Genomic DNA, 56,215 nt, shown 5'->3' on the forward strand with positions numbered 1-56,215 from the left:
TGCACCCAGCACGGCATCCAACCCCAACGAACAGTTACCGCCATTTGTCGCCAAGCAACATGAGGTCGGCGTGAAATATAATGCCGGTACCTTTGGGGTCACTGCCGCCGTTTTTCAGATTACGCAACCCAATACATTTACCACTACGGCCGGCCGTCTGGTCGATGACGGCGAACAGCGCAACCGCGGCCTGGAACTGTCGACATTTGGTCAACCCTTGAGTGGACTACGCTTACTTGGCGGCGTCACTTTTATTGATGCAGAGCAAACAAAAACACAAGACGGCATCAACAATGGAAAAGATGCGATTGGCGTACCAAAAGTTAATGTGGTCATCAATGGCGAATATGATATTTATGCGCTCCCCGGTTTAACGCTGACAGGCCGAATTTCCAGCTTTAGCGAGGCACAAGCGAATAATGCCAATACACAAAGCATTCCAGGCTGGACGACCTTTGATGCCGGGGCACGTTATGTCACACATATCTCTGGCAACAAAGTCACCCTACGTGCCAATGTGATGAACCTGGCTGATAAAAACTACTGGAACTCGGTATCACGCAGTTTTATCACCATGGGCGCCCCACGCACCGCGCTACTTTCAGCAACGATAGACTTTTAATGCCACACAAAGGCCTGCCAGGCAGGCCTTTACATCATCTCGCCTGGCACTGGATGGGCAGCATGCGGCCGATTTCCACCGTCAATGCACTACCCTTACCACGGATGGTATTCGGCCCGTTGCTGTAGATAAATCCAGAGCCACTAGGCTGCTGCGGCAAGCTGATTTCACTTTGTGCACGCATCAGCACCGCGCTGGCAGGTTCGGCCACAAAGCGTACACGCAATACTTCGCCATTCTGGCAATCAAACACCACTGCCTCGGAGCTAACTATCGGCGCCTTGGCAGCACATCCCGCAAGTGCCGAGGCAACACATACACTGCGCAGAAAAACCATCGCCAAACTCATACTGGCCTCGGCGCAAACATGATAATGGCCATGCCCAACATGGCGACGGTCACCCCCAGCATATCCCAGCCGGAAGGTTTAATGCCATCCACCAGCCACAACCAGATAATCGCAACGCCGATATAGACACCGCCATAAGCCGCATAGACACGGCCAGCCGCCGTTGGATGCAAGGTTAGTAACCAGGCGAACAATGCCAGGCTGAGTGCCGCAGGCACTAATAGCCAGGCACTTTTACCTGCTCTCAACCATAGATAAGGTAGATAACAGCCAACGATCTCGGCCACAGCGGTCAATGCAAATAGAAATAGTGTTTTCAGCAAAAGAATTCATTTCCAGAAGATAGGCGAACATTTATTCGCCTGAATGGGGTATTTAACCTGCAATGCAGTGTTATGTACACTCTGCTGCATCGGGTATGGCTTTTGCGGCACGCCTGTATTGCAGCCAGTAAAGTAAGACACCTATTGCAAGATTAAACACTGCCTGCAATAAGGGCAAAAACAGAAAAATAAGCCCTTCCTGCGGGTCAGGATACATCAGCACAGTCTGGCCATATATCCAGGCGACGACCAGCACTTCAAACACGGCAAACCTTAACCATTGTTTCTGGATATCACAGCGGTGAAAGAAATACCTGCCAGCAAAAAGAATGACATAAGGCATCACCGTCCACAATGTGATGAGTAAGCCCGCGCGTTGACTTAAAAAACGCAAACTGCTGGCGGCAATAATCTCGAAGCACACCGCCAATATGGCGCCAGCCAAGGCCACCAGCGATAGTTTTTGCGTGGGTTTCATCATACTTTCAAGAAATTTGTAGCCATCGGTAGCTGCTGATCTTGCCTGGCGGCAAATCAAACGAGCGCGTACCAGACAGGGTAAACGACGCGCCAAAAGAAACGGAAGCAGGCGCATCCAACACGGCGGTTGGCCGGGTTTTATCGACCACGAGCACCTCCACCTCGCTCGGCTCGGACTGGTTGCCGGCGTCGTCTTCAACCACCAGGCGGAAGCGATGCCGCCCCGGTGGCAAAGGATTCGTCGCATCTACCGTGACTTCAATGCTGACCGTGTTGGTTCTGATTTCCTGCCCTGGGATAAATTTTGCCATGCCACCCTCTCCTTTGTCGCAAAAGACGTGTGAACTTACCTGTCTCACAATGTATGACAGATTGCATGCTCGGGCAAGGGACAGTTTTACCATCAGCGGCGCAAGCCGGATTACTCCTGTTCTGAAATCAGCAGTTGATTATGGTCGGTTTTGAGGTAAAACGTACCGTTCTGGTCGATCTGGATCGCACGTATGCGATAGCCACTCAAGACCGGCTCGGCATACACCAGCGATGTTCCCTCTTTGCGCACACGGTACAAGGTGGTATTGCCCATGCCAGCGACAAACAGATCGTTATCCCAGAAGTCATTACGGCCGGTAGAGGGATATTTCACCAACGGGCCTATGCCAATCGAAGGCACGAAGGTCATCGCCGGTTTTTCGTAACCTTCGTGGCTATTGAATTTGTTGCCGTAATAGCCGCTCATGCCGTCGCGCTCGTAGATGGTGCCATAACTGACAATCGGCCAGCCATAATTCTTACCGCGTTTAATCAGGTTAATTTCATCGCCACCACGCGGACCATGATCGGTGAGCCATAGCTCATTACTCTCACGGTCAAAATACAAGCCCCCAGACGGTGAACGGAAGCCGGAGGCATAGACTTCTGCATTCAAGCGTTGCAAATCAATGCGCACAACCTTGCCCAGAGAGGTTGTTTTGTCCTGCACGCGGTCAGGCTTGGAAAAATCCCCCAGGCTGAGGTACAGCGTACGCTCATTCTCCCCTAGCGCCAATTTGCCACCCACCTGGTGGCCTAAAATCGGCTCTTTAATGGCCGGACGGCTGATATAAATCTCGCGGTCAAAACTGACTTCACTATTCTCGATATCAACCTCAAACTCACTCACAGCCAGCCGCACGCCATTACTTGCCTCATCCCAGGCGGTATAAGCCACATACAGGGTTTTGCCCACCAGCAAAGAATCTTTCACGCCAGACAACTCCCGGCAATACACCAACTGCTTGCTGCTGCTTTCGTCAGCCGAGGTTTCGCCACCGGGGATAAACTTAGCCAAGGGTTTGCCTGGCTTCACCAACTCCATGCTGTCGTTCTGGCGCACGAAAAACACTTCGCCACACTTGCTGATAAACAGAAATAGTTTCTTATCCAGCCGCTCAAAAGGGCCGGACGGATACTGATCTTCAAAAGGTAATTTATATTCCTTGAGGGTTTGCGTACCAAACACCGAGCTGATTCTGGGTGGCTCAGGTGCTTTATTAGCTTCTTTGTCAGCCTCAGCCGCTTCGCTGCCAGATAGCAATAACCTGGGGACAACATCGTCACCGGCCAGCGCGGTAACTGGCATGACACAACTAAGACACAAGACAACAACACTGAATGCCCTAAGGGCAGAGGTCGCGATTGAACATCGCTGATTAGAATAATGCAAAACAAGACTCTCCGTTAGCTAGCTTCTTTTCGAGTCCCCCATCCCAAAAAAGTTTATACAACCTTAAAAAGTTGAATTTAAAACAATTAAAATCAATAATTTATTTATTTTTATTAATGTAATTTGTCACTAAAATTTTTAATAACAAAGCAGAAATCATCACGCCCCAGGCGGCTAATGTCAACTTGATAAACGCTGCAAAGGCATCCTGCTGGCAAACTCCTTGCAAGAAAGAAAATGTACCCTCACAGCCAAAAGCCACCACTGCAAACGCAAAACCTGGCCCTAGGTGCAAAATGCTCAATCCATAAATCAAACCACGTAACAACTCAGACTCCAAACATCCAACAATAAACTACCTTTAATGCAACCGAACGATTCAATCCCTGCCCGCAAGGCTTACTGCATGCCTTTAAATATCTGGTAACTACCGCCGGTGTAATTACCTTGAAATGAAGTGGCCCTCACGCCAGCAGCAACTTCCATTTCGAACGGCACGCGCTCATAAGCATAAAAGTAGCGCCCTTTTTGCACGCAACGATCACAAGGGCTATTGTCATAACTATACACGTCAACCTGCGCATCGCCGACCCCCTGGATGCGCTGTTGATGATAGCCGGCAAGAATGACTTTCTCTATCACCACGCCAGGCGTGGTTTTAATCTGCCAGGTGACGGCTTCATAAGACATCAGGCCTAAAATAACCGGCGTTGTCTCATCACTGATATTCACGGTAACTGTGCGCTGATCTCTGCCAGGGCTCAATAATATCCGACACGTATTCACTTTACCTGCTGACTCACTTATCACCTGGCATTGTGCCCACCATGGTCGCTTATCAGCCGCTTCCGGCAATTGCCCCTGGTAAACCCCTATCACGTGCAAAGCAGCACGCGAAGCTGATTGAGGCTTCACAACAGGCACTTGGGTAATCGTGCTAGGAACAGTACTGCAACAAGCAACTACCAGCATTGGCACAACTAGCAGATAGCCTAATAATCGACGCTGATTCGTCATTCTTACTCTTTCTGGTCTGCGAACACATATCACTTTCTTACTGCAAGTAAGCTCAGTGATGTCGAAAAAAAGCCCCTGTCGGGGCCACAAGGTTTGAAATAGCCAACCCTGTTTATAAATGAATCACCCAGCTTTGCAATAGCCAGTTTGAGCTATGCCAGATATCCTTAACGCTTGATCGCCAGCACCAGCACACCCACCGCTACCAGCGTTAAGCCCAGCCACTCACGCGCATTTAAGCGCTCGCCTAAAAACAGGCAGGCAAACACCGCAACCAGCACCAGGCTCAGCTTATCGACCGGCGCCACTTTGGAGGCCTCACCGAGCTGCAAAGCACGAAAGTAGCAAATCCACGAACCACCGGTCGCCAGGGCGGATAAGCCGAGAAAAATAAGTGAACGGCTGGGCAGTGCGAAGGGATTGCTCCACTTGCCTGCCAGCCAGACGAATGGAGCCAGCACCAGCGTAATGAGCACTGTGCGAATCAAGGTGGCAAAATCAGAATCTATGCCCTGAATGCCGATCTTGGCAAAAATGGCCGTCAATGCGGCAAAACAGGCAGACAGCAGTGCCCAGAACAACCATTGGCTCACCATAAATGCAACTCCCGAATTTTGTAAGAGACCAGTATATCAAGTGCGCTCATGACCTTTAAAGAGATGACGTTTGCATAGAAATAAAAAAAGACCGGCCGCAGCCAGTCTTTTTTTATTTAAGGCAATTATTTGTCGTCGTTACCGATAAAGCGGTAAATCACCGCACCTAACACTGCCCCCACAATAGGTGCCAGCCAGAACAGCCAGAGTTGCGAAATTGCCCAGCCATCGACAAACACCGCGACACCCGTGCTGCGCGCAGGGTTTACCGAGGTATTGGTGACCGGGATAGAAATCAGGTGGATCAAGGTTAAACACAAGCCAATCGCAATCGGCGCAAAGCCTTGTGGTGCACGCTTATCGGTGGCACCCATAATCACAATCAGGAACATCATGGTCATCACCACTTCGCTGACAAACGCTGCCTGCAGGCTGTAGCCTCCTGGTGAATGCGTATCATAGCCATTTGAGGCAAAACCCGCGCTCACATCGAAGCCCGCTTTACCGCTAGCAATCACATACAATACGCCACCGGCCACAATCGCGCCCAATACCTGCGAAACAATATACGGCAGCAATTCTTTGGCATGAAAACGGCCACCAGCCCACAGCCCGATAGACACGGCCGGGTTCAGGTGGCAACCAGAAATGTGGCCGATGGCAAAGGCCATGGTCAGCACAGTTAAACCAAACGCGAGGGATACCCCCAGCAAGCCAATACCGACATCCGGAAAAGCGGCGGCCAGCACCGCACTGCCACAGCCCCCTATCACCAACCAGAATGTACCGAAAAACTCTGCGACATATTTTTTCATTGCGCCCTCTCCTTTTTTAAATAGCCGATGGTTTGCTCAACGCGTCAAAGCACATCAAGTGCCCATTAACAGCACGTTGAACGCTCAATATAGCAAACTATCGCCGCTAGCAATGCGATATGTTAAAAAATATTAAACACCCTATTTAAATACAACAAGAGATGCATCACGCATGCTAAAAATTAAAAAGGCCGGCAATTGCCGACCTTTAAAAATCCCCTTAACCATCATATGGTTAATGATCAATCCACATTCTGCCCAATGCGCCACAACACCCCTGATGGATCAGCAATGCAAAAGTCACGCATGCCCCAGCTTTGTAGCTGAATTGGCCATACTTTGACGCCATAGGTCTGAATAATGCCGCTTTCTTGTATTTTGTTCCACCAGGCATCCACATCCTGCACCAGCAAATGCATCATAAAATTCTCGGCCAGGTTATCGGCACAAAAATCCTGCAACAAAAAGCTCACATGCGCATAATGAAAATAAGCCACACCACCGCCTTCTGACGCCATGGTAAAGCCCATATCTTTATAAAACTGCTTGGAAAGCTCAAAATTTTTGGAAGGAACAAAGGCTTTGATTTCTGTGACGGTGAGATTAGACATCATGTGGTTTCCCGAATCTTTTTGATGATTAGCTCGCTAGTGTAAACGAATTCTACTTTGAACAAATTATGCCACCTCAGCACCCCAGGCCGGGTTCCAGACCACCTCCCACACATGGCCATCCGGATCCTGGAAGTAACCCGCATATCCAGCCCAGAATGTCTCGTGTGCGGGTTTAAGTATGTTGGCGCCTGCCGAGACCGCTTGCGCCATCACATGATCGACCTCTTGCGCCGACAACACATTATGCCCCAGCGTAAACTCGCTTGCACTGGCGGGTGCCAACGCCAAACCGGTATCATGGCTCATGCTCTTACGCGGCCATAGCGCCAGCTTCAAACCAGCAGCGAGCTGGATAAATACCACAGCGCCATACTCAAACTCCTGGCCGATAATGCCCTCGGTTTCAAAACCCAGCCCATCACGATAAAAGCGTAATGACCGTTCTAGGTCATCTACGCCCAGTGTAATGACACTGATGTGCGGCTTCATTGCCAGCCCCTACTGCTTGGGCGCATGCTGACGACTCACTTTTTGGCAAAATGCAGCCGTTTTCGATGTATCTTCTGGCTCTATATCATCCTCAAACGCATCCAACTTATTCAGAATCTCTTTTCTGCCCTGGTATTTGCGCTTGAGTTTGGCAAGCTTGTCATCCGTTCCTACACAAGACTGGCAGACAGCCTGATCAATATCAGCCTGCCTGTCTCCATCGTAGCCATACTCTCCGCGCCAATGGTCACAGGCCTCGCGCTGTTCCACAAACAGCGCCACGTCTTTGGGCAAGGCATTGCCTGCGCTCGCTGCGCCGCAGAAACACAGCAAAACGAGTGAATAAACACTTAAACGGTTAACCATCAACAGGATGCTCCGGTGTGTCGAGGATATATTGGTAAAAACCCAAGTCCAGCCAGCGGCCAAATTTGAACCCGGCTTGCCTGATCGTACCGGCATGTGTGAAGCCCAATCGCTCATGTAATGCAATACTGCCCGCATTTTCCACATCTATGCCACCGACCATCACGTGCACCTGTTGATCCCTTGCCGCAGCCATCAACTGCTGCATCAGGGCCAGCCCAATGCCTTTGCCGCGATGTGCCGGATGTACATAGACTGAATGCTCCACCGTATATTTATAGGCAGGCCAGGCACGAAACGACCCGTAACTGGCAAATCCCAACAACACGCCCTCATGATTCACCGCACCAATCACCGGGAATCCATGCAAGGCTTTAGCCTGAAACCACGGCAGCATGGCATTGAACACACGAGGTTTGTAATCATACAGCGCCGTCGAATGTAGAATCGCATCATTAAAAATATCGAGGATTTGCTGCGCATGCGCCTCATGATTGCAAGCAACAAACTGCAAGTGGCTCTCCCAAACGACACCAGCGCATGTGCGCTGGCTATTTTTAATTACAGGGCTGCCGCATCACGGCATCCCATTCAATACAGCTTAAGCAGGCGTTGCAAACTTCAGGCCGATAATACCAATCACAATAAACGCCAGGCTGATCAACCGTAAAGGATGTGCCGACTCACCTAGCAGCACAATGCCAAGGATCACTGTACCAACCGCGCCCACGCCTACCCAAATTGCATAAGCCGTACCCATAGGCAGCGACTTCATCGCCACCCCGAGTAAACCAAGGCTAATCACCATAGAAAGCACCGTGCCCACCGTCGGCCATACACGCGTAAACCCTTCGGTGTATTTCAGCCCAACCGCCCAGCCAATTTCAAACAACCCTGCAATCACAAGAATGACCCAGTTCATAAACACCTCACAATGATATAGGGCCGTCCCCAATTGAAGAAAGCAGTGAGGTCGTCCCCACGCCATGCGAAGCATATCACCTCAAACGGCATAGGCGAAGTGCGCTTATGCTAGCTTGCTGAGCACGCGCGTCAATCTATCCAGATTTTGTTCATTGGCTGGCACGACAATATGCCTAACAGCTTCGGCAGTCTCAACATCCGCAAACGCTTGCGCCCAACTCACCTCCGTGCCATTGGCGACGGCAGTCAGCTTCACGGTCAGCGTAAATAATGGCGCACAAACATGCTCAATCACGATCTGGCTATTCGGCTCCAGCGCAGCAAACACGCTCTCATTCGGATAACGCTGACCATCCGGGCCATGCATCACAAATCGCCACTGACCACCCGGCTTAAACTCGAACACTTCAAAGGTATTCGTAAACCCTTCCGGGCCCCACCATTTCGCAAGCAGTTCTGGCATCGCAAAAGCACGGTAAACCGCCGCTGGTGAATAGGGCAGCCGCCTGGACGTACGCATTACTCGATCTTCACTCATCATCAGTGCCCTCTACTTCCTGAAAGGATCCTCTTATAAGCCGATATGTGCTCTTAATACCTTCACGACGCCTTCCCCTGCCGTTTTGGCAGCACCTTCGGCAAACTTTTTAGCCACCCCTTTGAATGTTTCCAGTCTTTCTTTATCAGTTTTTTTCTTTTTGGCCTCATCGTAGCCTTTTTTAAAGACTTCGATCTCTGCTGGATCGAACACAGCTGAAAGCACTTCAAACAGGCCGGCCGCACTGACCTTCACAATTTCAGTGTTAAATGAATAATCAAAAATATGCTGATGTATTTTAAGTTGTCCTTGTAGCCAGTTCTTGGCCAGCGAGTCTTCAATAATCAGGCATATTTTCTCCCCTTCCGGCTCCAGGCTAGCTTTACTGAGTGCCGCAAGCAACCGGCCCTGGGCCTGGTCTTCAATACGCCCGCCAAACTTCAAGGCCGCGTCGTATCGGAGTTTTTTCACTTTAGCCACAGGTGTTTTAAGCCGTTCACTCACCGTTTGGTTGCTATAAATTACCAAGGGGGAGCCATCCAAACCATAGGTATCAAGCAAGTGCATCACCAGCGCATCTATATCCGCTTTGGGCATGGAGCCCAAGCCGAATCTTAAATAATTACTTAAAAAATCTTTTTCGAATGTGCTCATGCGCCGTGTATTCCAAAATGGTTAGAAATAAGTATCCAACAAAAAATTTCGATTTTATTTAACCTTACCTCTATAATTCAATAGAAAATATTTTTTATTATTAATCCATAGAGTAAGTCTTTTTTAGAGCACCTTAAATAAGGAGAGCTTATGGATAATTCACCTTCTCAATCGTCGCCAAAGTTATTTCCCTCTATCACCGAGCGACTGCACCGCCTGCATTACAGCCAGCGCACTGAGGCGTCTTATATAGCGTGGATTAAACGCTATATCCTGTTCCATGACAAGCGGCACCCACGTGACATGGGTGCGATTGAAGTGGCCGCATTTTTAAGCCATTTGGCGATTGATAAGCAGGTGGCAGCCAGCACGCAAAGCCAGGCGAAAAGTGCGTTGCTGTTTTTGTATGACGAGGTACTAGGGCAAACATTACCAACGCTTGAAAATGTCACCAAAGTGGTGGCAAAAAAGCAATTGCCGGTGGTACTGAGCACGCAAGAGGTGCAGGCGATACTTTCGCGGCTGGATGGCAATATGTGGTTATTGGTAAGTTTGCTCTACGGCAGTGGCTTGCGGGTGATGGAGTGCTTGCGTTTACGGGTGGCGGACATTGACTTTGCAAAGCTGGAACTTTTTGTACGCGATGCACAAGGCCACAAAAACCGCATCACGCTACTGCCTGCTAGCCTGGTGAATTCTTTAAAAGCGCATTTACAGTCAGTGGCAGCATTGCATACAGCCGATTTAGCCAAGGGCTTTGGCGAAGTGTGGATGCCTGCAGGCCTGGCAAAAAAATATCCGGATGCAGGCAAGGATTGGGCGTGGCAGTATGTGTTTCCATCAAGCAGGTTGTCGGTCGAGCAACAGTCCGGTGCAGTGCATCGCCATCACGCCGATGAAAAGCCGATACAGCGTGCGGTGAAAAAAGCGGCTACGCAGGCTGGCATTAAGAAGGAGGTGTCGCCCAACACCTTGCGCCATAGTTTTGCGACGCATTTGCTAGAGGGTGGCTATGATATTCGTACAGTGCAAGCGCTACTTGGACATGCAGATGTCTCAACTACCATGATTTACACGCATGTGCTTAACAAGGGCGGACGGGCCGTGAGTAGCCCGCTAGATGTGACTTAAAACCAGATGTGATTTAAAACCAGTATTTGGGATAGCTCCCCTCACGCGTGAGGTTGTTATATATCAGCGCAACAACGGTGATGACAATGGCGCCAAACAGGGTGGGAAACCACAAAAACTGCCAGCTAATGGCACCCTGGCTGGCGATCAACCAGACGATAACTGGATTAGAACCTGCAGGAGGATGCACGGTCCGGGTGAACATCATGGCCGCAATCGCAAGGCCTACCGCAATCCCTAGCGCCCACCAACCAACGCCCAGTTGAGACACGACCAGCAGACCGATCAACGAACTTAAAAAGTGGCCACCAATCACATTGCGTGGCTGGGCAAACGGTGCATCCGGGTAAGCAAACAAAATGACGCATGACGCGCCAAATGACCCCAGCACCAGCAACTGATCTAGGCGCGCACTCATCAGCGCGGCAATACTGATGGCAATCATGCCGCCCAACCCAGCCATGAGGATGGCTTTGCCTGTGAACTTTGGCGGCAATGACGCGTGCTCACCGGCAAGTTTATCTAACAGTTTCATGTTCTCTCCCTGAGATATTGTCGTGGACCATTCGTCCGCAATGTTGCCAGAAAGAGAGCCTGCCCGGCAAGGATAGGTTAAGCCGCCGATGAATATTGGTTAAGCCCGATCAGTTGCGCAAACTGATCGGCAGGCATGGGCTTACCGAATAACTCGCCCTGCCCTTCTTCACAGCGTTTGGCGCGCAAATACTCATATTGCGGCTGGGTCTCTATGCCTTCAGCAATCGCTTGCAGGTCGAAAGCATGCGCAATGTCCAGCGTCGCACTGACCACGGAATCGTCTTTCTTTTGCTCCAGCATGCCTTGCACAAAGCTGCGGTCAATTTTAATACGCGTCAGTGGATAGGTTTTGAGCAGGCTGAGCGATGCGTATCCGGTACCAAAATCATCAAACGCAATGCCAACGCCATAGGCTTTCAGCCTGTGCAGAATATTCAGCACCACCTCATCGCCATCAAGGGCAATATTTTCTGTCACTTCTAGCTATAGCGCAGAAGGCGGCAGACCATGCCTCGCCAGCGTGGAGACCACCTCGGCATATAAATCCCCCGCCTGGAACTGCGCACCAAACAGGTTGACGCCGATACGCAACTCAGCGCCTGTATGTCTGCGCCAATAAGCCACTTGCGCGCAGGCTTCATCCAGCACCCAAGCGCCAACGGTGGCTGCCAGCGTACCATTTTCAAGCGCAGGTAAAAACGAAATGGGGGCCAGGATGCCACGCTTTGGGTGGCGCCAGCGGATCAATGCCTCAGCGCCCGTCACCGTGCCGGTCGTCAGGTTCACTTGGGGCTGGTAATAGAGCAGGAATTCGCCTTCATTCACTGCGCGATACAGCTCCATGGCATACAAGCGCCTGGCGACAGCCTCCAGGCGCAATACTGGGCTGAACACACAGGCACGCCCTCGCCCCATGGCTTTGGCTTTAAATAAGGCCAGGTCAGCATCACTCACCAATTCCAGGGTTTCGTGTGCATGCACAGGTGCCAGCGCCACGCCGCAACTGGCAATCACACGCACTTCGTCTTCATGCATCACAATTGGCTGCGCAATGAGGTTAATGGCCTGCTCTGCAAGCGCTAGCGCGTACTCAGGGCTGGCGACATCAAGCAGCACAATCGCAAATTCGTCGCCACCTATGCGTGCCACCACGCCTGCTGCACCCACCATCTCGCTCAGGCGGTGAGCCATTTCCTTAAGAAGGTTATCGCCGCAGGCATGGCCCAAGGTGTCATTGATATCTTTGAAGCTATCCAGGTCAATCATGAGTACTGCAATCGGGATATTGGCAACAATCGCGTCTTCGACGACGCGATAATACCTGGCGCGGTTCGCCAGGCCAGTCAATGGATCCACCGTGTTCTGCTGATCCGTTTCAGGCTCGGCCAATCGCTGTGCAGTAATATCTTTCAGGATGACCTCAAAGCGCATTTCACCGTCGGCTTTCCAGCCAAACAGCGAGAAGCCCAGTTGAAACTCACCGCCGCCTTTACGTAAACCGCGTGCTTCAAAAGACATATCCAGGTCATCAAGGGACCCGGCCGTTACTGCACGCGAGACCATGTCGCGAAACGCTGCGCGGTCACGTTCGACCAGCAGCATTTCAACCGGCTGCCCAATACCTTCAGCCAGGCTATAACCATGAGATTGTGCGGCAGCCGTGTTCCAGGCAGTGATTTGGCCGTGGTCATTAAACCAGACCACCGGTGTAGAAGAATGCCCGGCATAAGAAGCAAAATCGGGACGGGAACGGTTGGTCTGGGTTTCAATACGCTTGAGCTCCAGCCGGTCTGAGACCATCTGTGCCAGTTCCTGCAAGCGACGTTGATCATCAGGAGAAAAGTCAAAACGCGGCCGACTATCCACCACACACAAGGCCCCTAGCGCCAGGCCATCGGGCGAAAGTAAACGGACGCCGGCATAAAACCGCAATTGCGCCTCGCCAGTGACTAGCGGATTATCATGAAAGCGCTCATCCTGTCTGGCATCAGGTACCACCATGACTTCTACCTGATTGATGGCATGGGCGCAAAAAGAGACATCACGCCGCATATCGACTTCACCGACACCGGTGACTGCGGCAAAAAAGACATGGTCACTGCCTATCATATTGACAGCAGCCACCGGCATATCAAACATACGGGCAGCAATCTGGACCACAGGATCCAGGCTTTTCACCAACCCTTCACTATTTAAACCATGGTCATACAAGGCTTGCAACCTTGATTGTTCATTGGCCAGGATGGCAGGGCACTTCATCACAATCTCCTTATCTGAGAGCTTTTGACTGATGTCTTGATGGTCTAATGTAGCGCCTTAATTTAGCATAAATATAATTATTTTAAATAGTGCTCTACAAAAAAAGCCGCCGCGAATATCGCGGCGTGAGCTTAGTCGTGATGTTTTTGTGCATCGCCAATATGACTCTGGCCACGTAACCTCGCCAGTTTGACCTGTTTCTGGCGCTCGCGTAGCGACTCTTTTTTATCGGCAGAGAGTTTGTCAAAGCAATAAGGGCAAGAGATACCCGCTTCGTATTGCTCGCTTTGCATTTCCTCTTGAGTGAGCGGCATGCGGCAGGCATAGCATTGGTCATGATCGCCCACTTCCAAGCCATGTTTCACGGCGACGCGTTGGTCAAACACAAAGCAATCGCCCTCCCACAGGCTTTGTTCTTTAGGAATGGTTTCCAGGTATTTGAGGATACCGCCTTGCAAGTGGTAGACCTCTTCAAAGCCCTGTTGCTTCATATAAGAAGAGGCTTTTTCACAGCGGATGCCACCGGTGCAGAACATGGCCACTTTTTTGTGTTTGGTTTTATCGAGATTATCTGCCACGTATTTGGGAAACTCACGGAAGGTGGTCGTTTTCGGGTCTACTGCATTTTTAAACGTACCAATATGCACTTCGTAATCGTTGCGCGTGTCGAGCACAATCACATCGGGATCAGAAATAATCGCATTCCAGTCCTCTGGTTTCACATAAGTGCCAACCACCAGATTCGGGTCTACCTCGGGCACGCCCATGGTGACGATTTCTTTTTTCAGCTTGACCTTCATGCGGTAAAACGGATGGCTGTCGGCCCAGGACTCTTTATGTTCCAGGTCAGCCAGGCGTGGATCCTGGCGCAAGTGTGCCAGAATGGCGCGGATATCGTCCGGCGCCCCGGCAATGGTGCCGTTAATCCCCTCTTTGGCCAGCAACAAGGTGCCTTTGATATGCAGATTCTGGCAGGCTGCCAAAATCGGTTGTTGCAGGTCTTGATAGTCATCCAGCGTGACAAATTTGTAGAGGGCGGCGGTGAGGTATTGGCTCATTTCAACACGGGCTTTATTTCAAAAGCGCGATTTTACCACTGTAACCCCCTGATGCAAAAAGAAAAACGGGCACCAGGCCCGTTCATCTCACATCGTTAAAACAGCCCATCAGGACTGAATCACCAGGATTTCGGCTTTGCCGAGGCCACCCATATCGCCCATCCAGCGCTGCACGCGTTGGCTGCTGATCTGCGCAAAACGGCTATCCAGCCGCTTGAAAGACTTATACAGAATATTGAGGAAAGGTAATTTATGGAACCCGCAGTCTACCCAGGTCGCTTGCTCGGCAGGCCTGTGAGCCAATAACAAAGTACCGCGCTTCATGCCATAGCCAAGGTGAGCGCCCGTGGTGCCAAGCACGCCCAACGTGCCCGCCATCATGTCAGAGCCACAATAATCACCGGCATTACCTTCAATCAGCAACATGCCGCGGCGCATACGGTCACCCGCACGCGCCCCCACATTGCCTGTGCAAATCAATACGCCATTTTGCAGTTGCGCGCCTAAAAAGTCCCCGGCATCGCCTGTCACGCTGATTTGGCCGGTAGTCATACCAAAGCCTATGTATTGATGGGCAGACGTGGTGTTTTTAAAAGTCACCGCCGCCGCTTCTGAAGCAGTGTCTACGCTGACTTCAAACACATCCGCCACACTTAGGTTAGCGGCCAGTTTGATGCTTGCAATCTCAGCCACTGTTTTGCCTTGCAAGGCTTCTGGCAACAAAGCGCGACAATCAACGCTACGTGAAACGGCTTTCGCCGTTAAAGTGATATGGCTCATGCGCTGACCTCCCCGCTTAAAATTGGGCGTAACTTAAAGTGATGCTGGCCTAACTTGCCGCCATAGTTACCGGCAGAAATACGCAAAATGCCATTATCTTTGCCCAGGCTACAAGCCGCTTCAATCCCGGCTTTCATGGAAACAGCAATATCTTCAAACGTCAGGCCATTGACCACGATTTCCATCACGCTTTCTACACGTGGATCGAGCTCGCTCTTGACCACACCTTTGAGTGTCGGGCAGAAGGCATCATTGGTACTGGCGAACATTTTGGGATATTTGCTACCAACCTTGGAGCCGGAGCGCACCACACCACCGGGGAACGGCATAATCACATTAGGCAACTTGCGCATGGCATCAATCGCCGCTTCACAGGCCGTGAGCACTTGCGCCTGGCTGGCGCCCAACACCAGGAAGTTGCCGCCACCAATGGCGCGCACCATGCCAGTGGTTTCTTCGGTCAAAAATTCGCCATCCATGACCGGAATACGCCAGTAGCGTTTGAGCTTGCCATTCGCATCCGGGATTTGTTTAGACACCTGGTAACCATCGCCAAAAAAGCGCAAATGTTTGCCCAGGCTGATCATGTCCTCTGACTCAATGCCAGCAAATGCCGCCGCCGTTGGGCAAGTGAGGATACATTGCCCCATACGCGTTTCCAGCTGTTGCATCAGCACTTTGCTACCCATGGCGAACATGAGTACGCTGAGGCCAGGACGGCCATCTGGCGTTTCGTCCTCAGTCAACTCACGCTCTATGCCCGCCTCTACGCCACAACCAATCACGCTGGTGGCAAAGCCAGTCATGGCATTGGCAGCGTTATAAGCCCAGCGCAGGTTTTGCGCGGTAATCAGGATACGCGTGCCACGCATATTGAATGCTTCGGCAAAGGTATCGTCTATCTCTACTCCGTTAATCACCATAATTACCCCTGCGCATGGTTAATGACATGATTGCGGCCATCTTCCGCAATATGGTCATTCGAAATTTTGAAGTTGTTCATTTGCATGGTGTGGTAGCGGTCAAAATACTGTTTGATGTCTTTTTCCACACCGACATCAAATGCTGGCTTGGCAGTATGCGTTGCACCCCATACCACTTTCACCACTTTACCCTCTTTCACCACCAGCTCGCCGTCTTTAAATACCAAGTCTGGCTTGGCAAACATGGCTTCTTTGTCGGCCTGGTCGGTATACACCGTAATATCCGCTGCCGCGCCTACGCCCAGATGGCCACGGTCTTGCAGGCCAATCAATTTGGCTGGCGCTGAGCGCGTCATGGTGGCGATTTCATACAAACTATATTCACGGTCCAGTGACTTCAGGTTACTCATGGCTTGCGCATCCAGGTTGAGCTTGTCAAACGCATCGTTACGGAAGGTTTTATCCATCAGCAAACGAATCAGGTGCGGATAGCTGGTAAACGGCGCGCCGTTCGGATGGTCAGTGGTCAGGAACACGCGCCAAGGGTCATCCACACTCAAAAACACTTCCAGCCCAATCGCCCACTGCAAGGCATTCACATAGTTCTGGTCACGGTATTTAAACGGCACCACACCACAACCGGCATCACATTCAATGTCCATAATCACCGATTTTTTCGGATTGGCGACTTTGGCGTTCAAATGTTGCATCATATTATCGCCAGAGGCGGTCACGGTTTGCCCGAACAGAATCTGACCCACATCGGCAGTAATATGCTTATTGCTATTGATCGCTTCAGCAATATTGGCTGCCGCAGAAGAAAACTTTTTATCGCCCTCTGTGCCGTAGCTGTGAAACTGGATATGCGTGAGATGCATGGGTAAGCCATCGCTAGCGCCCATGGTGTCTAAAGTGGTCTGGAAGTTACCCGCCACGCCCAGGTTATTACAGTGCACATGCAAAGGCTTGGCAATGCCAATCTCGTTCACCGCACGACTCAAAGCCTGCAGAATACGGCGCGGTGTGATGTGGTAATGGCTGTGCTGCTGATCTAAATCCTGGCGACGCACATTGAATTTAAAGGCAGAAATACCGCCCGGGTTAACCACTTTAATGCCTATGGTTTGTGTCGCATGCAGCGTCCAGGCCACGTAGTCGTTAATGGTTTTCTGGTCGGCATTCTGGCTCAGCAAACGTAAAAAGTAATCGTCGTTACCCAACATGGCGTAGCCGCCTTTATCGATCATGGGCGTATCACCCATTTCCATATGTGCCTGACGCGCATTGACGGCCAAAATGGCAGGTTCAAACGCGGCGGTATAGCCCATTTCGATATAGCGCATGCCAGTATCTGTGGTGTTTGGCGTGGCGTGATGGCTACAGTTGGCGCCGCAAATATGTGCCTCAGGCTCTTCCAGGCGGCGCATGGCCTGATATTCTGGCAGCAGCATACGCGCAATATTCACTTTACCGCCGCCGATATGGCTGTGCATATCAATGGCACCAGCCATGACAATCTTGCCATTCAGGTCGTGCACCTGACCGATTTTTTCACTGTCAGCCGGTTTGGCAATAATACGGCCATCGCGAATATAGATATCCTGCACCACCCCATCTTTATGGTTGGCCGGGTCTATCACTTTGGCATTCTTGAGTAGCGTAATCATGCCAAATCTCCTTGTAATTGGGCTTCTATCAGGGCCACCACTTGCGATAAAGTCGGTAAATCAGAAGGTTTGGCGGCAGTCAGCGGCAGGGTCACGGAACCGTCAACACGGAACTGCTGGCCATTGCAATCGAGGCCAGGCGTCGCCACTGGAATAAACACAGCAGGCGTGACATCAAACTGGCTGTCAGGAGCACCCAGCACGATGACCGGCCCCGTGCCAGCCGGCGGCATGGCGTCCGGGCTATAACTATTTACCCAGACGACTGCATCATGACTTTCCCACTCTGGTGCGTCAATAATGACGCCGTTGAGCCAGGTGTGCGCATAATTGACGCTGGTGTCGCCATCGCTACCGCCCATAGATAAACCCATGGCGCGGCTCTTCTGGTTGAGCGCGACCACGGTTTCGGTAATATTTTCAATGGTGAGTTCAGCATGATCGTAATGCAAATCTTTAGATACCCAGACCAGCGTGGCATATTTAGCTGCCTTCAAGGTGTCAGCCAGTGTTTTTAACGTGCTGACGGCAATACCGGAAACTGAGGCCGCCGTGACTGGCTTATCCATTACCAATGCACGCAAAGTCGCTACTACTTCAGGCAAATGCTCAGCAGCACACGCGATTACTTCCGGCGCACGGCCATCCGGTGAGATCCCCGGCTTGGTGCTCAACTTATCGCCACCCAGGTAAATAATCTTGCGCGCAGCAGGATCGGTAAACATGGCGTCATCAACCCAAACGACGCGATCAAAGAAACGCGTATTGTGGGTCACCACATCGGTGCCTATCATCAGAATCACATCTGCACGGTTACGCACTTCAGTCAGCGTCGTCGTCTGCCAGCCGCGGTGTTGCAACACTTTCATATTGCGCAGCGTGCTGCTGGCGTTCATGTGCGTCATCGCTGCACCTGTGTGCTGGGCCAGGCGCACCAAGGCGCGCGCGCCATGCACATCGGTACTACTGCCAGCCACCAGTGGTGTGTTTGCCTGCTTGAGCACGGCAACCGCGGCAGTAACCGCGTCTGTCAGCGACGCAGCGCGTCCGGCAATCTGTGGTTGTGCGCCCGTGCTTACCCGCGCATAGAATTTTGCTGCCTTGCCACACGAAAACTGCTGCCTGGCAATGGCATCCCCCGAAATATCGTCACATAGCAAGCCACAGGCCGGGCATGCATGCATACTGTCTTGTTGATTTGTCATGGCTTATGAGGTCTCTCGTTTTGATCGTCCATTTATTGAAAACGAATATACACGTGATCGTTGGAAACCAACACATCATAAAACATCTATGTTGGATAGATAAAAAAAATAAAGCAATGAATGCCTGCTATTTAAAGCAATAAACTGACAAAAGTCATCACTTAGATATATCAATGCGGTTTATCAATCACGTTAAAAATAGTAGAATGCTCGTTTGTTTTCTTGTTAATTAACTTATTGGAGTTCTCATGGCTTTAGAGCGCACACTCAGCATTATCAAACCAGACGCAGTTGCAAAAAACGTGATTGGTCAAATCTACACCCGTTTTGAAAACGCCGGTTTGAAAATCGTGGCTGCTAAATTCACGCAATTGACACAAGCTGAAGCTGAAGGCTTTTACGCTGTGCACAAAGAGCGTCCTTTCTTCAACGACCTGGTGAAGTTCATGATTTCCGGTCCAGTGATGATTCAAGCGCTGGAAGGCGAAAACGCTGTGTTGAAACACCGCGAACTGATGGGTGCAACCAACCCTAAAGATGCAGCGCCAGGCACTATCCGTGCTGACTTTGCTGAAAGCATTGATGCGAACGCTGTGCACGGTTCCGACTCACTGGAAAATGCAGCGATCGAAATCAAATACTTCTTCGGTTAATTATTCAAGTTTCGTCTGCATCGACGTTTCAGTGATATCGAATTAGGAAATACACTTGGTTAATTTACTCAATCTTAACCAACCGCAACTCGCCGAGTACTTTGCAAGTCTCGGCGAGAAGCCTTTTCGCGCCAAGCAATTAATGCGCTGGATGCATCATTTCGGGGTGCTAGACCTCGATCAGATGACCGATATTGCCAAAACCCTGCGCGAAAAACTGCGCCAGGAAACCGAATTCAAATTGCCTGACATTCAGCTGGAGCAAGTGTCTGATGATGGCACTCGCAAATGGCTGGTCGGCACCAACAATCTTAAAGACGGCACCGCCAATAGCGTAGAAACCGTCTTTATCCCTGAAGATGACCGTGGCACATTGTGCATTTCCAGCCAGGTCGGCTGTGCTCTGGAATGTACGTTTTGCAGTACCGGCCGCCAGGGCTTTAACCGCAACTTAAACGTCTCCGAAATTATCGGCCAGTTATGGATCGCTAATCACGCTTTGCGCCAGGCGCCAGGCTACGATTTGCTGCCGCCCGGCGAACGCATTATCTCCAACGTGGTGATGATGGGTATGGGCGAGCCGCTGGCCAACTACGACAACGTGGTCACCGCCATGCAAATCATGCTCGATGACAGCGCCTACGGCCTCAGCCGCCGTCGCGTGACCTTGTCGACCAGCGGCATGGTGCCGGCCATGGATCGCCTGAAAGAAGACTGTCCGGTGGCACTGGCGGTGTCTTTGCATGCGCCTAACGACGCGTTGCGTGATGAAATCGTGCCTATCAACAAGAAATACCCGATTAAAGACCTGATGGCCGCCTGCGAGCGCTACCTGGTCAAGGCACCGCGCGACTTTGTGACGTTTGAATATGTGATGCTGGACGGTGTGAACGACACACTGGAACATGCCAAGCAACTGATTAATATTGTGCGCAATATGCCGTGCAAATTTAACCTGATTCCTTTTAACCCGTTCCCTAACAGCGGTTACGGCACCTCCAAACCGATGCAGGTACGCGCGTTTCGTGATATGTTAATGCAGGCTGGGTTTGTCGTCACCGTGCGTAAAACGCGTGGCGATGATATTGATGCTGCCTGCGGACAGCTCGCAGGCAAAGTGCTGGACAAAACCAAACGTACAGAAAAAACCATCGCGATTCATCCGGAACAGTAAGCCATGAAAACAACCCTCTTCACGCCATCCGCGGTCATGCTTACCTTGGCCTCTGCGCTGTGGCTGACTGGTTGTGCACAAAACCCGTCGTCCAATAGCAACAATTCTCCGTATGACCAGCAACCCATAGGCCGCGAAACTGGCGATGTGGAGTCTGCACGCGTGCATACAGAGTTAGGGGCTGAGTATTTCCGCCTCAGACGTTACGACGTGGCACTGGAAGAATTTAACACCGCGATTGAGCGCAGCCCAAACTATGCGCTGGCTTACAATGGCCTGGGCCTGGTGTATGCGGCGATTGGCGAACAAGGCCGAGCTGAAGAAGCGTTTAAACGCTCTATCCAGTTGCAACCGGCTAACTCTGAATCACATAATAATTATGGCCGCTTCTTGTGCGACCAGGGCAAATATGACGCCTCACAAAAAGAGTTTATGCAGGCGGTGAAAAACCCGCTCTACAAAACTCCGCAAGTGGCGCTGTACAACGCTGGCGTGTGTGCGTTGCGGGCACAGCAAAAAACACAGGCAGAAAACTATTTCTTCCAGGCTTTGCAAGTTGATCCGTTAGCACACACCAGTGCTTATCAACTGGCTAACCTGCAATTTTCACGTGGCGAACCGGCACTGGCACTGAATACCTTGCAAAATAGTGTGAACGTTGCCCCCACACCAGAGTCATTATTTTTGGCAGTACGCATTTGCCGGGCATTACACATGCCGGATGATGCCAGCTACTACAGCGTTCAATTGCATAAATTGTTCCCGAATGCCAACGAAACCAAACAATTGCTGAAAATGGAGTAAATGCGCGTGACGTCAGAAGACAAAACCAACGTCAACCCTGTACCGGCAGAGGCAGCAGACAAACCTAAACGTGGTCGCAAACGCAAAACGGTGACCGAGCCCGCCTCCGACCAGGCCTATCAGGTCGCCATGGAAAGCCAGGGCATAGAGAATCAGGCCATGAAAAGCCACGACATGGAAAGCCAGCAGCTACAAACCAGCAGTGATGTAACGCAGGCCACCACTGCCGAGCACCCGGACGCCCCCGAAGAATATGGCGCAGCCATGGCCTTGGAAAGCGCGCCACAACCCGCCAGTGCCACGCTGGCCTATGGCTCAGGTTGCGGCAACGTGCTGAAAGCAGCGCGTGAGGCGCAAGGCCTGAGCATTCATGAAGTGTGTAGCCAGTTGAGACTAGGCCTCAAACAGATCCAGGCCATTGAACAGGATGATTTTGACAAGCTACCACAGCCAAGCATTGTGCGTGGCTTTATTCGCAATTACGCCCGCCTGCTCAACATTGACGTCAACCCGATTCTTGAAGCCTATCAACGCATTGTGCCCAATAAAGCACCCCTGCCACTGAGCGTGCGCTCCAACGCCAGTCGGTCAGTGATAGATCAGCCAGCGCCAGGATTCCGTCCGCAACGATTGCTGACATTCCTGATTTTCCTGGTATTGGCAGGCATTGCAGCCTATTTTTATATTAACCATATCAAGCCACAAGCTTTAAAAGATGCGGCTTTGGCCTTGGATGTGGATGAGATTGCTGAGACCACCGGGCAGGAAATTCCGATTCCGGTGCCTGAAGCTGCGCCTGCGCCAACTGACATTGCCCCAGTGGCTCCGGCGGCACAAAATGTAGATGCCAGCCCAGCAGCCGTAGATAATTCTGCAGTTACTCCAGCGACGACTGGCAATGATGCAACCGCAAATGCAGCAACTGCATTCCCTGCGAACAACGCGGTGACAAATAACACCATTGTCAGCACGCCGACGCCAGCCACCACGCAGGCAGCAGAAGGCACCACCTTGCAGGCAACCGAGCCGCAAAAAGCCAGCCTGGTATTTAAAGTCAATGAAGACTCCTGGGTGCGTATTGAAGACCTGCAAGGTAAAAAAGTCTTTAGCGAAGTCATGCCTGCAGGTTCCGAGCGCCAGGTCACCACCGAAAAACCAGTCAATATTACTGTAGGCCATGCCAGCGGCACCCAGTTGACGATTGATAACCAACCTTATGATTTAACACAGGCCACCCGTGGCCGCGTGGCACGCATTCAATTGAAATAACCATGATATCCCGTAGAAACACCCGTCAGGTAATGGTCGGCCATGTGGCAGTCGGTGGCGGCCTGGATGGCACGACCGTCTCCCCTGTCGTCGTGCAGAGCATGACCAATACTGATACTACAGATGCACAAGCCACCATTGCCCAGGTCTATGAGCTGTGGCAAACCGGCTCAGAGGTGGTACGCATCACCGTCAACAGCGCTGAAGCCGCTGCACAGGTCTCCACGATTCGCAAAGGCCTGGATGCCTTGGGTTGCAATGTACCGCTGGTGGGTGACTTTCACTTTAACGGCCACAAGTTGCTGCAAGCCTACCCTGACTGCGCTGAAGCGCTGGCCAAATACCGTATCAACCCTGGTAACGTCGGCAAGGGCAGCAAGCGTGACGAACAGTTTGCCGCCATGATTGAAGCCGCCATACACTACAAAAAGGCCGTGCGTATCGGCGTGAACTGGGGCAGCCTGGACCAGGCAAAAATGGCACAAATGATGGATGACAACGGCAAAGCCGCCAATCCTTTATCTGCCGATGCCTTGATGCGTGAAGCCTTGATCCAGTCTGCACTCGAAAGCGCGCAACAAGCGGTTGACCTGGGGTTAAACCCGAATCAAATCATTATTTCTTGCAAAGTGAGCAATGTACAAGACCTGGTCCTGGTGTATCAGGAGCTTGGCAAACGTTGCGACTACCCTTTGCATCTGGGCCTGACCGAAGCAGGTATGGGCTCAAAAGGCGTGGTCGCCTCCACCGCTGCCCTGGCCATTTTGCTGCAACAAGGTATAGGCGATACCATACGCGTGTCACTCACGCCTGAGCCTGGCGAATCCCGTACCAAGGAAGTGGTGGTAGCGCAGGAAATCCTGCAAACCATGGGCATACGCTCGTTTACGCCCTTGGTGACCGCTTGCCCAGGTTGTGGACGCACCACCAGCACCTATTTCCAAGAACTAGCATTGCAAATCCAGACCTGGCTGCGTAACCAGATGCCGGTTTGGCGTGCACAGTACCCTGGCGTAGAAACCCTCAACGTAGCCGTCATGGGCTGCGTGGTCAACGGGCCGGGGGAATCCAAGCTGGCTAATATCGGCATCAGCTTACCAGGCACGGGCGAAACCCCGGTCGCACCAGTATTTGTCGATGGCGAAAAAACCGTTACCCTCAAAGGTGACTATATCGCCGAAGAATTTCAAGACATTGTGGACGAATATGTCCGCACGCACTACGCAGAAGGTGGCAAGCTACGCGCTGCCAAAGCCAGCGTGATCCCTATCGTTGCTATTTAGTTTATGACGCAAAAATTTCAATCTATCAAAGGCTTCTACGACATTTTGCCGGAAGCCACTCCTCTCTGGTTTAAACTCGAAGATACCGCCCGCCGCATTTTGGGCCAGTATGGTTACAACAATATCCGCATGCCACTGGTGGAACCTACTGAACTGTTTGTGCGCAGTGTCGGCGAACATACCGATATTGTTGAAAAAGAAATGTATGCTTGGGAAGACAAACTCAATGGCGACAAACTCACCCTGCGCCCAGAAGGCACTGCAGGCTGTGTTCGCGCCGTGGTTGAGCATAACCTGACCTACAATGGCCCACAGCGCCTGTGGTACATGGGCCCGATGTTCCGTCATGAAAACGTGCAAAAAGGCCGCCAGCGCCAGTTTCACCAGATTGGCGTCGAGGCTTTTGGCTTTGATGGCCCGGATGTCGATGCTGAACAAATCGTGCTATTAGCACGCTTGTGGCAAGCGCTGGGCATCGCCGACGTTGAATTACAGTTAAACAGCATCGGTGATGCGGACGAACGCGCACAATATCGCCAAACACTGATTGCCTATTTTGAGCAGCATGCAGACCTGCTGGATGAAGATGCCAAGCGTCGTTTGCATAGCAACCCTTTGCGTATTCTGGATACCAAAAACCCACGCATGCAAGCCATGTGTGAAGCCGCGCCCAAATTGATGGACTGCCTAGGGGAGACCTCCAAACTGCACTTCGCCAAATTGTGCGCCCTGCTCGACCAGGCTGGTATTGCTTACACCATTAACCATCGACTGGTGCGTGGGCTTGATTACTACAACCGCACCGTGTTTGAATGGGTGACCACCAAACTTGGTGCCCAGGGTACGATTGCTGGCGGTGGCCGTTATGACACGCTGGTAGAGCGCATCGGCGGCAATGCGACCTCGGCCTGCGGCTTTGGCATTGGCCTGGAACGTGTATTTTTACTGATGCAGGAGTATGGCGTCACCGCAGCCAACCAGGCAGATATCTACCTGGTCAATGTTGGCGATCTGGCTGAGCAGAAAGCCTTTACCGTTGCTGAAAGTCTGCGTAGCATGGGCTTGAACGTGGTACTGCACGCCGGTGGTGGCAGCTTCAAATCGCAAATGAAGAAAGCGGATCGCAGCGGTGCCAGATTTGCGGCCATTTTAGGCGATGACGAAGCAGCAGCCAATGAGCTCAGCCTGAAACCCATGCTGGGACAAGGCGAACAAGCACGAGTAAGTCTTGATCAGGTATTGAACATCGTACAATCCAGTTAATTGTTTCATGCCATAGGAGGCCAGATGTCAGAGCAAAAACACTTTTTTAATGCCATGACGGCATTAGGCCTGCTTCTGGCAGTGGGCATGGCTTCCGCGGCGTTTATTCTTGGCGTACAGGCAAAACATGCCGTTTCCAGCCAGCAATCCATCACCGTGAAGGGCCTGGCAGAAAAACCAGTCAAGGCAGATCGCGCGCAATGGACGATTAATATCGGTGTGGTCGCGCCTACACAGGCCGAAACTCTGCAAGCCATAGACCGTGAGCGTGCCGTCCTGGCAAATTTTTTAGACCTGCAAGGCCTGGATTCGAGCATGCGCACCGTGGATGTACAAACGCTAGGGCCGCATTACGAAGAAGAATATATCCACGACAGCCCACGCCAGGTACAACGTGGCTTTGAGGGCTATCAAAGCGTGCATATCAGCAGCAAAGACCTCAAGAAAATTGCGGCCGCCAACCAGGCCATTTTAACCTTGCGCGCCGATAATCACCCGGTCACCTCCCAACCACCCGAATACCTGGTCAGCAATCTGGAAACCGTCAAAATGTCACTGATTGCAGATGCAACCAAAAATGCACGCACGCGGGCGACCGAGTTTGTTAAACAGGATGGCGTCAAGGTAGGCGTCATGAAATCAGCCAGCCAGGGCGCGTTTTATATCTTGCCTGAGACGGGTGGTGAAGACAGCGACAACAGCTACGGTGGTATTTACGATAAATCCACCGTGGATAAAATTGCCCGTGTGGTAGTCACCGTGGTGTATAACATCGAATGACTGAAATTTTACGCATCGACCAACTCAGCATCTCGCCAGCCCATGCACCTGAGCGCACACTGGTCAAGCAGGTGTCTTTCGCGCTGCAAAGGGGCAAAACCACTTGCATCGTCGGCGAATCCGGCAGCGGCAAAAGCCTGACTGCGCTGAGTGTGATGAAACTGCTTTCACCACAGCTGAGTATGCAAGGACAAGTGTTCTTTCAGGGCCAGGACATCAGCCAACTCAATGAAACCGCCATGCAGCACCTGCGCGGCAGACAAATGGGTATGATTTTCCAGGAGCCAATGACATCACTCAACCCGGTGCTGACCATTGGCTTTCAAATCGGCGAACCGTTGCAAACACACTTGGGCCTCAAAGGTCAGGCGCTCAAACAAAAGGTCGCCGCCTTACTGGAACAAGTCGGCATAGACCCAGCGCGCGCAGACAGCTATCCCGACGAGCTCTCTGGCGGCCAGCGCCAGCGCGTGATGATTGCCATGAGCATAGCTTGCGAACCTGCCTTACTCATTGCAGACGAGCCCACAACGGCCCTGGATGTCACAGTACAGGCGCAGGTGTTACGCCTGCTGGACGATTTGAAAAATCGCCTGCACATGGCCATGCTGTTTATCACCCATGATTTTGGCGTAGTCGCCGACATTGCAGACGAAGTCATCGTCATGTTTCGCGGTGAAATCGTCGAATCCGGCAGCGTGGCGCAAGTACTGCAATCGCCACAACACCCTTATACACGCGCCCTGCTTGCCTGTGTGCCCGATGCCGAAGGCAAAAAAGTGCTACAGCCCATGACTTACGACTGGCTTGCGCCCGCCTGATGGAGTCACCATGACTGATATATTGCTGCAAGCACGCCACCTCAATAAAACCTACAGCCAACGCACAGGCACGCTGGGGCTCAATAGCCATACCATACATGCCTTGGCTGATGTCAACCTGCAACTCAAACGCGGCACGACGCTGGCCGTGGTTGGGGAATCCGGCAGTGGCAAATCCACGCTGGCACGCGGCATTTTGCGCTTGCTGCCATTAGATAGTGGCGAAGTGATTTTTGACGGCCAGGACTTTCTAGCGCTGGATAAGAACGCCCTGCGCACTGCACGGCGCCATATCCAAATGGTATTTCAGGATCCGTTTGCCTCGCTCAACCCAAGAATGCGGGTCGGCGACATTATTGCGGAAGGCCTGGTTATCCATGGCATCGGCAATACCCAGCAGCAACAGGACAGCGTCGTGCAGATGCTGGAAAAGGTTGGCCTGCAGGCGGATGATGCGCGCAAGTATCCACATCAGTTTTCCGGCGGGCAACGCCAGCGTATCGGCATTGCCCGTGCGCTTATTTTGCAACCAAAATTGCTGGTTTGTGACGAACCGGTGTCCGCACTGGATGTGTCAGTACAAGCGCAGATATTGCTTTTGCTCAAGCAACTACAGCAGGAAATGGGACTCAGTTATTTATTTATCACCCACGATTTACGCGTGGTCAGGCACATTGCCGACGACGTACTGGTGATGCAAAAAGGCAAAGTAATTGAGCAAGGAAGCGTAGAAACCATTTATAATGCTCCCCAGCAAAAATATACACAACAGTTACTTAGCGCGATTCCCGGCCATGGGCTACGCGCTATAACCGCTTAATCTCACCCTCATTCAATAAGAACACGCAGGAACATTGCAATGGCATACGATTTGGAAGAACAGGAACAACTGGACGAGTTTAGAGCCTGGTGGAACAAAAATGGAAAACTGGTCACCCGCCTGGTGATTGCCGCTGCTGTGGCTTATGGTGGCTGGCAAGGTTACCAATCCTGGATGAACAGCAAGGCGACTGCCGCCTCAACCGCTTACCAAACGCTGGTCAGCACCCCATTGCTGGACGTAGATAGCAAAAAGGCCGAACAGATCAGCAAAGACGCTGAAGCCATTGAAGCAGATTACAGCATGACACCGTATGCTGGCCGTGCTGCCCTGTTTGCTGCGCGTGCATTGCATGAAGCCAACCAATCTGAAGCCGCCGAAAAGCAATTGCGCTGGGCCATGGCAGAAGCCAAAGAGCCTGCCATCAAACACATGGCTGCCGTTGAAGTTGCCGGTTTGCAAATTGAACGTAACGCACTGGATGATGCCAAGAAAACCCTGGCCGCGATTGATGACAAAGGCTTTGATGGCATTAAAAACGCATTGCTTGGTGATATTTATATTGCCAACAAGCAAGAGAAAGAAGCCAAAGACGCTTATAACAAAGCATTGCAAGGCCTGGACCCTGAAGGCAAACTGTTTTACCTGACCCAGCAAAAGCTGGATGCCTTGGGATAATTGCCAATGAGGTCTCTCTTTCCTGCTCTGCGCCAACAGCCGCAATCCCTTAAACATGCGACGCTAGTCGCCTTGTTCCTGCTTGGCAGCGGGCTGTCTGCATGCACGGCATTCAATGATGTTAAAACCAATATCAGTGAAAGTATTTTTGGCGCAGAACCGGCCAATCCGCCTGTCGAACTGGAAGAGATCAAGTCCTCTTATGAAACCCGCATCCAATGGTCTGTGGATGTAGGGAACCCTGGCCGCTTTACCTATGCGCCAGTGCTGGCAGACAACCTGATTTATGCTGTCAATGCTGAAGGCAGCGTGATGCAACTGTCGGCTGAAACTGGCAAAACCATCTGGGAAACCGAACTCGGTGAGCCCATTAGCAGTGGCGCAGGCCTGGGTGGCGGCCTGGTATTGGTCGGCACCAGCAAAGGTCATTTATTTGCGTTAAATGTTAACGGTAAAAAGCTGTGGAGTGCCGTCCTCAGCAGCGAAGTACAAGGTCAGCCACGTTATTACGATGGCACGGTCATTGTCCGCACCAGCGACCACCACATTTATGGCATTGACGCCGCTGATGGCCGCCGCAAATGGTCCTATGAGCGCGCAACCCCTTCACTGTCACTTAAAACGCAAGCTGGCATTGTGGTCGATAGCGGCGCCGTCTATGCCGGTTTTCCAGGCGGCAAACTGGTCGCGATTCGTGCTGACAATGGCAAACTGGTTTGGGAAGCCACCGTCGCCCAGCCCAAAGGCGTGACAGAAATCGAACGTATTGCTGATATCACCAGCCTGCCGTTTGTCGATGGGCCGGTCGTGTATGTTGTCGCTTATCAGGGCAAAGTGGCCGCCGTGGACCGCCAGCGTGGCCAGGTAGTATGGAACCGCGACATTTCCAGCTATGTCGGCCTGACCGAAGATAATAATAAAGTTTATTTAAGCCATACCATGGGCTCTGTCTACTCACTGGACAGCACCAATGGCAAAACCTTCTGGCGCCAGGGTAACCTCGGCTACCGCAACTTGACCGTCCCACTGCCATTGAGCAATGTGGTCGCTGTCGGCGATCTCGAAGGGTATATCCACTTACTTAGCCAGGATGATGGCAGCTTTGTTGGCCGCCTGCAGTTGGGTTCCAAACCCATTATGTCACTGATTGCGGGCAGCAATGCCAATCAATTCTTTGCGCAATCGCGTGACGGCCACCTTTACGCAGTCACATACAAATAATGCTACCTACCATCGTACTTGTTGGCCGACCCAATGTCGGCAAATCTACTTTATTCAATCGCTTGACCCGGTCACGCGATGCGCTCGTGGCTGACCTGCCTGGATTAACCAGAGACCGTCACTATGGCCGCGGCTTGGGCGCAAGCCAGCCCTACCTGGTGATTGATACCGGCGGCTTTGAGCCAACAGCAGACACCGGCATTCTCAAAGAAATGGCCAAGCAAACCCTGCTGGCGATCGACGAAGCCGATGTGATTATCTTTTTGGTCGATGCACGCGCAGGCCTGACACCACAAGAATTTACCATTGCGCAAACCTTGCGTAAGGCACAGCGCCCTATCCTGCTCGCCGTCAACAAAACCGAAGGCATGCGCAAAGCCATCGTCAGTGCAGACTTCCATGAGTTGGGCATGGGTGATCCTTTGTCTATTTCATCTGCCCACGGTGAAGGTGTACGCGACCTGATCGAACTGGCACTGGAAACTATCAGCGAAAAAGAGCCTGAAGCCGCCGAACCGGTTAATCATGACACGCCAAGAATCGCCATTGTCGGCCGCCCTAACGTCGGCAAATCAACGCTGGTGAACGCCTTGCTGGGCGAAGACCGGGTGATTGCTTTTGACCAGCCCGGCACCACACGCGATTCCATCGAAATCGCGCTTGAAAAGAACGGCAAGCAATACACCATTATTGATACGGCCGGTGTACGCAAGCGCGGCAAGGTGTTCGAAGCTATTGAAAAATTCTCCGTCATCAAAACCATGCAGGCGATTGAAGACGCCAATGTGGCGATTTTGGTGGTCGATGCCAAAGATGGCATTACCGAGCAAGATGCGCACGTCGCAGCTTACATTGTCGATGCCGGTCGCGCACTGGTGGTTGCCATTAACAAATGGGATGGCCTGCAGGATGATGAACGCGAGTGGATCAAGCGTGAAATCGACCGTAAATTACAGTTTCTCGACTTTGCCAAGTTCCACTATATTTCAGCGCTGCGCAAAAAAGGCCTGAATGAGTTACTGGGCTCGGTAGATGTGGCCTTCAAGGCCGCCATGGCTAAACTGGCAACCCCTCAGCTGACACGCGTGCTGGGCGAAGCCACAACGCAGCACCAGCCACCCATTAGCAAAGGCATCCGTCCTAAACTGCGTTATGCCCACCAGGGCGGCAGCAATCCGCCGATTGTGGTGGTGCACGGGAACCATGTTGATGGCGTCAAAGCCAGCTACACCCGCTACCTCGAAGGCATTTTCCGCAAAGCCTTCCAACTGGTAGGCACCCCTTTACGTGTGCAATATCACCAAGGCGAAAACCCGTTCGACAAACAGGAAGATGAACGCAAAAAAGGCGAGGGCCTGGTCACCATGCGTCGTCGCAAAAACGAGATGCGCGCCAAGCTGAAACAGCGTAACGAGCAAAATAAAACTAAAAAATAAGACCGATGTGGTGAGCAGCCGCCCTGCTCACTCACCCTGGCATCAGTTTAATGTCGGCAATTTAATTTCATAAGTCTGCCAATGCGTGTGCTCAGCCAGTTTGTCATAACAGGCCCTTGCTCGCAGGTTATCTTCCGCCGTCATCCAGCGGATCACTGACCATTTATTTTGCTGCCCAATCTGGGCGACAGCCTGAATCAACTGCTGCGCAATCCCTTGCCGCCTGGCTTCAGGCACGACAAACAAATCATCCACATAAGCTCCCAGTGACGCCGCCAATGGCCGCGCAAATACGCGGTAATGCAAAAAACCTAATACCTGTCCCTCTGCACTCTCCGCGACCAAGGCATAAATCGCGGGTGGAGATTGCTGCAGCCATTGCCAGACCTGGTCACGCATGGCGGATGTTTGCCTGACCACATAAAACTCGGCATACGCGGCATATAACAGGCACCAGTTTTCATAGTCTTCTAACGCGATGGGGCGAACCGTCACGAGTGGTTGTTTAAGCATATAGTTAAGCCTGATAGTATGTTTAAAATGCGGGCAATAAAAAAGGGACCACGAGGTCCCTTTCAAATATATTGCTCAGGTTATCGCAGTGTCGGTAACAGGTTTTTGGCACTCACGCCCAGCTCCTGCGCCATGCTGGCACCCAGCTTTTTGGCAAAACGATCGACCACGGTTTCCTGATAAGTGAAATCGACAATATCAGACTCTTTGATCACCTCACGCGCGACATACTCAGCGCTGCCCTGCGCATCCGCCAGGCCCAACTTGATACTTTCTTCGCCGTTCCAGAACAAACCGCTAAAGGTTTCTTCATTTTCTTTCAGGCGACTGCCCCGGCCTTCACGCACCACGGTAATAAACTGCTGGTGAATCTGGTCGAGCATGCTTTGTGCCAGTGCCTGCTGCTTTGGATTCACCGGTGAGAATGGATCCAGCATGCCTTTATTAGACCCGGCTGTCATCAGGCGGCGCTCAACGCCGACTTTTTTCATCACTTCAGTAAACCCATAACCATCCATGAGCACACCGATAGATCCCACGATACTGGCTTTATCGACAAAAATTTTGTCAGCGGCGACGGCAATGTAGTAACCACCAGATGCACAAATGTCTTCAACCACCGCATACACCGGAATTTCCGGGTGTAATTTACGCTGACGGTGAATTTCGTCATTAATAATGCCCGCCTGTACTGGGCTGCCGCCCGGGCTATTGATACGCAAAATAATGCCTTTGGTACCTTTGTTATCATAGGCATCATTCAGGCTGCTAATCACCGCATCGGCATTCACCGCCCCGCCTGCTTCAATCACCCCTGAGAGGTCAATCAGGGCCGTGTGTGCGGTAGACGCATTTTTGCTTTGCCCCACCCAGCCCAAAAATGTCATGAGCAGGAAAAACAGGTAGATAAAGGTCAGTGATTTGAACAATATCGACCAGCGTCTGGCGGATTTTTGCTCTTGCAGCCCGGCCAGCGCAATTTTTTCCACCGTGCGAATGGCCCAGTCCGGCGACTGATGCACTTGTTTCGGGTCGGATGACTGCTGATTTTCTTCTTGCATAACTCAACTTTCGTCAATAAATTTTAGCTATTCTAACAACTTTTAGCGGCTTACCAGGATTCTATTTTTCATCCCGGAAACACCCTAGAATTGATCCAGGTGCACGGTAATCACACCCGCTTCTTCTGTCACCGGGATGGCAGATAAACGCTTGCCCTGGCAAGGACCCACCACGCAGTGCCCGGTTTGTGGCGCATACATCGCCCCATGCGTGGCACAAATAATCCACTCCTGGGTCATATTGAAAAACTTGCCATGTTCCCAGTCTAGCTCAACCGGCACATGGGCACAGCGATTGACATAGGCATAGGCCTTGCCTTCAAAACGCACAAGAAAACCGGTGGCATGCGGCCCCAGTACCGGCATGGCAAAACGCAGGCCATCGCCCTTTTCCAGCAACGCATCGCTGTTAAACGTTAACGCGGTCTCACTCATGCTTGTTCCAGCAGCCAGGCACTTAATGTTGCCACATCGTGAAACAGGTAATCTGGCGAATACTGCTGTAAATGGCTGGCTGTTTGCGAACCATAACTGACTGCCGCTGTGATGACCCCGGCATTTTTACCCATTTGCATATCATATTGCGAGTCGCCTATCATCAGTGTACGTTCAGGCATGACCACCAATTCGTCCATGAGCTCATCCAGCATTTGCGGATGTGGTTTGGAAAAACACTCATCCACGGTTTTGGTCGCATTAAAAAATTTGGACAACCCTGACTGCTGCAGCGCGGTGTTTAATCCACGCCGCCCTTTGCCAGTCGCCACCGCTTGCTTGCAACCTTTACGGTCTAAGGTGGCAATAGTGTCAGCAATACCGGCAAATAATAAGATGTTGTTTTCGTTGGCGTAATAAAGGCGCTGGTAGTTGTTTGCTAACGCCTGCGCCTGAAATTCGGGGATATCGCCATACAATACCTCGATCGACTCCCGCAAACCGAGGCCAATGATGCTACGGGCACGCTCTTCACTCAAGTCAGGCAGTCCGGCCTGCTCAGCCGCTTTAATCAAAGCCTGCGTAATCATGCCGGTAGAGTCAGCAATGGTGCCGTCCCAATCCCAGACCACTAAATCAAACTGTTTCACTGAATTATTTTCCTAATATGCTTTACGGGCAACACTAATCACTTTGCCGTCTATCGCCAGCGCTTACTTTACCGGCTTAAGTTGACGCTGTTGTTGCAAAAACTGCTCTAATTCTGCCGGTAATGGAGCCACCAGATGCAAAGGCTCGCCAGTTAACGGGTGTGCAATACGTGTTTCACTGGAATGCAAAAACATCCGCTTTAAGCCTTGCTTGCTAAGCAGTTTGTTCAAGGCAAAGTCACCATATTTATCATCGCCCAGAATCGGGAAACCCAAATGCGATAACTGCACGCGCAGTTGATGGGTGCGGCCAGTGATTAACTTGGCTTGCAAAAAGCTGCATTGCCCCAGCACTTCCTGCAGGTAAAACCAGGTTTCAGATACTTGCGTCTCTACCTCAAACTTACCTTTGGCGGCATGCCGCTTGGCAACCAGGCCACTTGCTTTGAGTGATTTTCGGCCGCCGGGTTCTGCATTCAGCAAAGGCTCATCGACCACCTGCACGCGACGCTCGCCGCTTTCCGTCACGTATTTTTGCAAATCCAGCGTGACTTTCTTTTTTGCCTCTTGCCATTGCCCCTGCACCAAGATCAGGTAACGTTTATCCATGTGGTGATGGCGCATGGCTTCATGCAGTGCCGTCAGCGCCGAGCGTTTTTTTGCAATCATCAATACGCCTGAGGTTTCACGATCCAGCCTGTGTACCAGCTCCAGGAACTTGGCTTGTGGCCGCTCCAGGCGTAACTGTTCAATCACGCCCAGGCTGATACCACTACCGCCATGTACCGCCATGCCTGCCGGTTTATTCAGGGCCAGCATGGCATCATCTTCATAAATGACCTGGTCAGCCAGCCTGGCTTTCATCGCCGTGACTGCGGGCTTGGCAGCAGCTTCTGCAATGCGGATAGGCGGTACCCGGACTTCATCCCCCAGTTGTAAACGGTATTCAGCGTCGACGCGTTTTTTATTCACGCGTACTTCACCACTACGCAAAATACGGTAGATATGGCTCTTGGGGACGCCTTTGAGCATCTTGGCTAAAAAGTTATCGACGCGCTGCGTTTCCGAGGCCTCATCCACCTGCAAATAAGTGACACGATCACTGGCTGGCCGCCCCTCAGGCGCCAGGCTGGAGGCCGTTGCCGCAGGTGGTAATGACGAGGATTGAAATTGTGAGCTCATAGTTGCAGGTCGTGCTTTGCTTTATCAGGACTTATAGATATACTGTCGAGATTCTGAATAATCGCTCTTTCAGTCGATAGCGGTCACATGTACACAGGCTATCGTCATCGCTGACATCCAATCCCAGATTTTTCAGGGCCCAGATTTTAAAAGCCCGGTTTGCCTGGTTAGTCAGTGCATTCAGAATCAAAAAAATTTTGGTGAATACCGCTCGCCATCAAGTAGCGATAATTAATTAGAAATGATTTAACGCGAAGCTCACGCAGAATAAACAAAGAAATGAGCTCGGCGTTTGCCAAACCCGAATTTTAACGAAATTACCCTCTGTTTAGGGTTTTATTTTTGCAGTCAACCGCGATGGAAAATACAGGTGACAAACTACCTGCCACGCACTCACTGCACCCTTGCAGAAATCGAGTATCCAGCGGGCAGTCACACACTGCGCTTTGACACTCAAACGTGTGCATATTGATGCCTGCCATGCTGTACTGGGATCCAGTCGCTAGCATCGCAAAAGCCATTGCACACACGCCCTCGTTAAGTTCTGGTGGTTACTTCTCAACCACGGCCCGCCCTGCGCTCATCTCTATTCTGTGGCTTCGATTAGGAGCTCTACATGAAAAGAATGTTGTTTAACGCAACGCAATCAGAAGAATTGCGCGTTGCGATTGTTGATGGACAAAAACTCATCGACCTTGATATTGAACACGCTGGCAAAGAACAGCGCAAAAGCAATATCTACAAAGGCGTAATCACACGCATCGAACCCTCACTGGAAGCCGCGTTTGTCGACTATGGTACTGACAGACACGGCTTTTTGCCTTTTAAGGAAATCGCCCGTAGCTACTTTCAGGACAAGCCTGAAGGCCGCGCCCGCATCCAGGACGTGATCAAGGAAGGCCAGGAAGTCATTGTCCAGGTAGACAAAGACGAACGCGGTAGCAAAGGTGCGGCACTGACCACCTTTATCTCACTGGCTGGCCGTTACCTGGTGCTAATGCCAAACAATCCACGCGGAGGCGGTGTTTCCCGCCGTGTGGAAGGTGAAGAGCGTAACGAATTGCGTGACACCATGGCCCAACTGGAAGTGCCTAACGGCATGAGCATTATTGCGCGTACAGCCGGTATTGGCCGTAACGCAGAAGAGCTGCAATGGGATCTGAACTACCTGTCGCAATTGTGGCAAGCCATTGAAGATGCTTCTAATTTCCAGCCGGGCGCCTACCTGATCTACCAGGAAAGCAGCTTGGTGATTCGTGCAATCCGCGACTACTTCAGCGCCGACATTGGCGAAATCCTGATCGACACTGCAGATGTGCACGAACAAGCCTTGCAGTTCATGAACCACGTCATGCCTGGCAACGTCACCCGCGTCAAACTGTACCAGGACGAAATCCCGCTGTTCTCACGCTTCCAGATCGAGCATCAGATCGAATCTGCCTTTGCGCGTGAAGTACGCCTGCCTTCTGGTGGCGCCATCGTGATTGACCACACTGAAGCCCTGGTGTCTATCGACGTCAACTCCGGCCGCTCAATCAAAGGTGCGGACATTGAACAAACAGCGTTCAATACCAACCTGGAAGCCGCTGAAGAAGTCGCGCGCCAGATGCGTTTGCGTGACCTGGGTGGCCTGGTGGTGATCGACTTTATCGATATGGAAAACCAGCGCAACCAGCGTGAAGTGGAAAACGCATTGCGTGACGCCCTGCACCACGACCGCGCTCGCGTTCAAATGGGTAAGATTTCACGTTTTGGCTTGCTTGAAATGTCTCGCCAGCGTTTGCGCCCAAGCCTGGGCGAAACCAACCACATGACCTGCCCACGTTGTAACGGCACGGGTCATATCCGCGGCATTGAATCGACGGCATTGCACATTCTGCGTATCACGCAAGAAGAAGCCATGAAAGACAACAGCGCCATTATTCAAGTGCAGTTGCCAGTGGAAGCGGCGACTTTCCTGCTGAATGAAAAACGCGCTGACATCCACAAAATCGAGCAACGCACTGGCGTTGAAGTGGTGTTGATTCCAAACATCCACCTGGAAACCCCTAACTACAACATCCTGCGCATTCGCCTTGATGATGTGAATGAAGACACCATGCAGGCCAGCTACAAAATGGTAGACCTGCCTAGCGAGTCTGATTACCAGCACAGTCAGCAACAAGCCGCTGCGCCAGCCAAGGCTGAAGCCGTCGTGAAAGGCATTACGCCAGCGACTGCTGCACCAATTGTGGAAGAAAAACCTGCTGCGGCACCCGTGGCTGAGCAGAAAAAATCATTCTTTGGCGTGATTAAATCCTGGCTGGGCCTGGAAGAAAAAGAGGCTGTGCAAGAAGTTGCAAAACCAGCACGCGAAACCAAAGAACAAGGCCGCGACCGTAACAAGAATCGCAACCGCCAGCGTGATCGTCAGCGCGAGCGCCAACAGGACCGCAATGACCGTCCAACGGGTGAGCGCCAACCTAAAGAGCAGAAAGATCAACAGGAAAACGCGCACAAGCCTCGCCAAGACCGTCAACAACAGGAACGTCAGCAACAAGACAGACCAGCCCAGAAAGAAAGACAGGATCGTCAACAGCAACAATCTCAGGAAGTGAAAGCAGATGCCAATCAACCGGCATTGACCTCACAAAGCGGTGACAACAAACAGGAGCGTGGTGAACGCGGCAATCGTCGCAACCGTCATGGCCGCCGTGATCGCCGTCAACGTGATGATGCGCCAAACCAGGCCAATGCTGAAGCAACAATCAACGCCGTAGCGACTGAAACAGTTGCAGCCGCACCAGTGGTTGTCGCTGAAACGGCACCAGCCGTTACGCCAGCAGCCCCTGTTGCCAAAGCTGAAGCAGCAGCGACTGAGCCTGTAGCAAAAACACCTGAAGTGAAAACACCAGCAGTGAAAGCGGAAGCTGCAGCGGCAAACACCGAGGTAGTAGAGACTACTGGCGAGGCTGCGGCTGAAGAAGCAGTTGCGGAGAAATCACCGCGTAGCCGTTCACGTGGTGGTAAAACCAGCAAAGCACGTGGCAAACGCGTGGCAGACAGCGCCGATGCACCAGCGATTGAGTTAGTGGAAACAGCGGCAGCAACCGTTGCGAATACCGAAGCTGCCACAGAAGCACCGCAGAAAAAACCTGCTCGCAAACGCAAAACCACCACCAAAGCAAACACCACAACTGAAGGCGCCACAGATGCAGGCATTCAATTGGTAGAAACCAAGTCTGAGCCTGTAGCTGCGCCAGCAGAAACGGCAGCCAAAGCGAAAAAACCGCGTAACGCTGCCAAGTGGAAGAAAGATGAAAAAGCCGCAGAAGAGCCAAGCCTGGTCATGGTTGAAACCCAGAAATAATCCGTGCTTCGCAGATCACTGCCATAAAAAAGAGGGCTTCACGGCCCTCTTTTTTCATCCCTTAGTGGCTTATGCGCCTTGCCAGCGGATCACGCTCCAATAACCGATGATGGTCAGCAGTATTGAGACGACCACATGGGTGAAAATATGCAGCCCTACCCACATATAGGCTTGCTTTTGCAGCAAGACAAACGCTTGTGCCGAAAAGGTGGAAAACGTAGTCAATCCGCCTAAAAAACCCATGGCAATAAACAGGCGCCACTCATGGGACAGTTGCGGCATGGTTTGAAATAAAGCCAACGCAATACCCATTAAAAAACCACCAATCGCATTGGCCATCAGGGTGCCTAATGGAATCATGCCTATCGAGTTCAACCAGGCAGACAGCCCCCAGCGCGCCCACGCGCCCAATGCCGAACCTAATCCGACCATCAACCAAGATTTCATTTTATTGTCCTTCTAAAACGTTAGCAGGCAATGTATCATAAGTTTTAAACCATTCAGCTCCCACCGCCTGTTGATTTAAAGAGATTGCCTTGCGTTTACTATTTGTTACCTCAGAAATTTTCCCATTAATCAAAACAGGAGGCTTGGCAGATGTCAGTGGTGCTTTACCCGCCGCCCTGGCGACAACAGGCGTAGATGTCCAGATTCTGCTGCCCGCGTACCGCGGTATTCTGGCGCAATGTGATGCCCCCCAGCGGCTAGGCAGCCTGCAAGCCTTTCATGACATACGTTGTGACATCTATCAGACCACCCTGCCCGGCACCCGTATCCCGCTGCTTCTGATTGATTATCCGGCCTTGTATGACCGTTATGGTGGTCCTTATCATCATCCGCAATATGGCGACTGGCAGGATAACCCGCTGCGTTTTGGCCTTCTGTCCAAAGTCGCAGCCATGCTGGCAGTGCCTAACATGCTGCAGTCGTGGCAACCCGATATTGTGCATTGCAATGATTGGCAAACCGGCCTGACGCCCTACTACCTGCAACAAATGGGCAGCATGGCAAAGTCTGTGTTCAGTATTCACAACCTCGCATTTCAGGGCAACTTTCATGCGGACTGGCGTCATCGTCTCACCCTGGACGATCAGGACTTTCAACCAGCAGGTTACGAGTTTTATGGCCACCTGTCATTTATGAAAGCAGGCCTGTATTACGCCACAGCCCTCTCCACTGTCAGCCCGACCTATGCCAAAGAAATTCAAACCGAACAATTTGGTTTTGGCTTTCAGGGATTATTGCAGCATCGCATAGACGATCTCACTGGCATCTTGAATGGCATAGATACTCAAGTCTGGGATCCGGCAACCGACCCTTACCTGCCTGCCAACTATGATGCCAGCACACTGCAAGCCAAAAGTGCCGTGAAACAGGCGCTACAAGCAGAATTGGGATTGCAGCCATTGCCCAATGCCCCATTACTCGGGGTGGTCAGCCGGTTAACACACCAGAAAGGCCTGGATATACTGGTCGAAATTGCACACGAACTGCTTGCCAGCGGCTGCCAGTTGGCCGTTTTAGGCAGTGGTGAACCTGCGCTCGAGCAGCAATATCTGGCGCTGATGCAGCAATATCCAGGACAGGTTGCCGTCACCATCGGCTATAACGAACCTTTGTCCCACCGCATCATGGCCGGGACGGATATTTTTGTCATGCCATCCCGTTTTGAACCATGTGGTTTGAATCAGATGTATGGCCTGCGTTATGGCACTATCCCGGTAGTCGCCAATACAGGTGGGCTGGCAGACTCGGTGCAAGGGGGAGCGCTCGCCGCGGATGGCACGCTACCAGACACCATGACAGGATTGGTACTAGCGGAAAATAATCCATCGACACTTTTGGTCACATTAAAGCAAGCGATACAGATTTATGCCAATAATGGTCAGTGGAAACAGCTGCAAAAACAAGCCATGCAACAGGATGTGAGCTGGGAAACCAGTGCAAAACACTACTTAGATTTATACCAGGACTTGTTAGATATTTAAAAACAATTACTTACAGAGTTTCACGAAAAAGTGAAGGAAAGTTGGCACAGAAGGTGCTTATTACTAATCAAGCTTCTCCAAAGCTAACTTCTCCTCCCTCAAGACGCCGAATAGGCGTCTTTTTTTTCGCTTGAATTTCTTGAAACCTTATTCTGCTTTGGCAGGCGGTGTCATATTCAAAAAGTGTTCGCGGTAATACTTGAGTTCATCAATCGACTCATAGATATCGGCCAATGCTTCATGACGACTCGCCTTTTTAAAGCCAGCATAGATATCTGGACGCCAACGGCGGGATAACTCTTTAAACACACTCACATCCAGGTTACGGTAATGAAAAAACGCTTCCAGGCGTGGCATATAACGCGCCATAAAACGCCTGTCCTGACAGATGGAATTACCACACATGGGTGACTTGCCTGCTGGTACATGCTCTTTTAAAAATGCCAGCATGGCATCCGTCGCGGCCTCTTCATCCAAGGTAGATGCCTTGACCTTATCAATCAGACCACTGCGGCCGTGTGTGCCTTTGTTCCAGGCGTCCATGCCATCCAGCACGGCATCCGATTGATGTACCACCAGCACGGGGGATTCTGCAATCACATTCAATTGCGCATCGGTGACGACGGCGGCCAATTCGAGAATGCGGTCAGTGTCAGGCAGCAAACCACTCATTTCCATATCCAGCCAGATTAAATTGTCCTGATTACTTGCCAATTGAGTGCCTCTCGTCATGATTTCCATTAAAATGAAACATTATATTCAGTTCAGTGAACAAGGTGGAGTTAAATCCATCAAAATAGCTAACTGTCACCACTTACAAATCACCCTTTGCTATGTCCGCACTCTTTACTCAAATTTTTGTCGCCGTGATTATCGTCAGCCTCGCTATCCGTGTCTGGCTGGGCTTGCGCCATGTGCGTCATATCCAGCAACACCGCCAGCAGGTCCCTGCCGCGTTTAGCCAGACCATTAGCCTGGAAGCACATCAACGCGCCGCCGATTACACCACGGCCAAGGTCAAGCTGCGTTTGAACGAAACCGTGATCGAAGCGGTGATTCTCTTGGCCTTGACATTGGGTGGGGTCTTGCAGGTGCTAGACCAGGCCTGGCAACAATGGTTGCCTGCGCACGACATTATTCGCGGCGCATTGGTGATTTGTTCTGCGATGCTGATTTCTGGCGCGGCTACCCTGCCATTTGATTACATCCAGACGTTTAACGTGGATGAAAAATTCGGCTTTAACAAAATGTCGCGTGGCATGTTTTTTGGTGACCTGGTAAAACATACGATTGTTGGCCTGCTGCTTGGTGGCCCCATCCTCTTCATCGCCCTGTGGCTGATGCAAGGGGCTGGCGACTGGTGGTGGCTCTACCTGTGGCTGATCTGGAGCGCCTTTAACCTGTTTATGCTGGCCGTGTACCCGATCTGGATCGCACCCTTGTTTAACAAGTTTACGCCCATGCAAGATCAATCCCTGAAAGCCCGTATTGAAGCATTGTTGCAAAAATGCGGCTTTGCCAGCCAAGGCCTGTTTGTCATGGACGGTTCCACACGTTCTGGCCACGGTAACGCCTACTTTACCGGTTTTGGCAAAAACAAGCGCGTGGTATTTTTTGATACCCTGCTGGAGAAACTCAGCGCCGACGAAATTGAAGCCGTATTGGCGCATGAACTGGGCCACTTCAAGCATCAGCATGTCATCAAACGTATCGTCATGATGTTTGGTCTGAGCCTGCTGGGCTTGGCTCTGCTGGGTTACCTGATCAAACAAGAGTGGTTTTTTACCGGCCTGGGCGTGGCAGACGCCAGCAATCATATGGCTTTGCTGTTGTTTGTGCTGATATCACCGGTATTCATGTTTATTCTGCGTCCAGTATTAGCCGCCTACTCACGCACCAATGAATTTGAAGCCGACCACTATGCGGCACAGCAATCCAGGCCACAGTTCTTGATTGATGCACTGGTCAAGCTCTATCGTGACAATGCCTCAACACTGACGCCTGATCCATTACATTCAGCGTTTTACGACTCGCACCCACCTGCCAGCCTGCGCATTGCCAAACTGCAAACCTACGCATGAAATACCTCCTGCTGATCAGCTTTATCCCGGCGCTTGCAAGCTTCAGCGCAAGCGCGGCGGATAACACGCTGCAAGCAGGACAAAAACTGGTCGACACGCATTGCATCAATTGTCACGCCAGCAGTTATGGCGGCGATGGCAGCGGCATTTATACCCGCGACTACCGAAAAGTACGCTCGCTGAATGGCCTGAAAGCCCAAGTCACCAACTGCAATACCATGCTCAACCTGAAATGGTTTGATGATGAAGAGCAGCAAGTGGTACAGTACTTAAATCACTCCTACTATCATTTCTAGCATGTTCCAAGAAGGTCTTATCGTCGCTGCCTATGGCAAGCGCTATAACGTTGAATTGCCAGATGGCCGCATTCTGAGTTGCGTCACCCGTGGCAAAAAAGTTGATAACGCAGCAGGCGACAGGGTCACAGTCACCTTAACGGCCGATAAGGAAGGGGTGATCGAAAAAACCGCAGAACGCAACACCCTGCTCTATCGCAGCAATGCGTTCAAAAGCAAAATCCTGGCGGCTAACGTCACGCAAATCCTGATTGTGCTGGCAACCCAGCCCAGCTTTTATGAAGACCTGCTGAATCGTTGCCTGGTCGCGGCTGAAGCCGCAGGCATACGCGCGGTGATTATCCTCAACAAATGTGATTTACCTAACCCGCAAGCGATGCAAAAGCTGGCGCAATATGCGGCGCTGGGTTATCACACCTTGCAACTCAATGCCAAAGAGTCTGTAGACAGCCTAAAACCTTTACTGAGCGGTCACACCAGCGTGCTGGTCGGCCAGTCTGGCATGGGAAAATCCACTATTATTAACAGCCTGTTACCTGAGGCACGTAGTAAAACACAGGAAATCAGTGCCACCCTCGATAGCGGCAAACACACCACCACGGCGACGCATTTGTATCACCTGGACAGCGATAGCGCCATTATTGATTCCCCTGGCTTACAGGAGTTTGGCCTCTACCACATCGAAGAGGCAGACCTGGAATATGCGTTTGTTGAGTTCAGGCCCTTGATTGGCCATTGCAAATTCAACAATTGCACGCATACACATGAACCAGAGTGCGCCATCTTAGAAGCCTTTAAAAACGGCCAGATTGCGCCAGAGCGCTTGCAGATTTTCCAGCAAATCCGTACGGAAAACACCGTGCAAATCTACGGTTAAAACCACCCGCCTTTAAACTAAAAGCAAAAAAATACCCTGCCTAAGCAGGGTATTTTCAGCATACGTATTGCTACGTGTGACTTAGGTCGAGAAATTACAGAGCGAACACATTCAGTGCACCGCCGCCAGGCGCAGCGTTGTACTTAGTCAACTCTTTGTAACCACCAGCAGCACCCAGTGCGTCTGTGTCAGTGGTCATGCCCAAGTTCATCGCAACACCAGCCCAACCACCGATACCAGACAAGATACCGACGTATTGCTTACCTTTGTTGCCATAGGTGAAGGCGTTACCAATCGCACCAGAACCAACCTGGAACTTCCACAGCTCTTTACCTGTTTGTGCGTCAACCGCTTTGAACCAGCGATCCAAGGTACCGTAGAACACGATATTCGAAGCAGTCGTCAACGCGCCACTCCAAGCAGAGAATTTCTCTTTGTTGTACCAGACTTTTTTGTTGGTCATTGGGTCATAAGCAGCAAAACCACCCATCACGCCGTCTGGACCAGCAAACATAGTCAAAGTAGCACCAACCCATGGTTGACCAGCCACGTATTTAGACTCAACTGGCTCGTATGTCATACATACGTGGTTCAGTGGAGAATACATCAAGCCTGTTTTTGGTGAGTAAGCAGCAGGTTGTTGGTCTTTAGTCCCCAAAGCAGCCGGGCAAATACCCTTAGCATTGTAGTCCTGGTGTGTAGAAGCTGCAGCCAGTTTGTCAGGCACGCCTGTTTTCAGGTCAACGTTGTTGGCCCAGTTCACAAATGGATGTACTTTTTCAGCCGCAATCAAAGAACCAGTGCCTGCATTCCAGGTGTAAGCAAAGCCGTTACGATCATGGTGCCAGGCGTAAGTTTTGCCACCTTTGTCGAACAGGATGACTTCGTTCACGCCATCGTAGTCCCACTCATCGTGTGGTGTCATTTGCATCGCCCATTTAGCTACGCCGGTGTCCAGATCACGTGCAGTCACAGTCATAGACCATTTGTTGTCGCCTGGACGCACATCCGGGTTCCATACGGATGGGTTACCAGCACCGTAGTAAACCAGGTTGGTACGTGCATCATATGGCCACCAGCCCCATACGGAACCGCCACCATGTTGCCAGCCGTCTTTGATCGCTTGTGGTTTCAACCAGGTACGTGTACCCAATTCTTTTTCGCCACCTTTGATCTGGTCAGCAGACAGGCGTTTGAAAGAACCGCCCTCTTTGTTACCACCGTTCACGTCTTGGTAAACTGACAAAGCGTTGTACAAAGGATTGTCTTTGTTGGTATTTGCGTCATGCAATGTTTCAGCGTCTGGGCCTGTTGAGTAGGCTTTCCATGCCAAAGAACCATCTTTTGCATTGTATGCAGCGATAAAGCAACGTACACCGAACTCAGCACCTGAGCAACCGGTCAATACTTTGTCTTTGATCACGTGTGGCGCGTTAGTGTTTGTTGCACCCACTTTTGGATCAGTGTTTTTCACTTCCCAGACTTTTTTGCCGTCTTTAGCATCCAGCGCTACCAGCAAGCCATCGTTTTGTTGCAGGTAGATCTTGCCATCGCCGAAACCCAGGCCACGTGTCACGTTGTCACAGCACAGGACGGCTTGCACGCTTGGGTCTTGTTTAGGGAAATAGGACCAAACGATTTTCTGGTTATCGTTCAGATCCAGGGCGTATACGTTGTTAGGGAAAGCAGTCACGATGTACATCATGTTGCCAACCACAATTGGAGAACCTTCGTGACCACGGTTAACACCGGTTGCGAATGTCCAGGCCATTTTCAGGTTTTTGATATTGCCTTTGTTGATTTGTGCCAGTGCGCTATAACCCTGGTTATTGTGCTGACCACGTGGATGTGCCCAGTTGTTTGAGTCTTTCATTGCAGCTTCCTGGTCAGCAGCAGCATAGGCCATTGCTGGCAAAGCAAGCGCGACGCTGGCTGCAATACCAAAAGCAGTTTTCATTTTGATCATAGTTATATCTCCGGAAGAAAAATCCCAAAAGGATCCATCACAAATTGCAATTAAAAATTGCGCTGTGCTTAAAATTGCCACTGGCACTAGGATTTCCAGAGCTGTTACTTATCCCGTGAAGGATAGATGTCACTTGATTAAGCGCTTGTAACTGTAATATAAATAGCCCCCCGAAACAGCCAGCCAGTTTTGGGTTTTATTCATGGGCCAGATAAGGAATTTTTCCGAAAACTTTATAGAATTGCTTTTTTTTTGTATCATTTTGCTATCGAAGGCCATGTCCTAGTGTGCCCTTCAGGTAATGGTGCCGTCCAATGTGAATGGCGGTGCCTTTTTACTTGATTATGAAGGTAGACACTGACTGTGCTGAGACCCTGGCATTACTCACTGGTATTGGACAAAGCTTCCCCGCATTCCATCCACCAGCAACTTATAGAACATTTCCGCGCCATGATAGAAGGCGGTGCATGGCTAGGCGGCAGTGCCCTGCCCAGCTCGCGCGATATCGCGCAACGTTTGGGCATCAATCGCAAAACGGTTTCACGGGTATATGAAGAGCTTTCTGCACAAGGGCTGATTTATACCCAGCCCAAACGCGGCACCTTTGTTTCGCAGACGCCACGTTCTGAAACGCCTGGCCCACCACGTCCTCGTGCATCGATGCCTGCACGCCCAGAGCATGATAATGCCACCAGCAGTATTTACCAGTTAATCCAGAAAACGACGGCGCACCACATTCGCCGCGTAGCTTTACATATGCACAAGCTACGACCGCATGACTATGATGTGACCGGCTTATTTAACCTCAAGCATATGCTGGCCAACCTGCTCGCACACGAAAGACGCTACCTGGTGTCGCCTGACCATATCACCTGCGGTACCTGGCCGGTGCTGCAAACAGCCTTGATGCATCACCTGAGCCTGGCTGATGGATGCCTGCTATTAGACCATCGCGCAAGCGCAGAACTGGAAAGAAGTCTGGAAAGATATGGCATACAGGTACTGCGCCTGCCTGCCATTGCAGATGGCCAGGCACACGGCTTTATTGAGCAAGTTGAAAAGTACTGCATCAACTACCCTATCTCTGCGCTATGGTGTGACACATCGACATTATTCGAAGCACAGACCATAGACACATCACAAGCACTGGTCGCACAAAAGTTAGCTGATTATCGCTTGTTGCTGATTGATGATCAACGCGCGCACCTGCCATTTGTGCAGCAGCAACAGCCGCTCTCGAGCCGGTATGCCAAAAGCATACTGCTTGGCAGCCTGTATGGCGAATGTTGTGATATGTTTAATCTGTGCTACCTGGCCAGCAACCTAGGTTTTACAAGCGATTTTATTCACGAACTGAATGTGCAACAACAGCAATCGTCCTTACTCAATATGCTGGCGCAAAGCGAGCTCATTAAGCGGGGTGAATACAAAAAACTGCTAACGACCATTCATCGTTTTTTGCAACAGACTTAAGCTAGCAACAAAGAAATGCCGGTTCACAGCATTCAAACAACAACCAATCTGGCTGATATCAACCACCATAAATTCAGGAAAAACTCCTATTTACACAAAAAATAGGCTTTCCAATCATCCAGTTAAATTTTGTTCGCGGCGTGGCACGCTAAATGCTGAATAGGGATTGGGAGTGAGCTATCACTAGGACCGATACCAGCAGACTGCATATCAGCTGGTATCGGGGTAGACACTCCCTCACTTGCATATTGATCTCATGCAAAAAAGGCACCGCAGATGCGGTGCCTTTTGCTTGGTCACTACTTAATTGAGCGAGCCAGTAATTACTCTTGGCCGATTTGGTAAACTTCGTAGCTGGTTTCTACGATTTTACCGGTCGTTGCGTCAACTTCGATTTTCACTTCTTCGTTGTCGGCTTCCAGGATGTCAAATTCGTAAGAAGCTTTGCCGTCTGGCTCCAGCTCATACTCCACTTCAACCACTTTACCTGGATGCGCAGCCAATGCTGTCGCTTTGGCCTCTTCTTCAGACACTTTAGCTAACGCCTTGAATCTTTCATCATCGGCAGTCACTTCTTCTTCTACTTCAGTGATTTTGCCAGTTTTCGCATTGCACTCGATATCCCAGGCTTTACCGTCGTTAGATTGCACGTCAAACTCGTATACCAATTGCTTGCGCTCAGACTTGGCTTCCAGCTTAACGATTTTGCCATCGTGCTTGGATAATGCCGCTTTTACGCACTTGCCCAGGCTGTCGTAAGCCTTTGGTTTGATGGTTTCGTGGTCGGCGAATGCTGGACCGGATAACACACCGCATAACGCGGCCGCTAATAATGACGCTTTCATTTGCATAATGATCTCCTTGTTTAAAGTCATGAATGAAAAAACGCGAAACACGCGCTAGGGACGCATGTTTCGTGAATTCATAACGCGAAAAGGATAACAAAAACGCCGTAAGCTTTTGAAAATATTACACCTTATTAACAAAATGGCTACAGTCAGCCATTTAATCAACCGTCAAACCGCTGGACTACACGGCCACTGGCGCCTTGATGGCTGGATGCGGATCGTAATTTTCCAAGGTGAAGTCTTCAAACTTGAAAGCGAACAGGTCTTTCACATCGGGGTTAATGCGCATATGCGGCAATGCACGTGGCGTACGCGACAATTGCTCTTTGACCTGCTCCATATGGTTGCTGTAAATATGCGCGTCGCCCAAGGTATGCACAAAGTCACCCAATTGCAAGTCGCACACCTGCGCCACCATCATGGTCAACAAGGCGTAAGACGCGATATTGAATGGCACGCCGAGAAAAATATCTGCACTGCGCTGATACAACTGGCAAGAGAGCTTGCCATCAGCGACATAAAACTGAAAAAACGCATGGCACGGCGGCAATTTCATGCGCTCGACGTCTGCTACGTTCCAGGCTGAAACGATTAAACGACGCGAATCAGGCGTGTTCTTGATCTGGTTAACCACTTGTGTGATCTGATCGATGTGCGTGCCGTCCGGCTTGGGCCAATTACGCCATTGATAGCCATAGACCGGACCCAGGTTGCCTTGTTCGTCTGCCCACTCATCCCAGATTTTAACGCCATGCTCTTTGAGGTAAGCAATATTGGTGCTGCCCTGCAAGAACCACAACAGCTCGTGGATAATTGATTTTAAATGGACTTTTTTGGTCGTCAGTAGCGGGAAACCCTCAGCCAGGTTAAAGCGCATCTGGTAACCAAACACCGAGGTGGTGCCGGTGCCGGTGCGATCCGTTTTCACATGACCATGTGCAAGCACGTGGTTCAATAAATCATGATACTGCTGCATAGACCGGCTCCCGCTAAGCGTTAAGTATTGGCGATGATAAAGGCTTTAATGGCATCGACACTGACATCCATGACCGTTGAGGTTTGTGGCAAGTCTTCCAGGCCCACCAGACTGGCTGGACGCTCAGGTTTTTCGCCCAATGCCTCGACAATCGCATCTTCAAACTTGGCTGGCAAGGCGGTTTCCAATACCAGCATAGGCACGTCGGCTTTGCGGTGTTCCAGCGCCACTTTCAGGCCATCAGCGGTATGCGTATCAATCGTGACGCCATATTGTTCTTTGGTCGCGCGTATGGTTTGCATACGGTGCGCATGATTGCTATGCCCAGACACAAAACCAAACCCGGCAACTTTGCTGAAATAGCCTTGCGCATTCAAGTCAAACTGGCCACCCGTATCTACTGCTGACCATAGCTCGCGCACTTTGCCACCATCCTGGCCAACCAGGTCATAAATAAAACGCTCAAAGTTAGAGGCTTTACTAATATCCATAGACGGGCTGGAGGTGTGGTAAGTATTGGCGGAACCACGCGGTGCGTAAACGCCGGTATTAAAGAACTCGTCCAACACGTCATTTTCGTTGGTAGCCACGACTAACTGGTCGATTGGCAAGCCCATCATGCGCGCAATATGTCCGGCGCAAATGTTGCCGAAGTTGCCGCTAGGCACGGTAAAGCTGACTTTCTGGCTGTTATTTGCCGTCACCGCCAGGTAGCCTTTGAAGTAGTACACAATCTGCGCCGCAATACGGCCCCAGTTGATAGAGTTCACGGCACCGATTTTATATTGCGCCTTGAATACGTGGTCATTGGACACGGCTTTCACCATATCCTGCGCATCATCGAACACGCCCTTCACAGCAATATTGAAAATATTGTCGTCTTGCAGGCTGAACATCTGCGCGGTCTGGAAGCGGCTCATTTTCTGGTATGGCGATAACATAAAGACGCGCACGCCTTTTTTACCACGCATGGCGTATTCGGCCGCAGAGCCCGTATCGCCTGAAGTCGCGCCCAAGATATTGGTGGTCTGGCCAGTTTTGGCCAGCACATATTCAAACAGATTACCCAGCAATTGCATGGCCATGTCTTTAAACGCCAATGTTGGGCCGTTGGACAGGCTTAACAGGTAAAGGTTATCTTCCAGTTTGAGCGTAGGCGTGATGTCTTCAGCGTTTTGGCCAGCGCGCGCATATTGATACACCTCGGCACGGTAGGTCTTATCAATGATCGCCTTCAGGTCTACGTGCGGAATATCACTGTTATCCACCAGGCGTGACAGGATGGCAAAGGCCAGTTCACGGTAATTCATACCGCGCATGGCGGTCAAGTCAGCATCACTGAATTGCGGATATTGCTCGGGCAGGTACAAACCGCCGTCTGGCGCCAGGCCACCCAGCAAAATTTCACTAAATGTTAAAGCAGGCGACTGCCCGCGGGTACTGATATATTTCATTGCATTAACCTATGCTCAAAACCTTAATTAGCGTGACAGTGCTTCCATGCGGATTTTCGTCACACCGGCGGCGATAGCAGGCAGTGCCTCAATATTGGCAATCGCTGCATCCATGATCTTTTCTTGCGTCGTGTGCGTCAAGATTACGATATCGGCTTCTGACTCGCCCTCGGCTGGCTCTTTTTGCAGCATGGCATCAATCGAGATTTGCAGATCCGCCAGCACCTTGGTGATATCTGCCATCACGCCTGGTTTGTCAGAAGCACGCAAGCGCAGGTAATAGGCTGAATGCACTTCGGCAATCGGCAAAATCGGCAACACTTGCTGCTGGTCTAACTGATAGCCCAGATAAGCCACACGCTGCTCAGCCTTGGTGCCTTGCAAGCGGGCAATATCCACCAAGTCAGCCACCACCGCACTGGCGGTCGGCTCAGCGCCTGCACCGGCACCGTAATACAAGGTTGGACCAACTGCATCGCCTTTAACCACAACAGCGTTCATGGCGCCATCCACGTTAGCAATCAGGCGCTTTTCAGGAATCAGCGTCGGATGCACACGCAGCTCAACACCAGCCTCGGCTTTTTTGCTGATGCCCAGCAATTTCACGCGGTAACCCAACTCCTGCGCATATTGAATATCTTTAATGGTGAGCTTGGTAATGCCTTCGGTATACGCATGTTCAAACTGCATCGGCATGCCAAAGGCAATGCTGGCCATAATCGTCAGCTTATGCGCGGCATCGATCCCTTCCACGTCAAAGGTCGGGTCTGCCTCAGCATAACCCAGACGTTGCGCTTCTTTCAGCACATCGGCAAAAGCCAGGCCTTTGTCGCGCATTTCAGTCAGGATAAAGTTGGTCGTGCCATTGATAATGCCAGCCACCCACTCCACCTTGTTGGCACTTAAGCCCTCACGCAAAGCTTTGATGATAGGGATACCACCGGCTACCGCTGCTTCAAAGGCGACAATCACGCCCTTGTCAGCCGCGGCTTTAAAAATCTCGTTACCGTGCACAGCCAGCAAGGCCTTGTTAGCGGTCACCACGTGCTTGCCATTGGCAATCGCGGTTAACACCAACTCTTTAGCCACGGTGTAGCCGCCGATCAACTCGACGACGACATCGATTTCCGGGTTATTCACCACCGCGAAGGCATCGTCAGTCACGGCCACCTGGCCGCCAGTCACCTGTTTTGCCAGCTCAAGATTGCGGTCAGCCACTTGCACAATACGGATATTGCCACCAAGACGGCGTGCGATATCTGCCTGGTTACGCGTAATCACGGTATAGGTACCGCCACCCACTGTGCCTATGCCCAACAACCCTACTTTTAACTCTTTCATACTCATACTCACCATTAATGGCTTGCGCGCACGCTTACCTTATTTTGAATGTTTCTTTATTTTGCATGCTTCTTGCGATAGCTATCCAGATAGCGGCCTATGCGCGTCATGGCTTCTGTCAAGTCGTCTACATTGGGTAAGAAAACCACCCTGAAATGGTCAGGTGTTTTCCAGTTAAAGCCAGTGCCCTGCACCAGCAACACCTTTTCTTCCAGCAACAGGTCGAGAATAAACTGCTGGTCGTCCTCAATCGGATACATCACCGGATCCAGCTTGGGGAACAGATACATGGCTGCCGCCGGTTTGACACAGGTCACGCCCGGCATGGCAGTCAGCATGTCATAGGCCAAATCACGTTGTTTGCACAAACGGCCGCTAGGTGCTACCAGGTCGTTAATACTCTGGTAACCACCAAGCGCCGTTTGAATGGCTAACTGCCCCGGCACATTGGCACACAAGCGCATGGAGGCTAGCATGTTTAAGCCTTCGATATAATCTTTGGCATCTTTTTTATCGCCGGAGATAATCATCCAGCCTGAGCGGTAGCCACAAGCGCGATAGTTTTTAGACAAACCGTTAAAGGTCACAAACAGCACATCATCGGCCAGTGAGGCGATAGATGTATGTGTGTTGCCGTCATACAGCACCTTGTCGTAAATCTCGTCGGCAAAAATCACCAGGCCATGGTGACGCGCGATCTCGATAATGCCTTCCAGTGTTTCTTTGGGGTACAAGGCACCGGTCGGGTTATTCGGGTTGATAATCACGATGCCTTTGGTGTTGGCCGTGATCTTGTTTTCAATATCAGCCAAGTCAGGCAACCAGCCGGATTGCTCATCACAGACATAATGCCGCGCCGTGCCGCCCGCCAGGTTCACCGCTGCCGTCCATAAAGGGTAATCCGGCATAGGCACCAGAATCTGGTCGCCATTATTGAGCAGGCCCTGCATGGCCATCACAATCAGCTCGGATACACCGTTACCGATGATGATGTCGTCTATGGTCACGCCTGCAATATTTTTTTGCTGGGTGTAATGCATGATGGCTTTGCGCGCCGCGAACAACCCTTTGGAATCCGTATAGCCTGAGGCGTGGTCCATATTGTGGATCACGTCCTGAACGATTTCTTCTGGCGCATTAAAGCCGAATGGCATCGGGTTGCCGATGTTCAGCTTGATAATGCGCTGTCCGTCTTCTTCCATCTGGCGCGCACGTTGCAATACCGGGCCGCGGATGTCGTAACAGACATTACTGAGTTTGCTGGATTTATTGACTGGCTTCATCGCTGGTTAACAAACACATCTGGCGTGTGTTAAGCTCTTAAAGTAAAACTTTCATTCTACCTGCAAACCCTTGCTACATCAATGAACCTTAGCCCTTTGCCAGACTCTGAATCGGTAGATTTAAACAGATTTTTTGTCATGGGCAATTTGCAGGCGAATCACGATTACCGCTTATGAAACTACACCTACATACCAGCGAACAGCAATATCAAATTAATGGCGTCGATAGCGACGCGGTGATCATTAATCGCCAGCGCTATACACAGCCGGTGATTGTCAGCGAACAAGCCTTAAGTACAGACTGGTTTCAGGGAGCATGGGAAACATTGGATGCGGAGCAATTAGCTGCGATACTGGACTTTCGTCCGGAAGTGGTATTGCTAGGTACGGGCGATAAACAGCGTTTTATTCACCCTCGGCACACACAAGCATTCCTGGCAGCGAACATCGCCGTGGAATGCATGACCACGGCTGCGGCCTGCCGCACCTTCAACATCCTGACCGCCGAAGGCCGCAAAGTCGTTGCCGCTCTGCTACTGGAATCCCACCTGGCAGCATCCGTATAAACGCCCGACTACTGCGGCTTGAGTGTTACCTGCAAACCATCAGCCGTCACTTGTAAATCGGTAGGCTGGTAATGGCGGCCCGCGTAGCTTAAATCCTCAGGCTTCACTTCATATAACACCAGTTGGTTCAGCCATTTGCCACTCAGACTTTGAGCCAATTGCTGCACCAGGCCATTCCACTCGCTATTGGCGCCATCCAGCTTGAAGGAATCCACGGCAGGCTGATCAAGCACCACGGCATTGCGTGCCTGGTCAAACTTAACCAAACCAGACACTCCCAGTTTGCCGGTAGCCGCGTTGGATAACAAATCACTTTGTACGCTGGCATCCATCAGGGTATGAATCCGGCCTGAGGCAGGATCCATCGAAACCAATGCATTGGAAAGCTGGACATGAAACACCTTCATGACGGTGAGTGGTTTTGCCAGCTTGTGATTGAGTTTTTGCTGTAACTGGGCGGTGTTCATTTTCACCGTACGATCACCCATACTCACACAGTGAGTCAGCAACAACCCTAGCAAAACTACCGTGCAGAAGCTTTTTAAAAAACGCATTTGTAAGCCTTATTTAACACTTGCAACATTCGACAAAAATTGACAATCACGCAGACTGCATACGATAAGATCGTGTGCAATGAAAAAAATTTCACGCACCTCATCTGGTTTTACCCTGATAGAAATGATCGTCGTCATGCTGATTCTATCAGCGCTGGCGGTGACTGCCTATGCGCGTATTTCGCAGATTGATACACAAGCCAGGCTGGCCGCTTTGCAAGCGTTTAAAGCCAATGTGCTGGCCGTCGCCACCATGGCCAAGGGTGTGTGCATGTCAGACCCGCAATGCGATGGCAATCAGAATGCGCCATCCGCCGTGATAGAAGGCAATACAATTTACTTTAGTCATGGCTATCCGGTTGGCTGGCTGGGCAATGCAGATGGGGCTGGGACCTTGTCTAAGTTAGTGGATGCCGGGAAATTCTCGGTGCAAGCAGCGCTGTCTGATACCAATCATGCCACCTATACGTTGCAGGGCGCCAGGGACAGCAATCACTGCAAACTGGAATACACCATCACCACGGGCTCAGCCAATGCATCTGGCCTGAACGTTACCATAGACAGCTCCGGCTGTTAACGAACCAAGCCATCAAAAAAGAAAGGCAGTGTGCCTTATCAACACACTGCCCGTTCAATGCTTGCAGAGACTTTAAAGATTTTTGGTCGATAAAGTCAATGTGGCATTGGTGCCACCAAAACCAAAGCTGTTAGACAACGCAGTTTGAATCCGCGCCGAAGCAATCGGGCTACGCACAATATTCAAGCCTTCAGCTGCAGGATCCAGCGTCTCAATATTGGCAGAGGCTGCAATAAAGCCGTGCTGCATCATCAGCAAAGTGTAAATCGCCTCATTCACACCCGCAGCGCCCAACGCGTGGCCAGACAATGACTTGGTCGAGGCAATGGCTGTCTTGCTATTGTCACCGAACACGGTACGAATCGCTTCCAGCTCCTTGGTATCGCCCAACGGCGTACTGGTACCATGCGTATTGATGTAGTCGATGTCTTCCGGATTAATGCCCTGCAATGCCTGTTGCATACAGCGCACAGCGCCTTCACCACTTGGTGCCACCATGTCATAACCATCTGACGTTGCGCCGTAGCCAATCACCTCGGCATAAATCTGTGCGCCACGTGCTTTGGCGTGCTCATACTCTTCCAGTACGACAATACCGCCGCCGCCGGAAATCACGAAGCCATCGCGGTCGGCATCATAAGTACGGGATGCTTTTTCTGGTGTTTCGTTATATTTGCTAGACAATGCGCCCATGGCATCAAATAGGTAGCTCATGGTCCAGTGTTCTTCTTCACCACCACCAGCAAACACAATATCTTGCTTGCCCAGTTGAATTTGCTCAACACCCGCGCCAATACAGTGCGCACTGGTTGAACAGGCAGAGCTGATGCCGTAATTCACACCTTTGATTTTAGCGCCAGTCGCCAGGCAAGCGGCAATCCCGCTGCTCATGGTTTTGGTCACCATATAAGGGCCAACACGGCGAATGCCTTTTTCTGCCAGCGTATTGGTGCCGTCCAGCATACTTTCAGTAGACGTGCCACCTGCACCGACAATCAGGCCGGTACGCACATTTGAAACCAGGTCTTCCGGCAAGTTTGCATCAGCAATTGCTTCCTGCATCGCCAGCCAGGCGTAAGCATGGCCCTTGGCCATAAAACGCAACAGCTTGCGATCAATCAAGGCTTCAACATCCAGATTTTTGATCGAGCCTGCCACATGCGAACGCAAACCGCGCTCGGCATATTCAGGTTGATAAGTAATACCGGAACGGCCTGCTTTCAGGCTGCCCAGCACTTCCTGTTTGTTATTACCAAGACTTGATACGATACCAAATCCTGTAATCACTACGCGACGCATTGCGCCTCCCATTCACTTCAAAAACTGTAAAGACGACTAGAAATTGTCCGTGCTGGTAAATAAACCGACACGCAAATCACTGGCATTATAAATCTCGCGGCCATCCACTTCCATACGTGCATCGGCAATACCCATCACCAGCTTGCGCATGATCACACGTTTTAAATCAATGTGGTAGCGCACCAGCTTGGC

Annotated in this window: 60 protein-coding genes and 1 pseudogene (2 of these 61 cut by a window edge); 22 read left to right on the forward strand and 39 right to left on the reverse strand. The window is 51.2% G+C overall.

The window, feature by feature from the left end; all coding sequences use genetic code 11:
• A protein-coding gene (locus ACIDE9_RS07605) for a TonB-dependent siderophore receptor (RefSeq protein WP_411993924.1) crosses the window boundary here: on the forward strand, window positions 1-622 show its 3' portion. 1,802 nt of this gene lie to the left of the window's left edge; only the last 622 of its 2,424 coding nucleotides appear in the window; its start codon lies beyond the left edge, outside the window; the stop codon is at window positions 620-622.
• A gap of 34 nt (window positions 623-656) precedes the next feature.
• Here ACIDE9_RS07605 and ACIDE9_RS07610 read toward each other — a convergent pair whose 3' ends face one another.
• The 16 genes from ACIDE9_RS07610 to ACIDE9_RS07685 form a co-directional block, all read right to left on the reverse strand.
• Window positions 657-959 carry an MliC family protein gene (locus tag ACIDE9_RS07610; protein WP_411993926.1) on the reverse strand — a complete coding sequence of 101 codons (303 nt, stop codon included), beginning with the start codon at window positions 957-959 and terminating at the stop codon, window positions 657-659.
• Window positions 960-967: 8 nt separating this feature from the next.
• Entirely contained in the window at window positions 968-1,300 is a 333-nt protein-coding gene (locus ACIDE9_RS07615; protein ID WP_411994048.1) for a YnfA family protein, read from the reverse strand.
• A 64-nt stretch (window positions 1,301-1,364) separates the two neighbouring features.
• Window positions 1,365-1,775, reverse strand: coding sequence for a hypothetical protein (locus ACIDE9_RS07620; protein WP_411993928.1), 411 nt, complete (start codon window positions 1,773-1,775; stop codon window positions 1,365-1,367).
• A gap of 4 nt (window positions 1,776-1,779) precedes the next feature.
• Window positions 1,780-2,085: a hypothetical protein gene (locus ACIDE9_RS07625; RefSeq protein ID WP_411993929.1), complete on the reverse strand. Its 306-nt coding sequence runs from the start codon at window positions 2,083-2,085 to the stop codon at window positions 1,780-1,782.
• A 110-nt stretch (window positions 2,086-2,195) separates the two neighbouring features.
• The gene (locus ACIDE9_RS07630) at window positions 2,196-3,395 is read right to left on the reverse strand and encodes a PQQ-dependent sugar dehydrogenase (protein WP_411993931.1); all 1,200 of its coding nucleotides are present in this window, start codon (window positions 3,393-3,395) and stop codon (window positions 2,196-2,198) included.
• Between the two features lie 184 nt (window positions 3,396-3,579).
• The gene (locus tag ACIDE9_RS07635) at window positions 3,580-3,807 is read right to left on the reverse strand and encodes a hypothetical protein (protein ID WP_411993933.1); all 228 of its coding nucleotides are present in this window, start codon (window positions 3,805-3,807) and stop codon (window positions 3,580-3,582) included.
• 71 nt (window positions 3,808-3,878) lie between these two features.
• Window positions 3,879-4,496: a hypothetical protein gene (locus ACIDE9_RS07640; protein WP_411993934.1), complete on the reverse strand. Its 618-nt coding sequence runs from the start codon at window positions 4,494-4,496 to the stop codon at window positions 3,879-3,881.
• Between the two features lie 167 nt (window positions 4,497-4,663).
• Window positions 4,664-5,092 carry an EamA family transporter gene (locus ACIDE9_RS07645; protein ID WP_411993936.1) on the reverse strand — a complete coding sequence of 143 codons (429 nt, stop codon included), beginning with the start codon at window positions 5,090-5,092 and terminating at the stop codon, window positions 4,664-4,666.
• 125 nt (window positions 5,093-5,217) lie between these two features.
• Window positions 5,218-5,907 carry an aquaporin Z gene (aqpZ, locus tag ACIDE9_RS07650; protein ID WP_411993937.1) on the reverse strand — a complete coding sequence of 230 codons (690 nt, stop codon included), beginning with the start codon at window positions 5,905-5,907 and terminating at the stop codon, window positions 5,218-5,220.
• Between the two features lie 242 nt (window positions 5,908-6,149).
• Entirely contained in the window at window positions 6,150-6,521 is a 372-nt protein-coding gene (locus ACIDE9_RS07655) for a VOC family protein (protein WP_411993938.1), read from the reverse strand.
• A gap of 63 nt (window positions 6,522-6,584) precedes the next feature.
• The gene (locus ACIDE9_RS07660; RefSeq protein ID WP_411993940.1) at window positions 6,585-7,010 is read right to left on the reverse strand and encodes a VOC family protein; all 426 of its coding nucleotides are present in this window, start codon (window positions 7,008-7,010) and stop codon (window positions 6,585-6,587) included.
• Window positions 7,011-7,019: 9 nt separating this feature from the next.
• Window positions 7,020-7,376, reverse strand: a complete 357-nt coding sequence (locus ACIDE9_RS07665) for a hypothetical protein (RefSeq protein ID WP_411994049.1) — start codon at window positions 7,374-7,376, stop codon at window positions 7,020-7,022.
• Window positions 7,369-7,890, reverse strand: coding sequence for an N-acetyltransferase family protein (locus ACIDE9_RS07670; RefSeq protein ID WP_411993942.1), 522 nt, complete (start codon window positions 7,888-7,890; stop codon window positions 7,369-7,371). Before ACIDE9_RS07670 ends, ACIDE9_RS07665 begins: the two co-directional genes overlap by 8 nt.
• A gap of 87 nt (window positions 7,891-7,977) precedes the next feature.
• Window positions 7,978-8,298 carry a quaternary ammonium compound efflux SMR transporter SugE gene (gene sugE, locus ACIDE9_RS07675; RefSeq protein WP_411993944.1) on the reverse strand — a complete coding sequence of 107 codons (321 nt, stop codon included), beginning with the start codon at window positions 8,296-8,298 and terminating at the stop codon, window positions 7,978-7,980.
• Window positions 8,299-8,403: 105 nt separating this feature from the next.
• Window positions 8,404-8,841 carry an SRPBCC family protein gene (locus tag ACIDE9_RS07680; protein WP_411993946.1) on the reverse strand — a complete coding sequence of 146 codons (438 nt, stop codon included), beginning with the start codon at window positions 8,839-8,841 and terminating at the stop codon, window positions 8,404-8,406.
• Between the two features lie 30 nt (window positions 8,842-8,871).
• Window positions 8,872-9,492 carry a hypothetical protein gene (locus tag ACIDE9_RS07685; RefSeq protein WP_194753453.1) on the reverse strand — a complete coding sequence of 207 codons (621 nt, stop codon included), beginning with the start codon at window positions 9,490-9,492 and terminating at the stop codon, window positions 8,872-8,874.
• Between the two features lie 150 nt (window positions 9,493-9,642).
• On the opposite strand from ACIDE9_RS07685, the gene ACIDE9_RS07690 reads away from it, so the two are divergent.
• On the forward strand, window positions 9,643-10,623 hold the full coding sequence (locus tag ACIDE9_RS07690) for an integron integrase (protein WP_411993949.1): 981 nt from the start codon (window positions 9,643-9,645) through the stop codon (window positions 10,621-10,623).
• 13 nt (window positions 10,624-10,636) lie between these two features.
• On the opposite strand, the gene ACIDE9_RS07695 is transcribed toward ACIDE9_RS07690, so the two are convergent.
• The 7 genes and pseudogenes from ACIDE9_RS07695 to ACIDE9_RS07725 all read right to left on the reverse strand — a co-directional run bounded on the left by ACIDE9_RS07695 (window position 10,637) and on the right by ACIDE9_RS07725 (window position 19,052).
• A complete protein-coding gene (locus ACIDE9_RS07695; protein ID WP_411993951.1) occupies window positions 10,637-11,158 on the reverse strand; it encodes an HPP family protein in 522 nt (173 codons plus the stop codon).
• Window positions 11,159-11,235: 77 nt separating this feature from the next.
• A pseudogene (locus tag ACIDE9_RS07700) lies at window positions 11,236-13,419 on the reverse strand (putative bifunctional diguanylate cyclase/phosphodiesterase).
• A gap of 131 nt (window positions 13,420-13,550) precedes the next feature.
• Window positions 13,551-14,477 carry a rhodanese-related sulfurtransferase gene (locus tag ACIDE9_RS07705; protein ID WP_411993953.1) on the reverse strand — a complete coding sequence of 309 codons (927 nt, stop codon included), beginning with the start codon at window positions 14,475-14,477 and terminating at the stop codon, window positions 13,551-13,553.
• A gap of 108 nt (window positions 14,478-14,585) precedes the next feature.
• Window positions 14,586-15,257: a formylmethanofuran dehydrogenase subunit C gene (locus ACIDE9_RS07710; RefSeq protein ID WP_411993955.1), complete on the reverse strand. Its 672-nt coding sequence runs from the start codon at window positions 15,255-15,257 to the stop codon at window positions 14,586-14,588.
• Window positions 15,254-16,180 (reverse strand): formylmethanofuran--tetrahydromethanopterin N-formyltransferase, encoded by a 927-nt coding sequence (fhcD, locus tag ACIDE9_RS07715; protein ID WP_194753447.1) that lies wholly within the window; start codon window positions 16,178-16,180, stop codon window positions 15,254-15,256. Before fhcD ends, ACIDE9_RS07710 begins: the two co-directional genes overlap by 4 nt.
• A gap of 2 nt (window positions 16,181-16,182) precedes the next feature.
• The gene (locus ACIDE9_RS07720) at window positions 16,183-17,847 is read right to left on the reverse strand and encodes a formylmethanofuran dehydrogenase subunit A (protein ID WP_411993957.1); all 1,665 of its coding nucleotides are present in this window, start codon (window positions 17,845-17,847) and stop codon (window positions 16,183-16,185) included.
• Window positions 17,844-19,052 (reverse strand): formylmethanofuran dehydrogenase, encoded by a 1,209-nt coding sequence (locus ACIDE9_RS07725; RefSeq protein ID WP_411993959.1) that lies wholly within the window; start codon window positions 19,050-19,052, stop codon window positions 17,844-17,846. Before ACIDE9_RS07725 ends, ACIDE9_RS07720 begins: the two co-directional genes overlap by 4 nt.
• 248 nt (window positions 19,053-19,300) lie before the next feature.
• On the opposite strand from ACIDE9_RS07725, the gene ndk reads away from it, so the two are divergent.
• Genes ndk through der form a run of 12 tightly spaced genes read left to right on the forward strand, consistent with a single transcriptional unit; the run spans window position 19,301 to window position 31,254 of the window.
• Window positions 19,301-19,705, forward strand: a complete 405-nt coding sequence (gene ndk, locus ACIDE9_RS07730) for a nucleoside-diphosphate kinase (RefSeq protein ID WP_055825381.1) — start codon at window positions 19,301-19,303, stop codon at window positions 19,703-19,705.
• A 55-nt stretch (window positions 19,706-19,760) separates the two neighbouring features.
• On the forward strand, window positions 19,761-20,879 hold the full coding sequence (rlmN, locus tag ACIDE9_RS07735; protein ID WP_411993961.1) for a 23S rRNA (adenine(2503)-C(2))-methyltransferase RlmN: 1,119 nt from the start codon (window positions 19,761-19,763) through the stop codon (window positions 20,877-20,879).
• Between the two features lie 3 nt (window positions 20,880-20,882).
• Window positions 20,883-21,683, forward strand: coding sequence for a type IV pilus biogenesis/stability protein PilW (pilW, locus tag ACIDE9_RS07740; protein WP_411993963.1), 801 nt, complete (start codon window positions 20,883-20,885; stop codon window positions 21,681-21,683).
• A complete protein-coding gene (locus tag ACIDE9_RS07745) occupies window positions 21,684-22,952 on the forward strand; it encodes a helix-turn-helix domain-containing protein (protein WP_411993965.1) in 1,269 nt (422 codons plus the stop codon).
• Between the two features lie 2 nt (window positions 22,953-22,954).
• A complete protein-coding gene (ispG, locus tag ACIDE9_RS07750) occupies window positions 22,955-24,235 on the forward strand; it encodes a flavodoxin-dependent (E)-4-hydroxy-3-methylbut-2-enyl-diphosphate synthase (RefSeq protein WP_411993967.1) in 1,281 nt (426 codons plus the stop codon).
• A 3-nt stretch (window positions 24,236-24,238) separates the two neighbouring features.
• Window positions 24,239-25,498, forward strand: coding sequence for a histidine--tRNA ligase (gene hisS / locus ACIDE9_RS07755; RefSeq protein WP_411993968.1), 1,260 nt, complete (start codon window positions 24,239-24,241; stop codon window positions 25,496-25,498).
• A 24-nt stretch (window positions 25,499-25,522) separates the two neighbouring features.
• Window positions 25,523-26,278 (forward strand): SIMPL domain-containing protein, encoded by a 756-nt coding sequence (locus ACIDE9_RS07760; RefSeq protein WP_411993970.1) that lies wholly within the window; start codon window positions 25,523-25,525, stop codon window positions 26,276-26,278.
• Window positions 26,275-27,099: an ATP-binding cassette domain-containing protein gene (locus tag ACIDE9_RS07765; RefSeq protein WP_411993972.1), complete on the forward strand. Its 825-nt coding sequence runs from the start codon at window positions 26,275-26,277 to the stop codon at window positions 27,097-27,099. The genes ACIDE9_RS07760 and ACIDE9_RS07765 overlap by 4 nt, the downstream gene beginning before the upstream one ends.
• 10 nt (window positions 27,100-27,109) lie before the next feature.
• Complete coding sequence (locus ACIDE9_RS07770; protein WP_411993973.1) at window positions 27,110-27,919, forward strand: ATP-binding cassette domain-containing protein; 810 nt, start codon at window positions 27,110-27,112, stop codon at window positions 27,917-27,919.
• Window positions 27,920-27,958: 39 nt separating this feature from the next.
• Complete coding sequence (locus tag ACIDE9_RS07775) at window positions 27,959-28,597, forward strand: YfgM family protein (protein WP_411993975.1); 639 nt, start codon at window positions 27,959-27,961, stop codon at window positions 28,595-28,597.
• Window positions 28,598-28,603: 6 nt separating this feature from the next.
• Entirely contained in the window at window positions 28,604-29,818 is a 1,215-nt protein-coding gene (bamB, locus tag ACIDE9_RS07780; protein WP_411993977.1) for an outer membrane protein assembly factor BamB, read from the forward strand.
• On the forward strand, window positions 29,818-31,254 hold the full coding sequence (gene der / locus ACIDE9_RS07785) for a ribosome biogenesis GTPase Der (RefSeq protein WP_194741798.1): 1,437 nt from the start codon (window positions 29,818-29,820) through the stop codon (window positions 31,252-31,254). The genes bamB and der overlap by 1 nt, the downstream gene beginning before the upstream one ends.
• Window positions 31,255-31,296: 42 nt before the next feature.
• Here der and ACIDE9_RS07790 read toward each other — a convergent pair whose 3' ends face one another.
• The 5 genes from ACIDE9_RS07790 to ACIDE9_RS07810 all read right to left on the reverse strand — a co-directional run bounded on the left by ACIDE9_RS07790 (window position 31,297) and on the right by ACIDE9_RS07810 (window position 35,095).
• Complete coding sequence (locus tag ACIDE9_RS07790; RefSeq protein ID WP_411993979.1) at window positions 31,297-31,767, reverse strand: N-acetyltransferase family protein; 471 nt, start codon at window positions 31,765-31,767, stop codon at window positions 31,297-31,299.
• An 80-nt stretch (window positions 31,768-31,847) separates the two neighbouring features.
• Complete coding sequence (locus ACIDE9_RS07795; RefSeq protein ID WP_411993981.1) at window positions 31,848-32,828, reverse strand: S49 family peptidase; 981 nt, start codon at window positions 32,826-32,828, stop codon at window positions 31,848-31,850.
• An 84-nt stretch (window positions 32,829-32,912) separates the two neighbouring features.
• Window positions 32,913-33,263, reverse strand: coding sequence for a Rieske (2Fe-2S) protein (locus ACIDE9_RS07800; RefSeq protein ID WP_411993983.1), 351 nt, complete (start codon window positions 33,261-33,263; stop codon window positions 32,913-32,915).
• Window positions 33,260-33,913 carry an HAD family hydrolase gene (locus ACIDE9_RS07805; protein WP_194753431.1) on the reverse strand — a complete coding sequence of 218 codons (654 nt, stop codon included), beginning with the start codon at window positions 33,911-33,913 and terminating at the stop codon, window positions 33,260-33,262. Before ACIDE9_RS07805 ends, ACIDE9_RS07800 begins: the two co-directional genes overlap by 4 nt.
• A gap of 63 nt (window positions 33,914-33,976) precedes the next feature.
• Entirely contained in the window at window positions 33,977-35,095 is a 1,119-nt protein-coding gene (locus ACIDE9_RS07810) for a pseudouridine synthase (RefSeq protein WP_411993986.1), read from the reverse strand.
• Between the two features lie 616 nt (window positions 35,096-35,711).
• Here ACIDE9_RS07810 and ACIDE9_RS07815 point away from each other — a divergent pair.
• The gene (locus ACIDE9_RS07815; protein ID WP_411993988.1) at window positions 35,712-38,444 is read left to right on the forward strand and encodes an Rne/Rng family ribonuclease; all 2,733 of its coding nucleotides are present in this window, start codon (window positions 35,712-35,714) and stop codon (window positions 38,442-38,444) included.
• Between the two features lie 69 nt (window positions 38,445-38,513).
• Here the strand turns inward: ACIDE9_RS07815 and crcB are convergent, their stop codons facing one another.
• On the reverse strand, window positions 38,514-38,891 hold the full coding sequence (gene crcB / locus ACIDE9_RS07820) for a fluoride efflux transporter CrcB (RefSeq protein ID WP_411993989.1): 378 nt from the start codon (window positions 38,889-38,891) through the stop codon (window positions 38,514-38,516).
• A gap of 89 nt (window positions 38,892-38,980) precedes the next feature.
• On the opposite strand from crcB, the gene glgA reads away from it, so the two are divergent.
• Window positions 38,981-40,432, forward strand: a complete 1,452-nt coding sequence (gene glgA / locus ACIDE9_RS07825) for a glycogen synthase GlgA (RefSeq protein ID WP_411993990.1) — start codon at window positions 38,981-38,983, stop codon at window positions 40,430-40,432.
• A gap of 147 nt (window positions 40,433-40,579) precedes the next feature.
• Here the strand turns inward: glgA and orn are convergent, their stop codons facing one another.
• Window positions 40,580-41,164 carry an oligoribonuclease gene (gene orn, locus ACIDE9_RS07830; protein ID WP_019882075.1) on the reverse strand — a complete coding sequence of 195 codons (585 nt, stop codon included), beginning with the start codon at window positions 41,162-41,164 and terminating at the stop codon, window positions 40,580-40,582.
• Between the two features lie 101 nt (window positions 41,165-41,265).
• On the opposite strand from orn, the gene ACIDE9_RS07835 reads away from it, so the two are divergent.
• The 3 genes from ACIDE9_RS07835 to rsgA are packed head-to-tail and all read left to right on the forward strand — an operon-like array spanning window position 41,266 to window position 43,686.
• Window positions 41,266-42,513: a M48 family metallopeptidase gene (locus tag ACIDE9_RS07835; RefSeq protein WP_411993992.1), complete on the forward strand. Its 1,248-nt coding sequence runs from the start codon at window positions 41,266-41,268 to the stop codon at window positions 42,511-42,513.
• The gene (locus ACIDE9_RS07840) at window positions 42,510-42,809 is read left to right on the forward strand and encodes a c-type cytochrome (protein ID WP_194753426.1); all 300 of its coding nucleotides are present in this window, start codon (window positions 42,510-42,512) and stop codon (window positions 42,807-42,809) included. Before ACIDE9_RS07835 ends, ACIDE9_RS07840 begins: the two co-directional genes overlap by 4 nt.
• A gap of 1 nt (window position 42,810) precedes the next feature.
• The gene (rsgA, locus tag ACIDE9_RS07845) at window positions 42,811-43,686 is read left to right on the forward strand and encodes a ribosome small subunit-dependent GTPase A (protein ID WP_411993993.1); all 876 of its coding nucleotides are present in this window, start codon (window positions 42,811-42,813) and stop codon (window positions 43,684-43,686) included.
• A gap of 94 nt (window positions 43,687-43,780) precedes the next feature.
• On the opposite strand, the gene ACIDE9_RS07850 is transcribed toward rsgA, so the two are convergent.
• Window positions 43,781-45,652 (reverse strand): PQQ-binding-like beta-propeller repeat protein, encoded by a 1,872-nt coding sequence (locus ACIDE9_RS07850; RefSeq protein WP_194753424.1) that lies wholly within the window; start codon window positions 45,650-45,652, stop codon window positions 43,781-43,783.
• A gap of 363 nt (window positions 45,653-46,015) precedes the next feature.
• Between ACIDE9_RS07850 and ACIDE9_RS07855 the strand changes: the two genes are divergently transcribed.
• Window positions 46,016-47,125 (forward strand): GntR family transcriptional regulator, encoded by a 1,110-nt coding sequence (locus ACIDE9_RS07855; RefSeq protein ID WP_411993994.1) that lies wholly within the window; start codon window positions 46,016-46,018, stop codon window positions 47,123-47,125.
• 323 nt (window positions 47,126-47,448) lie between these two features.
• Here the strand turns inward: ACIDE9_RS07855 and ACIDE9_RS07860 are convergent, their stop codons facing one another.
• From ACIDE9_RS07860 to ACIDE9_RS07880, 5 genes are all read right to left on the reverse strand, one after another.
• Window positions 47,449-47,976, reverse strand: a complete 528-nt coding sequence (locus ACIDE9_RS07860; protein WP_194753423.1) for a PepSY domain-containing protein — start codon at window positions 47,974-47,976, stop codon at window positions 47,449-47,451.
• A 178-nt stretch (window positions 47,977-48,154) separates the two neighbouring features.
• On the reverse strand, window positions 48,155-48,949 hold the full coding sequence (locus ACIDE9_RS07865) for a thymidylate synthase (RefSeq protein WP_411993995.1): 795 nt from the start codon (window positions 48,947-48,949) through the stop codon (window positions 48,155-48,157).
• Window positions 48,950-48,969: 20 nt separating this feature from the next.
• A complete protein-coding gene (thrC, locus tag ACIDE9_RS07870; RefSeq protein ID WP_411993996.1) occupies window positions 48,970-50,403 on the reverse strand; it encodes a threonine synthase in 1,434 nt (477 codons plus the stop codon).
• 27 nt (window positions 50,404-50,430) lie between these two features.
• Window positions 50,431-51,744, reverse strand: coding sequence for a homoserine dehydrogenase (locus tag ACIDE9_RS07875; protein ID WP_411993997.1), 1,314 nt, complete (start codon window positions 51,742-51,744; stop codon window positions 50,431-50,433).
• A 56-nt stretch (window positions 51,745-51,800) separates the two neighbouring features.
• Window positions 51,801-53,027, reverse strand: a complete 1,227-nt coding sequence (locus ACIDE9_RS07880; RefSeq protein WP_194753408.1) for a pyridoxal phosphate-dependent aminotransferase — start codon at window positions 53,025-53,027, stop codon at window positions 51,801-51,803.
• A gap of 173 nt (window positions 53,028-53,200) precedes the next feature.
• Here ACIDE9_RS07880 and ACIDE9_RS07885 point away from each other — a divergent pair, with 173 nt between their 5' ends.
• Window positions 53,201-53,593 carry an Mth938-like domain-containing protein gene (locus tag ACIDE9_RS07885; protein ID WP_411993998.1) on the forward strand — a complete coding sequence of 131 codons (393 nt, stop codon included), beginning with the start codon at window positions 53,201-53,203 and terminating at the stop codon, window positions 53,591-53,593.
• 8 nt (window positions 53,594-53,601) lie between these two features.
• Here ACIDE9_RS07885 and ACIDE9_RS07890 read toward each other — a convergent pair whose 3' ends face one another.
• A complete protein-coding gene (locus ACIDE9_RS07890) occupies window positions 53,602-54,147 on the reverse strand; it encodes a DUF1439 domain-containing protein (protein WP_411993999.1) in 546 nt (181 codons plus the stop codon).
• A 79-nt stretch (window positions 54,148-54,226) separates the two neighbouring features.
• Here ACIDE9_RS07890 and ACIDE9_RS07895 point away from each other — a divergent pair, with 79 nt between their 5' ends.
• The gene (locus ACIDE9_RS07895) at window positions 54,227-54,724 is read left to right on the forward strand and encodes a type II secretion system protein (protein WP_411994000.1); all 498 of its coding nucleotides are present in this window, start codon (window positions 54,227-54,229) and stop codon (window positions 54,722-54,724) included.
• 72 nt (window positions 54,725-54,796) lie between these two features.
• Here the strand turns inward: ACIDE9_RS07895 and fabB are convergent, their stop codons facing one another.
• Both fabB and fabA read right to left on the reverse strand, forming a co-directional pair.
• Window positions 54,797-56,023 (reverse strand): beta-ketoacyl-ACP synthase I, encoded by a 1,227-nt coding sequence (gene fabB / locus ACIDE9_RS07900; protein WP_411994001.1) that lies wholly within the window; start codon window positions 56,021-56,023, stop codon window positions 54,797-54,799.
• Window positions 56,024-56,059: 36 nt separating this feature from the next.
• Window positions 56,060-56,215 carry the end of a 3-hydroxyacyl-[acyl-carrier-protein] dehydratase FabA gene (gene fabA / locus ACIDE9_RS07905; protein WP_024929930.1) on the reverse strand. 360 nt of this gene lie beyond the right edge of the window, so only the last 156 of its 516 coding nucleotides appear in the window; the start codon falls outside the window, past its right edge; the stop codon is at window positions 56,060-56,062.

The organism is Methylophilus sp. 'Pure River' (assembly GCF_046765995.1).
GTDB lineage: Bacteria > Pseudomonadota > Gammaproteobacteria > Burkholderiales > Methylophilaceae > Methylophilus.

What these genes read in the sequence shown, in the direction of transcription:
- ACIDE9_RS07610 (WP_411993926.1), bottom strand. Translation starts at nt 959, where the DNA reads ATGGTTTTTCTGCGCAGTGTATGTGTTGCCTCGGCACTTGCGGGATGT.
- ACIDE9_RS07620 (WP_411993928.1), bottom strand. Translation starts at nt 1,775, where the DNA reads ATGATGAAACCCACGCAAAAACTATCGCTGGTGGCCTTGGCTGGCGCC.
- ACIDE9_RS07625 (WP_411993929.1), bottom strand. Translation starts at nt 2,085, where the DNA reads ATGGCAAAATTTATCCCAGGGCAGGAAATCAGAACCAACACGGTCAGC.
- ACIDE9_RS07630 (WP_411993931.1), bottom strand. Translation starts at nt 3,395, where the DNA reads ATGCCAGTTACCGCGCTGGCCGGTGACGATGTTGTCCCCAGGTTATTG.
- ACIDE9_RS07640 (WP_411993934.1), bottom strand. Translation starts at nt 4,496, where the DNA reads ATGACGAATCAGCGTCGATTATTAGGCTATCTGCTAGTTGTGCCAATG.
- ACIDE9_RS07645 (WP_411993936.1), bottom strand. Translation starts at nt 5,092, where the DNA reads ATGGTGAGCCAATGGTTGTTCTGGGCACTGCTGTCTGCCTGTTTTGCC.
- aqpZ (WP_411993937.1), bottom strand. Translation starts at nt 5,907, where the DNA reads ATGAAAAAATATGTCGCAGAGTTTTTCGGTACATTCTGGTTGGTGATA.
- ACIDE9_RS07655 (WP_411993938.1), bottom strand. Translation starts at nt 6,521, where the DNA reads ATGATGTCTAATCTCACCGTCACAGAAATCAAAGCCTTTGTTCCTTCC.
- ACIDE9_RS07660 (WP_411993940.1), bottom strand. Translation starts at nt 7,010, where the DNA reads ATGAAGCCGCACATCAGTGTCATTACACTGGGCGTAGATGACCTAGAA.
- ACIDE9_RS07665 (WP_411994049.1), bottom strand. Translation starts at nt 7,376, where the DNA reads ATGGTTAACCGTTTAAGTGTTTATTCACTCGTTTTGCTGTGTTTCTGC.
- sugE (WP_411993944.1), bottom strand. Translation starts at nt 8,298, where the DNA reads ATGAACTGGGTCATTCTTGTGATTGCAGGGTTGTTTGAAATTGGCTGG.
- ACIDE9_RS07680 (WP_411993946.1), bottom strand. Translation starts at nt 8,841, where the DNA reads ATGATGAGTGAAGATCGAGTAATGCGTACGTCCAGGCGGCTGCCCTAT.
- ACIDE9_RS07685 (WP_194753453.1), bottom strand. Translation starts at nt 9,492, where the DNA reads ATGAGCACATTCGAAAAAGATTTTTTAAGTAATTATTTAAGATTCGGC.
- ACIDE9_RS07690 (WP_411993949.1), top strand. Translation starts at nt 9,643, where the DNA reads ATGGATAATTCACCTTCTCAATCGTCGCCAAAGTTATTTCCCTCTATC.
- ACIDE9_RS07695 (WP_411993951.1), bottom strand. Translation starts at nt 11,158, where the DNA reads ATGAAACTGTTAGATAAACTTGCCGGTGAGCACGCGTCATTGCCGCCA.
- ACIDE9_RS07705 (WP_411993953.1), bottom strand. Translation starts at nt 14,477, where the DNA reads ATGAGCCAATACCTCACCGCCGCCCTCTACAAATTTGTCACGCTGGAT.
- ACIDE9_RS07710 (WP_411993955.1), bottom strand. Translation starts at nt 15,257, where the DNA reads ATGAGCCATATCACTTTAACGGCGAAAGCCGTTTCACGTAGCGTTGAT.
- fhcD (WP_194753447.1), bottom strand. Translation starts at nt 16,180, where the DNA reads ATGGTGATTAACGGAGTAGAGATAGACGATACCTTTGCCGAAGCATTC.
- ACIDE9_RS07720 (WP_411993957.1), bottom strand. Translation starts at nt 17,847, where the DNA reads ATGATTACGCTACTCAAGAATGCCAAAGTGATAGACCCGGCCAACCAT.
- ACIDE9_RS07725 (WP_411993959.1), bottom strand. Translation starts at nt 19,052, where the DNA reads ATGACAAATCAACAAGACAGTATGCATGCATGCCCGGCCTGTGGCTTG.
- ndk (WP_055825381.1), top strand. Translation starts at nt 19,301, where the DNA reads ATGGCTTTAGAGCGCACACTCAGCATTATCAAACCAGACGCAGTTGCA.
- pilW (WP_411993963.1), top strand. Translation starts at nt 20,883, where the DNA reads ATGAAAACAACCCTCTTCACGCCATCCGCGGTCATGCTTACCTTGGCC.
- ACIDE9_RS07745 (WP_411993965.1), top strand. Translation starts at nt 21,684, where the DNA reads ATGCGCGTGACGTCAGAAGACAAAACCAACGTCAACCCTGTACCGGCA.
- ispG (WP_411993967.1), top strand. Translation starts at nt 22,955, where the DNA reads ATGATATCCCGTAGAAACACCCGTCAGGTAATGGTCGGCCATGTGGCA.
- hisS (WP_411993968.1), top strand. Translation starts at nt 24,239, where the DNA reads ATGACGCAAAAATTTCAATCTATCAAAGGCTTCTACGACATTTTGCCG.
- ACIDE9_RS07760 (WP_411993970.1), top strand. Translation starts at nt 25,523, where the DNA reads ATGTCAGAGCAAAAACACTTTTTTAATGCCATGACGGCATTAGGCCTG.
- ACIDE9_RS07765 (WP_411993972.1), top strand. Translation starts at nt 26,275, where the DNA reads ATGACTGAAATTTTACGCATCGACCAACTCAGCATCTCGCCAGCCCAT.
- ACIDE9_RS07770 (WP_411993973.1), top strand. Translation starts at nt 27,110, where the DNA reads ATGACTGATATATTGCTGCAAGCACGCCACCTCAATAAAACCTACAGC.
- ACIDE9_RS07775 (WP_411993975.1), top strand. Translation starts at nt 27,959, where the DNA reads ATGGCATACGATTTGGAAGAACAGGAACAACTGGACGAGTTTAGAGCC.
- bamB (WP_411993977.1), top strand. Translation starts at nt 28,604, where the DNA reads ATGAGGTCTCTCTTTCCTGCTCTGCGCCAACAGCCGCAATCCCTTAAA.
- der (WP_194741798.1), top strand. Translation starts at nt 29,818, where the DNA reads ATGCTACCTACCATCGTACTTGTTGGCCGACCCAATGTCGGCAAATCT.
- ACIDE9_RS07790 (WP_411993979.1), bottom strand. Translation starts at nt 31,767, where the DNA reads ATGCTTAAACAACCACTCGTGACGGTTCGCCCCATCGCGTTAGAAGAC.
- ACIDE9_RS07795 (WP_411993981.1), bottom strand. Translation starts at nt 32,828, where the DNA reads ATGCAAGAAGAAAATCAGCAGTCATCCGACCCGAAACAAGTGCATCAG.
- ACIDE9_RS07800 (WP_411993983.1), bottom strand. Translation starts at nt 33,263, where the DNA reads ATGAGTGAGACCGCGTTAACGTTTAACAGCGATGCGTTGCTGGAAAAG.
- ACIDE9_RS07810 (WP_411993986.1), bottom strand. Translation starts at nt 35,095, where the DNA reads ATGAGCTCACAATTTCAATCCTCGTCATTACCACCTGCGGCAACGGCC.
- ACIDE9_RS07815 (WP_411993988.1), top strand. Translation starts at nt 35,712, where the DNA reads ATGAAAAGAATGTTGTTTAACGCAACGCAATCAGAAGAATTGCGCGTT.
- crcB (WP_411993989.1), bottom strand. Translation starts at nt 38,891, where the DNA reads ATGAAATCTTGGTTGATGGTCGGATTAGGTTCGGCATTGGGCGCGTGG.
- orn (WP_019882075.1), bottom strand. Translation starts at nt 41,164, where the DNA reads ATGACGAGAGGCACTCAATTGGCAAGTAATCAGGACAATTTAATCTGG.
- ACIDE9_RS07835 (WP_411993992.1), top strand. Translation starts at nt 41,266, where the DNA reads ATGTCCGCACTCTTTACTCAAATTTTTGTCGCCGTGATTATCGTCAGC.
- ACIDE9_RS07840 (WP_194753426.1), top strand. Translation starts at nt 42,510, where the DNA reads ATGAAATACCTCCTGCTGATCAGCTTTATCCCGGCGCTTGCAAGCTTC.
- rsgA (WP_411993993.1), top strand. Translation starts at nt 42,811, where the DNA reads ATGTTCCAAGAAGGTCTTATCGTCGCTGCCTATGGCAAGCGCTATAAC.
- ACIDE9_RS07850 (WP_194753424.1), bottom strand. Translation starts at nt 45,652, where the DNA reads ATGATCAAAATGAAAACTGCTTTTGGTATTGCAGCCAGCGTCGCGCTT.
- ACIDE9_RS07860 (WP_194753423.1), bottom strand. Translation starts at nt 47,976, where the DNA reads ATGCAAATGAAAGCGTCATTATTAGCGGCCGCGTTATGCGGTGTGTTA.
- ACIDE9_RS07865 (WP_411993995.1), bottom strand. Translation starts at nt 48,949, where the DNA reads ATGCAGCAGTATCATGATTTATTGAACCACGTGCTTGCACATGGTCAT.
- thrC (WP_411993996.1), bottom strand. Translation starts at nt 50,403, where the DNA reads ATGAAATATATCAGTACCCGCGGGCAGTCGCCTGCTTTAACATTTAGT.
- ACIDE9_RS07875 (WP_411993997.1), bottom strand. Translation starts at nt 51,744, where the DNA reads ATGAAAGAGTTAAAAGTAGGGTTGTTGGGCATAGGCACAGTGGGTGGC.
- ACIDE9_RS07880 (WP_194753408.1), bottom strand. Translation starts at nt 53,027, where the DNA reads ATGAAGCCAGTCAATAAATCCAGCAAACTCAGTAATGTCTGTTACGAC.
- ACIDE9_RS07885 (WP_411993998.1), top strand. Translation starts at nt 53,201, where the DNA reads ATGAAACTACACCTACATACCAGCGAACAGCAATATCAAATTAATGGC.
- ACIDE9_RS07890 (WP_411993999.1), bottom strand. Translation starts at nt 54,147, where the DNA reads ATGCGTTTTTTAAAAAGCTTCTGCACGGTAGTTTTGCTAGGGTTGTTG.
- ACIDE9_RS07895 (WP_411994000.1), top strand. Translation starts at nt 54,227, where the DNA reads ATGAAAAAAATTTCACGCACCTCATCTGGTTTTACCCTGATAGAAATG.
- fabB (WP_411994001.1), bottom strand. Translation starts at nt 56,023, where the DNA reads ATGCGTCGCGTAGTGATTACAGGATTTGGTATCGTATCAAGTCTTGGT.